At 61.8% G+C, this 57,523-nt stretch carries 49 protein-coding genes, 1 tRNA gene and 2 pseudogenes (1 of these 52 only partly in view); 24 read left to right on the top strand and 28 right to left on the bottom strand.

Going from position 1 to position 57,523, the window contains the following annotated elements; genetic code table 11:
* The 9 genes from E5E96_RS20130 to E5E96_RS20090 all read right to left on the bottom strand — a co-directional run.
* Window positions 1–796: the beginning of a methyl-accepting chemotaxis protein gene (locus tag E5E96_RS20130; protein WP_171282960.1), read on the bottom strand. Its footprint begins 836 nt before the window's first position; 796 of the gene's 1,632 nt are visible here — the first part of the coding sequence; it begins with the start codon at window positions 794–796; the stop codon falls past the left edge of the window.
* Window positions 797–907: 111 nt separating this feature from the next.
* Complete coding sequence (locus E5E96_RS20125; protein ID WP_011706358.1) at window positions 908–2,116, bottom strand: EAL domain-containing response regulator; 1,209 nt, start codon at window positions 2,114–2,116, stop codon at window positions 908–910.
* A gap of 2 nt (window positions 2,117–2,118) precedes the next feature.
* Entirely contained in the window at window positions 2,119–3,195 is a 1,077-nt protein-coding gene (locus tag E5E96_RS20120) for a chemotaxis response regulator protein-glutamate methylesterase (RefSeq protein WP_029300494.1), read from the bottom strand.
* Window positions 3,192–4,055: a protein-glutamate O-methyltransferase CheR gene (locus E5E96_RS20115; RefSeq protein ID WP_171282959.1), complete on the bottom strand. Its 864-nt coding sequence runs from the start codon at window positions 4,053–4,055 to the stop codon at window positions 3,192–3,194. The genes E5E96_RS20120 and E5E96_RS20115 overlap by 4 nt, the downstream gene beginning before the upstream one ends.
* 2 nt (window positions 4,056–4,057) lie before the next feature.
* On the bottom strand, window positions 4,058–4,585 hold the full coding sequence (locus E5E96_RS20110) for a chemotaxis protein CheW (protein ID WP_171282958.1): 528 nt from the start codon (window positions 4,583–4,585) through the stop codon (window positions 4,058–4,060).
* Between the two features lie 9 nt (window positions 4,586–4,594).
* Complete coding sequence (locus E5E96_RS20105) at window positions 4,595–6,253, bottom strand: methyl-accepting chemotaxis protein (RefSeq protein ID WP_253264670.1); 1,659 nt, start codon at window positions 6,251–6,253, stop codon at window positions 4,595–4,597.
* 61 nt (window positions 6,254–6,314) lie between these two features.
* Window positions 6,315–8,471: a chemotaxis protein CheA gene (locus tag E5E96_RS20100; protein WP_171282956.1), complete on the bottom strand. Its 2,157-nt coding sequence runs from the start codon at window positions 8,469–8,471 to the stop codon at window positions 6,315–6,317.
* Window positions 8,458–8,778, bottom strand: coding sequence for an STAS domain-containing protein (locus E5E96_RS20095; RefSeq protein ID WP_011706352.1), 321 nt, complete (start codon window positions 8,776–8,778; stop codon window positions 8,458–8,460). The genes E5E96_RS20100 and E5E96_RS20095 overlap by 14 nt, the downstream gene beginning before the upstream one ends.
* Complete coding sequence (locus E5E96_RS20090) at window positions 8,775–9,143, bottom strand: response regulator (RefSeq protein ID WP_171282955.1); 369 nt, start codon at window positions 9,141–9,143, stop codon at window positions 8,775–8,777. The genes E5E96_RS20095 and E5E96_RS20090 overlap by 4 nt, the downstream gene beginning before the upstream one ends.
* Window positions 9,144–9,873: 730 nt before the next feature.
* On the opposite strand from E5E96_RS20090, the gene hybO reads away from it, so the two are divergent.
* From hybO to E5E96_RS20035, 11 genes and pseudogenes are all read left to right on the top strand, one after another.
* Window positions 9,874–11,007, top strand: coding sequence for a hydrogenase 2 small subunit (gene hybO / locus E5E96_RS20085; protein ID WP_011706350.1), 1,134 nt, complete (start codon window positions 9,874–9,876; stop codon window positions 11,005–11,007).
* A gap of 2 nt (window positions 11,008–11,009) precedes the next feature.
* Complete coding sequence (gene hybA / locus E5E96_RS20080) at window positions 11,010–12,035, top strand: hydrogenase 2 operon protein HybA (protein WP_042015680.1); 1,026 nt, start codon at window positions 11,010–11,012, stop codon at window positions 12,033–12,035.
* Window positions 12,028–13,215 carry a Ni/Fe-hydrogenase cytochrome b subunit gene (hybB, locus tag E5E96_RS20075; RefSeq protein ID WP_016351002.1) on the top strand — a complete coding sequence of 396 codons (1,188 nt, stop codon included), beginning with the start codon at window positions 12,028–12,030 and terminating at the stop codon, window positions 13,213–13,215. Before hybA ends, hybB begins: the two co-directional genes overlap by 8 nt.
* The gene (gene hybC, locus E5E96_RS20070; protein ID WP_171282954.1) at window positions 13,212–14,915 is read left to right on the top strand and encodes a hydrogenase 2 large subunit; all 1,704 of its coding nucleotides are present in this window, start codon (window positions 13,212–13,214) and stop codon (window positions 14,913–14,915) included. Before hybB ends, hybC begins: the two co-directional genes overlap by 4 nt.
* On the top strand, window positions 14,915–15,445 hold the full coding sequence (locus E5E96_RS20065) for a HyaD/HybD family hydrogenase maturation endopeptidase (protein ID WP_171282953.1): 531 nt from the start codon (window positions 14,915–14,917) through the stop codon (window positions 15,443–15,445). Before hybC ends, E5E96_RS20065 begins: the two co-directional genes overlap by 1 nt.
* On the top strand, window positions 15,427–15,975 hold the full coding sequence (gene hybE / locus E5E96_RS20060; protein ID WP_171282952.1) for a hydrogenase-2 assembly chaperone: 549 nt from the start codon (window positions 15,427–15,429) through the stop codon (window positions 15,973–15,975). The genes E5E96_RS20065 and hybE overlap by 19 nt, the downstream gene beginning before the upstream one ends.
* 107 nt (window positions 15,976–16,082) lie before the next feature.
* Window positions 16,083–17,714, top strand: a complete 1,632-nt coding sequence (locus E5E96_RS20055) for an ABC transporter substrate-binding protein (protein WP_171282951.1) — start codon at window positions 16,083–16,085, stop codon at window positions 17,712–17,714.
* Between the two features lie 11 nt (window positions 17,715–17,725).
* A complete protein-coding gene (locus E5E96_RS20050; RefSeq protein WP_171282950.1) occupies window positions 17,726–18,703 on the top strand; it encodes an ABC transporter permease in 978 nt (325 codons plus the stop codon).
* Window positions 18,693–19,511: an ABC transporter permease gene (locus E5E96_RS20045; protein WP_171282949.1), complete on the top strand. Its 819-nt coding sequence runs from the start codon at window positions 18,693–18,695 to the stop codon at window positions 19,509–19,511. The genes E5E96_RS20050 and E5E96_RS20045 overlap by 11 nt, the downstream gene beginning before the upstream one ends.
* Window positions 19,505–20,292: pseudogene (locus tag E5E96_RS20040) on the top strand (ATP-binding cassette domain-containing protein). The gene E5E96_RS20045 and the pseudogene E5E96_RS20040 overlap by 7 nt, the downstream one beginning before the upstream one ends.
* A complete protein-coding gene (locus tag E5E96_RS20035; protein ID WP_171282948.1) occupies window positions 20,292–20,933 on the top strand; it encodes an ATP-binding cassette domain-containing protein in 642 nt (213 codons plus the stop codon). Before E5E96_RS20040 ends, E5E96_RS20035 begins: the two are co-directional and overlap by 1 nt.
* A 289-nt stretch (window positions 20,934–21,222) precedes the next feature.
* On the opposite strand, the gene hypB is transcribed toward E5E96_RS20035, so the two are convergent.
* Window positions 21,223–22,071 carry a hydrogenase nickel incorporation protein HypB gene (hypB, locus tag E5E96_RS20030; protein ID WP_216368115.1) on the bottom strand — a complete coding sequence of 283 codons (849 nt, stop codon included), beginning with the start codon at window positions 22,069–22,071 and terminating at the stop codon, window positions 21,223–21,225.
* On the opposite strand from hypB, the gene E5E96_RS22645 reads away from it, so the two are divergent.
* Window positions 21,952–22,332: a hypothetical protein gene (locus E5E96_RS22645; RefSeq protein WP_253264718.1), complete on the top strand. Its 381-nt coding sequence runs from the start codon at window positions 21,952–21,954 to the stop codon at window positions 22,330–22,332. The genes hypB and E5E96_RS22645 overlap by 120 nt on opposite strands.
* Here the strand turns inward: E5E96_RS22645 and hypA are convergent.
* The 18 genes and pseudogenes from hypA to E5E96_RS19940 all read right to left on the bottom strand — a co-directional run bounded on the left by hypA (window position 22,310) and on the right by E5E96_RS19940 (window position 42,791).
* On the bottom strand, window positions 22,310–22,651 hold the full coding sequence (gene hypA / locus E5E96_RS20025) for a hydrogenase maturation nickel metallochaperone HypA (RefSeq protein ID WP_029300530.1): 342 nt from the start codon (window positions 22,649–22,651) through the stop codon (window positions 22,310–22,312). The genes E5E96_RS22645 and hypA overlap by 23 nt on opposite strands.
* A 66-nt stretch (window positions 22,652–22,717) precedes the next feature.
* Window positions 22,718–23,722 carry a hydrogenase expression/formation protein HypE gene (gene hypE, locus E5E96_RS20020; RefSeq protein ID WP_171282946.1) on the bottom strand — a complete coding sequence of 335 codons (1,005 nt, stop codon included), beginning with the start codon at window positions 23,720–23,722 and terminating at the stop codon, window positions 22,718–22,720.
* Between the two features lie 85 nt (window positions 23,723–23,807).
* The gene (gene hypD / locus E5E96_RS20015) at window positions 23,808–24,926 is read right to left on the bottom strand and encodes a hydrogenase formation protein HypD (RefSeq protein WP_171282945.1); all 1,119 of its coding nucleotides are present in this window, start codon (window positions 24,924–24,926) and stop codon (window positions 23,808–23,810) included.
* Window positions 24,920–25,171, bottom strand: a complete 252-nt coding sequence (locus E5E96_RS20010) for a HypC/HybG/HupF family hydrogenase formation chaperone (RefSeq protein ID WP_016350988.1) — start codon at window positions 25,169–25,171, stop codon at window positions 24,920–24,922. Before E5E96_RS20010 ends, hypD begins: the two co-directional genes overlap by 7 nt.
* A gap of 5 nt (window positions 25,172–25,176) precedes the next feature.
* The gene (gene hypF / locus E5E96_RS20005) at window positions 25,177–27,615 is read right to left on the bottom strand and encodes a carbamoyltransferase HypF (protein WP_171282944.1); all 2,439 of its coding nucleotides are present in this window, start codon (window positions 27,613–27,615) and stop codon (window positions 25,177–25,179) included.
* On the bottom strand, window positions 27,612–29,495 hold the full coding sequence (gene selB, locus E5E96_RS20000; RefSeq protein ID WP_171282943.1) for a selenocysteine-specific translation elongation factor: 1,884 nt from the start codon (window positions 29,493–29,495) through the stop codon (window positions 27,612–27,614). Before selB ends, hypF begins: the two co-directional genes overlap by 4 nt.
* A 4-nt stretch (window positions 29,496–29,499) precedes the next feature.
* Window positions 29,500–30,936 (bottom strand): L-seryl-tRNA(Sec) selenium transferase, encoded by a 1,437-nt coding sequence (gene selA, locus E5E96_RS19995; protein WP_171282942.1) that lies wholly within the window; start codon window positions 30,934–30,936, stop codon window positions 29,500–29,502.
* A 269-nt stretch (window positions 30,937–31,205) separates the two neighbouring features.
* A tRNA-Sec gene (locus E5E96_RS19990) sits at window positions 31,206–31,297 on the bottom strand.
* A gap of 193 nt (window positions 31,298–31,490) precedes the next feature.
* Window positions 31,491–31,999: pseudogene (gene hycI / locus E5E96_RS19985) on the bottom strand (hydrogenase maturation peptidase HycI).
* Window positions 31,999–32,412 (bottom strand): formate hydrogenlyase maturation HycH family protein, encoded by a 414-nt coding sequence (locus E5E96_RS19980; RefSeq protein ID WP_065477159.1) that lies wholly within the window; start codon window positions 32,410–32,412, stop codon window positions 31,999–32,001. The pseudogene hycI and the gene E5E96_RS19980 overlap by 1 nt, the downstream one beginning before the upstream one ends.
* Window positions 32,405–33,220 (bottom strand): NADH-quinone oxidoreductase subunit B family protein, encoded by an 816-nt coding sequence (locus tag E5E96_RS19975; RefSeq protein WP_171282941.1) that lies wholly within the window; start codon window positions 33,218–33,220, stop codon window positions 32,405–32,407. Before E5E96_RS19975 ends, E5E96_RS19980 begins: the two co-directional genes overlap by 8 nt.
* Window positions 33,220–33,777 carry a formate hydrogenlyase complex iron-sulfur subunit gene (locus E5E96_RS19970; RefSeq protein ID WP_101149562.1) on the bottom strand — a complete coding sequence of 186 codons (558 nt, stop codon included), beginning with the start codon at window positions 33,775–33,777 and terminating at the stop codon, window positions 33,220–33,222. The genes E5E96_RS19975 and E5E96_RS19970 overlap by 1 nt, the downstream gene beginning before the upstream one ends.
* 9 nt (window positions 33,778–33,786) lie before the next feature.
* Window positions 33,787–35,505, bottom strand: coding sequence for an NADH-quinone oxidoreductase subunit C (locus E5E96_RS19965; RefSeq protein ID WP_171282940.1), 1,719 nt, complete (start codon window positions 35,503–35,505; stop codon window positions 33,787–33,789).
* A 79-nt stretch (window positions 35,506–35,584) separates the two neighbouring features.
* Window positions 35,585–36,538, bottom strand: a complete 954-nt coding sequence (locus E5E96_RS19960; protein WP_171282939.1) for a respiratory chain complex I subunit 1 family protein — start codon at window positions 36,536–36,538, stop codon at window positions 35,585–35,587.
* 1 nt (window position 36,539) lies between these two features.
* Window positions 36,540–38,423, bottom strand: coding sequence for a hydrogenase 4 subunit B (hyfB, locus tag E5E96_RS19955; RefSeq protein WP_171282938.1), 1,884 nt, complete (start codon window positions 38,421–38,423; stop codon window positions 36,540–36,542).
* Window positions 38,423–39,088 (bottom strand): 4Fe-4S dicluster domain-containing protein, encoded by a 666-nt coding sequence (locus E5E96_RS19950; protein WP_171282937.1) that lies wholly within the window; start codon window positions 39,086–39,088, stop codon window positions 38,423–38,425. Before E5E96_RS19950 ends, hyfB begins: the two co-directional genes overlap by 1 nt.
* A gap of 534 nt (window positions 39,089–39,622) precedes the next feature.
* A complete protein-coding gene (gene kup, locus E5E96_RS19945; protein WP_171282936.1) occupies window positions 39,623–41,491 on the bottom strand; it encodes a low affinity potassium transporter Kup in 1,869 nt (622 codons plus the stop codon).
* Between the two features lie 547 nt (window positions 41,492–42,038).
* Window positions 42,039–42,791: a hypothetical protein gene (locus E5E96_RS19940; RefSeq protein WP_171282935.1), complete on the bottom strand. Its 753-nt coding sequence runs from the start codon at window positions 42,789–42,791 to the stop codon at window positions 42,039–42,041.
* Between the two features lie 660 nt (window positions 42,792–43,451).
* Between E5E96_RS19940 and E5E96_RS19935 the strand changes: the two genes are divergently transcribed.
* The 12 genes from E5E96_RS19935 (at window position 43,452) to E5E96_RS19880 (ending at window position 57,437) form a co-directional block, all read left to right on the top strand.
* Window positions 43,452–44,051 (top strand): 4Fe-4S dicluster domain-containing protein, encoded by a 600-nt coding sequence (locus E5E96_RS19935; protein WP_118881084.1) that lies wholly within the window; start codon window positions 43,452–43,454, stop codon window positions 44,049–44,051.
* Between the two features lie 46 nt (window positions 44,052–44,097).
* Window positions 44,098–46,242 (top strand): formate dehydrogenase subunit alpha, encoded by a 2,145-nt coding sequence (fdhF, locus tag E5E96_RS19930; RefSeq protein WP_171282934.1) that lies wholly within the window; start codon window positions 44,098–44,100, stop codon window positions 46,240–46,242.
* A gap of 81 nt (window positions 46,243–46,323) precedes the next feature.
* Entirely contained in the window at window positions 46,324–46,722 is a 399-nt protein-coding gene (locus E5E96_RS19925) for a hypothetical protein (protein WP_139389600.1), read from the top strand.
* 354 nt (window positions 46,723–47,076) lie between these two features.
* On the top strand, window positions 47,077–49,206 hold the full coding sequence (locus E5E96_RS19920) for a sigma 54-interacting transcriptional regulator (RefSeq protein ID WP_171282933.1): 2,130 nt from the start codon (window positions 47,077–47,079) through the stop codon (window positions 49,204–49,206).
* Between the two features lie 10 nt (window positions 49,207–49,216).
* Window positions 49,217–50,074 carry a formate dehydrogenase accessory sulfurtransferase FdhD gene (fdhD, locus tag E5E96_RS19915; protein WP_171282932.1) on the top strand — a complete coding sequence of 286 codons (858 nt, stop codon included), beginning with the start codon at window positions 49,217–49,219 and terminating at the stop codon, window positions 50,072–50,074.
* A 125-nt stretch (window positions 50,075–50,199) separates the two neighbouring features.
* Window positions 50,200–50,802 carry a recombination mediator RecR gene (gene recR, locus E5E96_RS19910; RefSeq protein WP_010633741.1) on the top strand — a complete coding sequence of 201 codons (603 nt, stop codon included), beginning with the start codon at window positions 50,200–50,202 and terminating at the stop codon, window positions 50,800–50,802.
* 233 nt (window positions 50,803–51,035) lie between these two features.
* Entirely contained in the window at window positions 51,036–52,949 is a 1,914-nt protein-coding gene (htpG, locus tag E5E96_RS19905) for a molecular chaperone HtpG (protein WP_039213532.1), read from the top strand.
* Between the two features lie 254 nt (window positions 52,950–53,203).
* Complete coding sequence (adk, locus tag E5E96_RS19900; RefSeq protein ID WP_011706319.1) at window positions 53,204–53,848, top strand: adenylate kinase; 645 nt, start codon at window positions 53,204–53,206, stop codon at window positions 53,846–53,848.
* Between the two features lie 114 nt (window positions 53,849–53,962).
* Complete coding sequence (hemH, locus tag E5E96_RS19895) at window positions 53,963–54,937, top strand: ferrochelatase (RefSeq protein ID WP_026080103.1); 975 nt, start codon at window positions 53,963–53,965, stop codon at window positions 54,935–54,937.
* A 73-nt stretch (window positions 54,938–55,010) separates the two neighbouring features.
* Complete coding sequence (locus E5E96_RS19890; protein WP_171282931.1) at window positions 55,011–55,403, top strand: MAPEG family protein; 393 nt, start codon at window positions 55,011–55,013, stop codon at window positions 55,401–55,403.
* A gap of 179 nt (window positions 55,404–55,582) precedes the next feature.
* Window positions 55,583–56,887, top strand: coding sequence for an inosine/guanosine kinase (locus E5E96_RS19885; RefSeq protein ID WP_042067042.1), 1,305 nt, complete (start codon window positions 55,583–55,585; stop codon window positions 56,885–56,887).
* 187 nt (window positions 56,888–57,074) lie between these two features.
* The gene (locus E5E96_RS19880; protein ID WP_010674427.1) at window positions 57,075–57,437 is read left to right on the top strand and encodes a DUF2750 domain-containing protein; all 363 of its coding nucleotides are present in this window, start codon (window positions 57,075–57,077) and stop codon (window positions 57,435–57,437) included.
* Window positions 57,438–57,523: the final 86 nt, after the last annotated feature.

Below are 57,523 nucleotides of genomic sequence, written 5' to 3'. Positions count from 1 at the left end.
AGACGATGTCGCGCAGGCTGCGGCGGGTGCTGATCATCGCCTGCTGCATGCGGGTCAGCTCGTCGTTGCCCTCGGCCTGATCCGGGGCGGTGAGCCGGCCCTGCGCCAGTTGTTGCAGATCCTGCATGATGGCGAGCAGCGGCTGGTTGATGCTGCCGCTGAGCAGCCAGCCCAGCAGCAAGGAGAGCAGCACCGAGATGGCGAGTATGGTGTAGGTGGCGGTGGTGATGTCGCTGGCAATCACGTCGCTCTCATCAAAGGCCTGTTTGCCCAGCCCCTGATTGATGTCGACCAGCTTGCTGAGCAGATCGTCCACCACCTGAAACGTGGCGGCGGCCTCGCCCTTCATCAGCTTGATGGCGTTGTCATTGTCATGGGCGTAGCTGGCGGTCATCGCCTTGTGTGCCGCTTCCTTGTAAAGCGGCCAGGCGCGGTCAAAGTCCGCCAGAGCCAGTTTTTCCGGTTCGCTCAGCTGGGTTGCCCGGTACTTGTCCAGCAGGGCGGCCATCTTCTGCTCGTGCAGATCCATATCCCTGGCAATCTTGTCCATGCCGCTTTGGGTCGGCTCGATGACGTAATCGAACAGTGAGCGGTTGTGATAGATGGCCTGCATGTTGGCGTTGGCGACATCCGTGATGGGGGTCAGGATGTTGAGGTACATGTCGTTGAGCATGTCATTGATGGTGTTGGTGTTTTGCTTGCCGTAGAGCCCGACCCCGATCAGGATGAGATTCAGCAACAGGAAGGAGACGATAAGCCGCGTCTTGATGGAGAGCTGGCGAAGTAGGTTGTTCATGGTAGCCTCATGCTTGTTTCAAGCGTCCATGCAGCGATGTCGATACTGCCGGTGTTGTTGTTGTCCCGCCCTCTCGGAGCGGGGTTCCTCAATAGCGCAAAGGGACACGATTCAGGTCGCTCTGGCCTGCCATTCGGCAAACCATTTTTCAATCTGATCGACCGGCAGCGGTCGGCTGATGTAATAGCCTTGCGCCAGCTCGCAGCCGAGCAGTGCCAGCTGCTTCCAGTCCTCTTCGGTCTCCACTCCCTCGGCGACCGTCTTGAGGTTGAGCTTCTGGCTCATGACGATCGCTGAGGTCAATATAGCCAGCTTCTTGGGGCTGCTATGGGCGTCGTGCACGAATTCCTTGTCAATCTTGATCTCGGTGAAAGGACAGCGAGATAGCTGCTTCATGGAGGAGTAGCCGGTGCCATAATCATCCATTGCGATGCCAAATCCACGCAGTCTCAATCGTGCCAGGGTGCCCAGCGACATGGCGAGGTTGGACATGAAGGTGGTCTCGGTGACTTCGATGATGATGGCGCTGCAGGGCAGTTGATGGGCCTGCACGATGGCAATCATGTTCTCGACCAGCTTGTCCGTCAGCAGCAGGCTGACCGGCATGTTGATGGAGCAGGTGGGATGCTCGGACAGTGCACCCAGGGTGGTGAGTGCCTCGCAGGTGGCGTGCAGGAACTGGTAGAAGAAATCGAGCGCCAGCTGCCCCTCTTCCAGATGATGAACGAAGCAGATAGGGGGAATGACCCCGTGCTCGGGATGGATCCAGCGCACCAGCGCCTCGAAGCCGTAGAGACTGGCGTCCGCCATCAGCACCTTGGGCTGCAGAAAGGGGATCAGCTGGCGGTTGTCCAGCGCCTGCTGTACATCCTCGGCGGTGAAGGTGAGCTGCATCCACTTCTTGTTTTCCCGGTGTGCCAGCGGATCGCAATGCTGCAGCATGTTGCGCAGATCGCTTTGTCGCAGCGGCTTTGACAGCACGCCGATCACCTCCAGGGTGCTGGCATCGGCGATGGCGTGGATCACGTCCAGCACGTCCCGCTCCACCCCGCTCATCACGGCCACGAACATCCGGTAGTGGGTGTTCTTCTCCAGGTTGCTGATGAGCTCGACCCCGTCCATGCCGGGCATGTTGAGGTCGGTCAGCAGCAGATCGATGCGCTCGAGCTGCTGCAGCTTGTTCAGGGCATCCTGGCCATCATGGGCAACGTGGATCTGGCCGAACCCCAACTCCTGCAGCAGGCAGGTCACTTCGTACTGCTGGGTGCGGGAGTCATCCACCACCATGGCACTGCGGCCTTGCCATTTTTCCAATGACATAATTACACGCCTCGTAGATCCGGACGGCTGAGCGTCTGGGTAATGTGGGTGAGGGACATGACTTCATCCACTCCGCCGTGGGCTATGGCCTCTTTGGGCATGCCGAACACCACGCAACTGGCTTCATCCTGGGCGATGGTGCGTGCGCCCGTGTCGTGCAGCTCCCGCATGCCGCGGGCGCCGTCATCCCCCATGCCGGTCATGATGACGCCGAGGGCGTTGCGCCCCGCACTCACCGCCACCGAGCGAAACAGCACGTCCACCGAGGGGCAGTGGCGGGAGACCGGCGGCCCCTCTTTGACTTCCGCCAGATACTGGGTGCCGCTGCGCTGGATCAGCAGGTGCTTGCCCCCCGGCGCTATGATGGCGACCCCGGGCAGCAGGCGATCGCCGGTCTCGGCCTCTTTCACCTCCAGCTGGGAGAGGCCGTTGAGCCGCTCGGCAAAGGAGGCGGTGAAGCGGGCCGGCATGTGCTGGACGATGGCGATCCCCGGGCAAGTGGCGGGCAGGCGGGAGAGCAGGTACTCCAGCGCCTGGGTACCACCGGTGGAGGTACCGAGCGCAACTATCTTCTCGGTGGTGCGAAAGGAGATCCGCTCCGCCGGCGGGGAGAGTACCTCGTCGGCATTGCGCCTCGGGGTGACCGGTAGCGGGGCGGCACCGGGCAGCAGATTGCGCAGCTTGGCACCGACGGCCCCCCGGATCTCCTGGATGAAGTCGTTGGCCGACTGCTGCAGGAAGCTCTTGATGCCGACGCTGGGCTTGGTGACGATGGAGATGGCCCCCGCCGACATCGCCTCCAGGGTGATCATGGCCCCCTCTTCGGTGAGGGAGGAGCAGATGATGACCGGGGTGGGGTGCTCGGCCATGATCTTCTTGAGGAAGGTGAGACCGTCCATGCGCGGCATCTCGATGTCGAGGATGATGACGTCGGGCCAGCACTTCTTCATCTGCTGCATGGCGAAGATGGGGTCGAAGGCGGCGCCAATCACCTCGATATCCTCCGCCTTGCTCAGCATCTGGGTCAGTACCTCTCGTACCAGGGCCGAGTCGTCGACGATAAGCACCCGTATGGTCATGGCAGCTCCTTGGGCTGAAGGGGCAGGCAGCGGTAGCGGGAGGGGGCCTCCTGCACCAGCGGCAGATCCTGCTGGCGGATGATCTCGGAGTGGCCGACCAGCAGGTAGCCGTCCGGGCGCAACAGGTTGCAAAGCTGCGACAGCACCCGGGCCTTGGTCTCGTCATTGAAGTAGATGAGCACGTTGCGCAGGAAGATAACGTCGAAGTTGCGCTCCGGATAGTCGCCGCATGTCAGCAGGTTGAGGTTGGCAAAGGTGACCTTGCCGGCCAGCTCCGGTTTGACCCGGATCTTGCCGGCGAACTCGTCATGGCCGCGCTGAAAATAGCGCAGCCACAGATGGGGCGGCACGTGCTGGGCCCGCTCGACCGAGTAGACGGCACGGCGGGCAAAGGGGATGACCCGGGTGTTGATGTCGGTGCCGTGGATGCTCCAGCGATCGTTGATGCCGAGTTGTTCGGCCAGCACCATGGCGGCGGAGTAGGCTTCTTCTCCGGTGGAGCAGGCGGCGGACCAGATCCGCAGCGGCTGGCGGCGAGTGGCAAGCAGTTGTTCGGCATGGTGCTTGAGCCAGCTGAAGTGCTGGGATTCGCGAAAGAAATAGGTCTCGTTGGTGGAGAGCAGGTTGATGGCGAACTGCCGCTCGTGGGGATCGCTGGACTGGTTGATCCGCTCCCAGTAGGCGTGATAGCTGGAGAGGTGCAGTGCCCGCAGCCGCTTGGCGAGCCGGGATTGCACCAGCGCCCGTTTGCAGGGGGCAAGATCGATGCCTGCCGAATTCAGGATGAAACGGCGAAACAGATCGAACTCGCTCTGGCTGAGAGTCGGGGTGAGTTCGGCCGTGAAGGGGAGCGCCACCATGGTCAGCCGCCCTGTTCCGGGGAGAACTGCTGCTCGGTGGCCGCCTCGGCCATGGCGCTCAGCTCGGCGATGGAGAGGGCCCTGTGCATGTCGAGCAGGATGGCAAACTGCTGATCGATGGTGACTACCCCCTGAATGAAGTCGCCGCGGATGTGGGTGCCGAAGGTGGGGGCCGGCTCGATGGCGTCGCTGCGGATCTCCAGCACCTCGCAGACCGCATCCAGCAGCATGCCGATCTCCTGCGCCTCGCCGGTGCTGTTGGGCAGGGAGAGGATGGCGACGCAGGTGGTGGGCTGCAGCAGGGTCTGGCCCCGGCCGAAACGGATGGAGAGGTCGATCACCGGCACCACGGCGCCGCGCAGGTTGATGATGCCTCGCACGAAGCGCGGCATCATGGGCACCGGGGTCATTCCCTCGAACTCGATGATCTCGCGAATGCAGCCGATGTCGATGCCGTACAGTTCGCCGCCCAGCATGAAGGTGACGCAGTGAAAGTGGGCGCTGGTGTCAGGGGCAAGCTTGTCTCTCATCGCCGGCTCCTAGTAGTTGGTGAACTTGCCATCGTCTATCTCTCGCTCCAGATCCTCTTCATGAAAGGGGTAGGGGCGGGAGAATGCGGACTTAGGCTTGCTGCGCCGGACAATATGGGCGCCGCCGTGCGGGGTATAGGGCTGGCGGGTGTTGCCGCCGCGCAGGGTGAACTGCTGCATCAGCTCCTGCAACTGCAGGGCGGTGGAGCTCAGCTCTTCCGAGGTGGAGCTGAGCTCTTCCGCCGAGGCGGCCGAGGCCTGCATGCCGTCGCTTATCTGGGTCACGGCGATGTTGATCTGGGAGACGCTGGCCCGCTGCTCGCGGGAGGCTGAGGCGATCTCCTGCACCAGGGTGGCGGTCTGATCGATGCCGGGCAGCATTTCACGCAGCAAGGATCCCGCCTGCTCGGCGACGCTGACCGAGCGCCCGGCCAGCTCGCCAATCTCCTTGGCGGCGGTCTGGGAGCGTTCGGCCAGTTTGCGCACCTCGGCGGCGACGGTGGCAAAGCCCTTGCCGTGCTCGCCGGCGCGGGCCGCCTCGATGGCGGCGTTGATGGCCAGCAGGTCGGTCTTGTTGGCTATGTCGTTGATGACGGTGATGCGCGACGCTATCTCCTTCATGGCGTGCACCATCTCGCCGACCGCCTTGCCGCTTTCGGTGGCGCTGCTGGCCGCCCGGGTGGAGATGTTTTCGGTCACCTTGGCATTGTCGGCATTCTGGCTGACGGTGGCGGTCATCTCCTCGACCGAGGCACTGGTCTGCTCGACGCTGGAGGCAAGCTCGGAGGAGGTCTGGGAGAGGGCATTGGCGGTGGCGGCCACCTGCTCGGAGGCGGAGCCGATGGCTTCCGACATGGCACCCACCTCGTTGAGGGTGTCGGAGAGGCGGTGGGCCATGCTCTTGATTGCATAGAGCAGGCTCGAGGTGTCGTCGGCCTTGAGCTGCACAGGGGTGGAGAGATCCCCCTCGGCGACCCGGGCCACCACCTGCACCGTGTAGGAAGGGTCACCCCCCAGCTGGCGCAATATGCTGCGGGTCACCAGCAGGGCCAGGATGAGGCAGATGAGAAAGGCGGCGCTGGCGATGGCGATGAGGATCTGCAGGTTGTCCTGATAGATGTTCTGGCTCTCATCCATGGATTGGGTGGCCAGCTCGGCATTCACCTTGACCAGATCGCTCAGCAGGGCATCGGCGATGTCGAAGGCGGGGCGCCCCTTGTCACCCATCAGCCGAAAGGCGTTGCGCTCGGGCTCCCCATCCTGGCCCGGTGTCTGAGCCAGCTTCAGGATCTCGCTGGCGTACTGCTTGTAAGTGGCCCAGGCCTGATCGAAGCGGGTGAGCAGGTCCACCTCCCGCTGGGTGAGATAGGTCTTGCGGTAGCTGGCCAGAAAATCCCACATCCCCTTCTCGAACTTGTCGACATTGACCAACGCTTGGGTTTTGAGATCCGGGTCGACCTCGCCGATGTAGCGATAGAGGGCCCGGTTCTGGTAGACCGCATAGATGTTGGCGTTGGCGATGTCCTTGATCGGCAACAGCTGGTTGGCGTGCATGTTGCTGACCAGCTGCATCATGGTTCTGGTGGAGTAGTAGCTGGTGAGCGACAGCACCACCAGCAGCACCATGAGGATGGAGAACGAGAACACCAGCTTTGTTCTGACTTGCAAGTTGTGAAACCAGTCCATGGTCTGACTCCGTCAATTCCGTTGATGTGCTGAAGGTGTGTGGTCAATCTCTGAGGCTGTAAAGGGCATCGGCCTGTTGCCGGAGCGCATGTTGTTCCCGCCGCCAGGCCAGCTGGATGAGCTGGGGGACGTCGAGGATGAGCGCCGGTTGACCGTTGCCAAGAATGGTGGAGCCGCTCACGTAGCGCAGGGATTTGAACAGCTCGCCGAGCGGCTTGATGACGGCCTGCACCTCGCCAATCAGGCGATCCACCACGATGCCGGCACGATGGTCGGCATAATCAACCATCACCACGAACTCGGGTTCGTCGGCAGGGGGCAGGGCAAACAGCTCGCGCAGGACGATGAAGGGCACCCATTCGCCGCGCACGTTGATCTGGCGGGCCGGGGTGCGCAGGGCATCCGGCGGCAGATCGATGCACTCGACCATCATGTCGAGGGGGATCACCAGGGAGGCGTGATCCACCTCGATGCGAAAACCGTCGATGATGGCCAGGGTGAGCGGCAGTCTCAGCCTGAAGGTGGTGCCCAGCCCCAGCCGGCTGTCGATGGTGGTTTCGCCGCGCAGAAACTCCAGGTTGCGCTTGACCACGTCGAGCCCGACCCCCCGCCCGGAGAGATCGCTGACATCGCTGGCCGTCGAGAAACCGGGCAGAAACAGCAGTTGAAAGATCTCCTGTTCACTCAATACCTTGCCTTCCGGCAGCAGCCCCTGGCCATGGGCCTTGGCGAGGATCTTGTCGCGGTCGATGCCGCGGCCGTCATCGCTGACCTCCACCACCACGGCGCCGGCGTCGTGATAGGCGTTGAGGGTGATGGTTCCCTGCGCCGGCTTGCCGGCGGCGAGCCGAGCTTGTTGCTCTTCGAGGCCATGATCGGCGGCGTTGCGCACCAGGTGCATCAGGGGGTCGGTCAGCTTCTCGACCATCGACTTGTCGATGTCGGTATCGGCGTTGCGGATCTGAAGCTGGATCTCCTTGCCGGTCTGCTGGGAGAGTTCGTGCACCAGTCGCGGGAAGCGGTTGAAGATCTCGTTGATGGGCACCATACGCAGAGTGAGTGCGTCGTCGCGGATCCCTTCCACCAGGGTGTTGACGATGGCCACTGATTCGATGAGCTCCGCATCGCCCCTCATCCTCGCCTGCAGGGTGGTGGCCGAGGTGGCGATCACCAGCTCGCCGACCCGATTGATCAGCCGATCGAGCTTGGCCGCCTCGATGCGGATGTAGTGTCCCTCTGCCCGCAGCGGTGCGGGTCTGGTCTGCTGTGTGGGGGCCTCCTGCGGCGGCTGGGCTGACTGGATGGGAGGCGCCAGGGCCGGTTCGGCGTTTGCCGCGCCGGGCGTCAGTTCGCCTCGCGCGATGCAGGCTGCTTCCTCTTCGCTCAGCGCGCCGGCTTGCACCCAGCGCTGCAGCTGGGCCGCGAGCGGCTCATTGCGCCAGGCCGCCAGTTTTTGCCCCTGTTCTGAAAACTGCGCCAGATCCTGATGGGGGCTGAGCAGGCAGATGAGACTGGCGTGGGCAACGAAATCAAAGGTGCTCCGGATCCGCTCGGCCGGTTCGGCGCTGAGCAGGCCAATCTCGTAGCCGAGGAAACACTCGGTGGCATCGAGCAGTTGCAGCGGGGGCCACTCCTGCCAGACCGGCTGGATGACGCGGATCTCCCCCAGGTTACCGAGGTAGCGAATGAAGGCCAGCAGATCGAAGCCGTCCTGATAGAGGGCCGGATAGAAGCGCAGGGAGAGGTGCCAGGCGCGCCGATCCGTCTGATTGACCGGTGCGGGAGCCGGCATGATCAGCGGCTGGCTGGGCAGGGTCTGGTGCCCTTGCAGCTGGGAGAGCAGGGCCAGGATCTGCTGGGTCTCGGTCTGTTGCAACTCGGGGTTGTGTTCGGCCCCCTGCAGCAGGTCGCGCAGTTGATCGTTGCAGGCCAGCAGCAGGTTGATGAGGTGTTCGTCCAGCGCGATCTCGCCGCTGCGCAGTCGCTCCAGCATGTTCTCCATTGCATGGGCGAAGCGCACCAGCATGGCCAGCCCCAGCATGCCGGCCGAGCCCTTGATGGTGTGGGCGGTGCGAAACATCAGGTTGTAGGTGTCGGGGTTGGCCGGATAGGTGTCGCGATCCAGCAGGGCGTGTTCCAGATTGTCGCACTGCTCGTAGGCCTCCTCGAAGAAGAGGGCACAGGCCTTATTGATGTCCATCCGCGCGGCCCTCCCCATGGTCGGCTGGCCACAATCCCATCAGGCTCAAGACATGGCGGGCCTGGCTCCCTTCAGCGGCCTCGAGTCGCAGCTGCTTGCCCTGCTGGCCGGCCTCCTGCTGCAGGATGGCGATGAGCTGGGCACCGCAGCCATCGAGCATCTCCAGCGGGGTGAGATCCAGTGTCAGCACGGAGAAATTGAGCAGACCGAACAGTTCATCCTGCAGATCCCCCAGCGTGATGACGCTGAGCTCGCCGCTCAGGGTGGCGGTCACCGGCGTTTGTCGGGTGTCGATGGCCAGGCTCATGGCTGCACCACCTTGCAGACATCGTCCAGCAGCTTGAGCGGTTCGAACGGCTTGGTGAGCCAGACTCGGGCGCCGGCCTCGAATCCTTCCCGCTTGATCTGCTCGGAGTCTTCGGTGGTCAGCATGATGAAGGGGAGGTAGCGGGTAGTCTGCTGGGCCTTGACCCGTCTTAGCAGGGTCATGCCATCCATGCCGGGCATGTTGAGATCGGAGATGATGAGGTGTACCCGCCGCTGCTCCAGTTCGATGAGGGCGGCTTCGCCGTCTCCGGCCTCAATCACCTCAAAACCGGCGCTGCTGAGCGTCATGGTGATGGCCGCCCTGATCCCCACGGAATCATCCACCACCAGTATGGTTTTGCTCATCGGTCATCCTCATCGACTTCATGGGTTCCTTGCCCTTAGCGCCAAGGGCAGAGCTCGCACAGGGCTCAGTGATAATTGTTGTTCAACAGCTTGATGTTGGAGAGATTTTTATGTCATCACTGACTAATAGAGACAAATGGCACCAGTTGTACGAGCCAGGTGGCGCAGCCGGGCCGGGAAGGAGGGGGTGGGTCACATGTTGCAAGAGGGGGAATAGGGGGAAAATGCAGATACCCTGTTGATGACAGTAAATTAATCAAGCAAGGGAGATGTTTCTTGAATAGACAGGGACGCATATTTTATAAGCTGATAATAAATATCGTTCGCGCGTCCATTCCACTTGTTTACATATAATCATACAAATATAAAGGTATATATTATCAGCCACTTTTGACGATGTAAAATAGCCTATGGCTGGTAACATAAAGACCAGATCAAATAGTGTGACAACGCTTTCATTCTGATTATTTAACATCACGAATTAACGGGTAATTTAAATGAATTAAATTCATCAACACGCAAAATTACCCCCTAGTGGGTATTTTTGTGGTTGGCGCCATGCTTTCTAAGTCTATGCTACATATGAAATTTTTAAATCCATGCTGATGAGTTTTCTATTTGAATAATGTTCCGTCACTTGATGGAGATCAACGCGGGGCAGGGGGGGAGTACTTAGCATTTCCGCTATTAAGCATTTATCAAACAAGTGCTCACTACGGGAATAAAAAGAATGGTCGAGGATACTTTTTTATCGGCTCATGGAATTAATCGCCGTGACTTTATGAAATTGTGCGCCGGGATGGCCGCAACCCTTGGATTAAGCCAGCATGCCGTGGCCAAGATGGCCACCGCGCTCACCAGCCCCGAGCGGCCACCGGTGATCTGGATAGGGGCGCAGGAGTGTACCGGTTGCACCGAATCGCTGCTGCGTGCCACCCACCCCACCATCGAGAACCTGATCCTCAACACCATTTCGCTGGAGTATCACGAGGTGCTCTCGGCGGCCTTCGGTCATCAGGCCGAAGAGAACAAGCACAATGCCATCGAACGCTACAAGGGCAAGTATGTGCTGGTGGTGGATGGTTCCATCCCGCTCAAAGATGGCGGCATCTACTGCATGGTGGCCGGTGAACCCATCGTCGACCATATTCGCCGCGCGGCTGCCGATGCGGCTGCCGTCATCGCCATCGGCTCCTGCGCCGCCTGGGGTGGAGTGCCCGCCAGCGGCGGCAACCCGACCGGCGCCGTCAGCCTGGAAGAGGCCCTCGGCAACCTCGGCACGCCGATTATCAATATCCCGGGCTGCCCGCCCAATCCCCACAACTTCCTCACCACGGTCGCCTACTACATCACCTACGGCAAGCTGCCGGCGCTCGATGCCAAGAAGCGGCCGCTGTTTGCCTATGAACGGCTCATCCATGAAAACTGCGAGCGTCGCCCGCACTTCGACGCGGGCCGTTTTGCCAAGGAGTTTGGCGACGAGGGCCACCGTCAGGGCTGGTGTCTCTACCATCTTGGTTGCAAGGGGCCGGAGACCTACGGCAACTGCTCGACCCTGGAGTTCTGCGACGTGGGCGGCGGCATCTGGCCGGTGGGCATCGGCCACCCCTGCTACGGCTGCAACGAGCAGGGAGTGGGTTTCAGCAAGGGGATCTTCCAGCTCGCCAAGGTGGAGAATCCCACCCCGCGGGTGAACAAGCCCGACGTGGCCATCCAGGAGGGAGGACACATGTCGCCCACCGCCACCGGCCTTATCGGTGGGGCGCTCGGGGTGCTGGTCGGGGTGAGTCTGATGACGGTGCGCGAGCTCGGTCGCCAGCAGAAGCGCCATGAAGCCGGACAGCACACCTCACGGGAGGAGTGACCGTGAACAGACGCAACTTCCTCAAATTCGCCTCCGTCGGTGCGCTGGCGGCGGGCACCACCGTCTCCGGCACTGCCCTGGCGGCGGCCGAGAACAAGCCGCCCATTCCCGGCGCGCTCGGCATGCTCTACGACTCCACCCTCTGCATCGGCTGCCAGGCCTGCGTGGCGGAGTGCCAGCGCCTCAACGGCAACCCGGCCAATCCGGCCGGGGAAGCGACCTGGTCCAACAACGACAAGCTGAGCCCCTACACCAACAACATCATTCAGGTGTGGAAGAGCGGCACAGGCGAGCACAAGGATCAGCTGGTGGATGGCTATGCCTACATCAAGAAGCAGTGCATGCACTGTGTCGATCCCAACTGCGTCTCCGTCTGCCCGGTGCAGGCGCTGACCAAGGATCCCAAGACCGGTATCGTCCACTATGACCCGGACGTCTGCACCGGTTGCCGCTACTGCATGGTGGGCTGCCCGTTCGACGTGCCCAAATATGACTACGACAACCCGTTCGGGGCGATCCACAAGTGCGAGCTCTGCAACCAGAAAGGGCTTGAGCGCATTGATCAGGGCAAGTTGCCCGGCTGCGTCGAGGTGTGCCCCACCGGCGCCGTCATCTTCGGCACCCGCGAGGCGCTGATGGCCGAGGCCAAGCGCCGGCTGCTGGCAACGCCGGGCAGCGAATATGCCTATCCGCGCCAGACCTTCAGCGCCAACGATCCCTACCTGCACGAGGTGCCCAACTACCAGCCTTACGTCTATGGCGAGAAGGAGGGGGGCGGCACCCAGGTGCTGGTGCTGGCCGGGGTGCCCTACACCAAGCTCGACATGCCTGACTTGCCGGAGCTCTCCTCCGGGGCGCGCTCCGAGCACATCCAGCACACCCTCTACAAGGGGATGGTGCTGCCGCTGGTGGTGCTGACCGGGCTGTCGGTGCTCATTCGCCGCAACACCAAGGACCATCAGGATGGCGACGATCATGACTCGCACGCGGGCCATGACAAGCAATCGGGAGGCAAGGATCATGAGTAATCACAAGGCACATCCGCTGGGAGGCAGGCTGGTCAGCTGGCCGGTCATGGTGCTGGCGCCGTTCGTCATCCTGTGCGGCATGCTGATCCTCAAACGCCTCATCTTCGGGCTGGGCTCGGTCACCGATCTGAACGGCGGCTACCCCTGGGGGCTCTGGATCTCGTTCGATCTGCTGATCGGCACCGGTTTCGCCTGCGGCGGCTGGGCGCTGGCCTGGGCGGTCTACGTCTTCAACCGGGGCGAGTATCACCCGCTGGTGCGGCCGGCCCTGCTGGCGAGCCTGTTCGGCTATTCCCTGGGCGGCCTCTCCATCACCATCGACGTCGGTCGTTACTGGAACCTGCCGTACTTCTACATTCCGGGTTTCTTCAACACCTCCTCGGTGCTGTTCGAGACGGCGGTCTGCATGACCATCTACATCGGGGTGATGGCGCTGGAGTTTGCCCCCGTGCTGATGGAGAAGTTCGGCTGGAAGGTCTCCCTTGCGCGGATCAACAAGGTCATGTTCTTCATCCTGGCGCTGGGGGCCCTGCTGCCCACCATGCACCAATCCTCCATGGGATCCCTGATGATAGTGGCGGGGGAGAAGATCCATCCGCTCTGGCAAAGCTACGAGCTGCTGCCGGTCTTCTCCTTGCTCACCGCCTTCATCATGGGCTTCTCCATCGTGGTGTTTGAAGGCTCCCTGGTGCAGGCCGGGCTGGCGGGGCGCGGCCCCAACGAGAAGCCGCTGTTCTACAAGCTGACCCAGGTGATCGACATCTTCCTGATCCTGTTTGTGGCGCTGCGCTTTGCCGAGATCGTCATCAACGACAAGTCGGAGTACCTCTCCCAGTGGAATCGCTACGCCTTGATGTTCTGGAGCGAGATCGCGCTGATGATCTTCCCGCTGCTGGTGTTCCACTGGGACAAGAGCCGCCGCGATTCGCGCATGTTGTTCCTGGGGGCTCTCAGCATGCTGCTGGGCGCCGCCCTCTGGCGACTGGACTACTCCCTGCTCGCCTTCAACCCCGGCAATGGCTACCACTACTTCCCCTCCGCGGCGGAAGTGCTGATCTCCTTGGGCTTCGTCGCCATCGAGGTGTGTGCCTATTTGCTGCTGATCCGGCTCTTGCCGGTACTGCCATCACTTGAACGTGTTCACCAAGATTATCAGGCCCGAGGGAAAGCCAACGTATGAGCCAACGTATCACCATAGACCCCATCACCCGCATCGAGGGTCACCTGCGTATCGACTGTGAAATCGAAGGCGGCGTCGTCACCAAGGCCTGGTCGTCCGGCACCATGTGGCGCGGGATGGAGGAGATCGTCAAGGGCAATGACCCGCACGATGCCTGGATGATAGTGCAGCGCATCTGCGGGGTGTGCACCTCCATTCATGCCATCGCCTCGGTGCGGGCGGTGGAGAATGCCATCGGCGCCAAGGTGCCGGTCAACGCCCAGTACATCCGCAACCTGATCATTGCGGCCCACAACATCCACGATCACATCGTCCACTTCTATCAGCTCTCCGCGCTGGACTGGGTGGACATCACCGCCGCACTGCAGGCCAATCCGCAAAAGGCGGCCGACCTGCTCAAGGGGGTATCGACCTGGTCCCTCAACAGCGCCGACGAGCTGACCAAGGTGCAGGACAAGATCCGCGCCCTGGTGGCGAGCGGCCAGCTCGGCATCTTCGCCAACGGCTACTGGGGCCACAAGGCGATGAAACTGAGCCCGGAGGTGAACCTCATCGCCGTGGCCCACTACCTGCAGGCACTGGAGTGCCAGCGCGATGCCAACCGCATCGTCGCCATCCTCGGCGGCAAGACTCCCCACATCCAGAACCTGGCGGTGGGCGGGGTGGCCAACCCCATCAACCTGGATGCACCGAGCGTGCTCAACCTGGAGCGGCTGCTCTACGTGAAGAGCTTCATCGACCGGCTCGGCGAGTTTATTGAGCAGGTCTACAAGGTGGATGCCGCCATCATAGCCGCCCACTACCCCGAGTGGCTGAACCTGGGGCAGGGGGCCAAGCACTACCTGAGCGTGCCTGAGCTGCCCACCGACGGTGACGGCGGCAGCTTCCTGATGCCGGGCGGCTACATCGAAAACGGCGATCTGGCCGGCTATCGTCCCATCGAGAGCCATCAGGATGCCTGGCTGATGGATGGCATCGCCGAGAGCAACAAGCACGCCTGGTACAAGGATGACGCCCCCCTCAAACCCTGGGAGGGCAAGACCGAGCCCAACTACACCGGCTGGCAGGATGACGGCAAGTACTCCTGGGTCAAATCCCCCACCTTCTACGGCAAGGTGGTGGAGGTGGGGCCGCTCGCCGACCTCCTGGTCAAGCTCGCGGCCAAGCACCCGGAGACGGTGGCGCACTTCGATCAGCTGAACGGCCTCTACAAGACGCTGACTGGCTCTGCCATCAAGACCGAACAGCTGCACTCCACCCTGGGCCGCATCATCGGCCGGGCGGTGCGCTGCTGCGTGCTGAAAGACACCTTGTCTCATCAATGGAAGGCGCTGGTGGACAACATCGGCAAGGGGGATTTCAGCGCCTACATCAAGACCGATATCCCGGCGGACAAGGAGTTTTGCGGGGTGGGCTTTGAAGAGGCTCCGCGCGGCATGCTCTCCCACTGGATCGTCATCAAGGGCGGCAAGATCGCCAACTATCAGGCGGTGGTGCCATCGACCTGGAACTCGGGCCCGCGCAACTTCAACGACGAGCCCGGCCCCTACGAGCAATCCCTGGTAGGCACCCCGGTGGCCGACCCCGCCAAACCGCTGGAGGTGGTGCGCACCATCCACTCATTCGACCCCTGCATGTCCTGCGCGGTGCACGTGGTGGATACCCAGAGTGGTGAAACGACTCAGGTGAAGGTGCTGTGATGAACACCCTGATCCTGGGCGTGGGCAACCTGCTGTTGAGCGATGAGGCCGTCGGCGTGCGTATCGTCGAGGGGCTGGAGCGCGACTACCGCTTCGCCCCCGGCATCGAGCTGCTCGATGGCGGCACCGCCGGCATGGAGCTGCTCGAAGCGATGGCCAGTCGCGACCACATCATACTGGCGGACGCGGTGCGCAGCGGCAATCCGCCGGGTACCGTGGTGACCCTGAAAGATGAGGAGATCCCGACCCTGTTTGGTCGCAAGATCTCCCCCCATCAGCTGGGGCTGGCGGACGTGCTCTCGGCGCTGCACATGACGGGGGAATCCCCCAGGCGGCTCACCCTGATCGGGGTCGAGCCTGAATCCCTCGAGCCCCGCATCGGCCTCACCCCTGTGGTGGCGGCTGCCATGGGGGAGGCGACGGATCGGATATTGACCCTGCTGGCCAGTCTGGGGGCACCGGCCATCCCGCTCTGTGAGCAGGAGAAGGCCGAGCGAGCGCGGGAGGGCGTATGGCGCAATCCATTGTGAATGAGGCAGTGAACGAAGCCGCGAAAGAGCCGGCGCAGGAGTTTGCCGGTTTTGCCGCGAACCCTGCACCGCGCTTGGTGGCTCAGTACGAGCGGATCGCCAGAGAAGAGATGCAGGCTCTGCCCTTCTACCACCCGGCTATGCCCATCGTGGCGGAGTGCACCCTGTTTGAAGGGCAGTGGCTTGGCTGCGTGCTCACCCCCTGGATGTTGAGCGTGGTGGTGCTGCCGGGGCCGGATCAGCTCTGGCCGGTGCGCGGTAGCAGCGATCGGCTCGCGTTGCAACTCCCCTGCGGCAACCTGACCTTTATGGTGGGTGCACTGCCCGAGACGGGGCAGTTGCTGGCCTGCTCGCTCATGTCCCCCATCGACCCGCACCTGGGGGCCGACGAGGGGCGGGCGCTGGTGAGCAGCACCCTCAAGATGTTGCTTTCGCTTCCGGTGCAACAGGGGGAAGGCGGCGTGAACTTGAGCCGGCGCCGCCTGTTCAGCGGCCGGCGTGGCGACCCTGTGGGCGACACCCAGCGCTAGGTCTCATCTGCAATCAGGTTTAGAATAGGGGCCGTTTTGGCCCCTCACTCGCTTCTGTCGTGCCCCTGTTTTTTGGGTAGTGAGTGGTAAAACGAACAAGGGATCTTATGACCATTCAATGCTTTGGCTGCCACTCAGGCAGCAACGCCTCCCGCCGCAAAGGCCTCTCTGTCACCGCGGCCGCCTTGCTGGCCCTGCTCTCGGGCGGTTTCTCTTCCATGGCGCTGGCGGCCCAGACCGTCCCCGCCGAACTCAAGCTCGCCATCGGCAGTGAGCCCACCGAAGGGTTCGACCCGCTGCTTGGCTGGAGCCACGGCAGCTACCTGCTGCTGCACAGCCCGCTGCTCAAGCAGAATGCCGACCTCAGCTGGCAGAACCTGCTCACCCAAGCGGTGACTCCGAACCAGGATGGCAAGGGGTGGCTTATCCGCCTCAAGCCGGATCTGAAATTCTCCAACGGTGCACCGCTCACCGCCGAAGACGTGGCCTTTACCTACAACAGCGCAGCCCAGGGTGGCGGCAAGATCGACATGGGCAACTTTGTCTCGGCCAAGGTGCTCTCGCCTACCGAGGTTGCCATATCTTTAAGCGCCCCCCAGAGCACCTTCGTCAACGTGTTGGGATCGCTCGGCATCGTGTCGAAGCGGGATTACGATCCCAAGGCTTACGCCCGCCATCCGGTCGGCGCCGGCCCCTACCGGCTGGTGAGCTTCCTGCCCGGCCAGCAGCTGGTGGTGGAAGCCAACCCCCATTACGCCGGCGGCAACAATGACTTCAAGCGGCTGGTGTTTGTCTTTATCGATGAAGAGAGCGCCTACGCCGCCGCCCAGAGCAGCCAGCTCGACCTGGTGCGCATCGCCCCGTCGCTAGCGCCGACAGTCCCTGCCTCCCTCAAGCTGTGGGTGCGGCCAAGCGTGGAGAATCGCGGCATCGTCTTCCCCATTCCGCCAGCGGGCGGCAAGGATACCAAGGGTTATCCCATCGGCAACGACGTGACCTCGGACGTGGCGGTGCGCCGCGCCATCAATTATGCCATCGACCGCAAGTTGCTGGCCGACCAGCTGCTGGAAGGACACGCCATCCCCGCCTACAGCGCGGTGGAAGGCCTGCCCTGGCTAAACAAGGCCACCGCCTTCAAGGATGGCGATGCGGCCCACGCCAACGCCCTGCTCGACGAGGCGGGTTGGAAGATGGGCAGTGACGGCATTCGCCACAAGGGCGACCTGCGCGCCGCCTTTACCCTCTGGTATACCAGTGGCGACAGCACCCGCCGGGATTTGGCGGAAGCGGTGCGGGCCATGCTCAAACCCATCGGTCTTGAGGTGAGCCTCAAGTCCGGCAGCTGGGAGCAGGTGGAGCGGGAGATGCACGCCAATCCGGTGCTGATGGGGTGGGGGAGTCTGGATCCCATGGAGCTCTATCACCACTACCAGAGCGGTTCCGCCGGCGTGGAGTTCTACAACCCGGGCTATTACCAGAATCCGGTGGTGGATGCGTACCTCAAGCAGGCGCTGGATGCCCCCGATTGGCAGGCGGCCGTGCCGTTCTGGCAGCAGGTGGAGTGGGATGGCAAGCGTGGCGCCGGAGTGCAGGGGGATGCAGCCTGGGCCTGGCTGCTCAACGTGCAGCACACTTATCTGGCCAACCGCTGCATCGACCTTGGCAAGGGGGCGCCGGAAATTCACGGTAGCTGGTCACTGCTCAACAACCTGCAGGATTGGCGGTGGACGTGCCGCTAAGTTCGTCCACCATGATGACTGCAACACTCAAAGCCCTGCTGCGTTTGGCAGGGCTGCTCTGTCTGGTCTCGGTTGCCACCTTTGTGTTGCTGAGCTACTCCCCCATCGATCCCATCAAGGCCTATATCGGCAACGATCTGCTGCACGTGCCGCCCGAGCAGTATGCCCGCATCGCCGCCCGCTGGGGGCTGGATCAGCCGCTCTGGCTGCGTTACTGGCACTGGTTCAGTCAAGTGCTGCAGGGGGATCTCGGTTACTCCATGCTCTACAACGCGCCTGTGGGTGAGGTCATTGGCCAACGCTTTGCCGCCTCCTTCCTGCTGCTGGCGTGCGCCTGGCTGCTCTCCGGATTTTTCGGGATTTTGCTTGGGCTCTGCGCCGGTCGTTATCTCAACCGCTGGCCCGATCGCCTTATCTGCCGCTTTGCCTACCTGCTCGCCTCCTTGCCCACTTTCTGGGTGGGCCTCTTGCTGCTGGCGCTGTTTGCGGTGCACTGGCCCTTGTTGCCGGTTTGCTGCGCCTGGACGCCGGGTCTCGCTGCCGATGAGGCGGATTGGGCCATGCGGTTGCGTCATCTGCTGCTGCCGGTCACAACCCTGGCCCTGTTGGGGCTTGGTAACATTGCGCTGCACACCCGGGAGCGGGTGGCCGAGGTACTGGCGAGCGATTTTATTCGCTACGCCCGCGCCCAGGGGGATGGCGGCTGGCCCATGCTGCGTTTTCACGTGCTGCGCCACGCTCTGACCCCGGCGATCTGCCTGCAGTTTGCCTCTCTTGGCGAGCTGATTGGCGGATCGCTCTTGGCAGAGAAGGTTTTCTCCTATCCGGGGCTCGGTCAGGCCACCGTGGATGCGGGGCTGAGGGGAGACATCCCCCTGCTGATGGGAATCGTGCTCTTCTGCACCCTGCTGGTCTTTTTGGGCAACACGGCGGCGCGGGTGCTGCTGGCCCGCATCAACCGCGGTTGGGAGGGTGTGCATGCTGTTTAATCCGCTCCCCTCCCTGCTGCGTCTGGGTTTTGCGCTGATCTGCCTGCTGCTGCTGGCCAGCTACGGCTGGAGCCTCTCTCATCAGGATGTGCCGATGGATCTGCTGGCGCGCCAGCAGCCCCCCTCGCTGGTTCACTGGTTCGGCACCGATCAGATGGGACGGGATCTCTGGTTGCGGGCCTTTCAGGGCACCCTCACCAGTCTGGAACTGGGCATCAGCACGGCCCTGTGCAGTGGTCTGCTGGCCATGGTGGCGGCCAGCCTCTCGCTCATCCATCCCAGGTGCGATGCGGCGGTGCGCCTCGTGATCGATGCCATGCTGGCGCTGCCCCATATGCTGCTGTTGATCCTGATCTGCTTTACCGCAGGGGGTGGCATGCGCGGGGTGATCCTGGCGGTGGCGCTCACCCACTGGCCCAAGCTGGCGCTTATTCTCTGCGCCGAGGCGCGGCGGATCGCCAGCAGCGACTACGTGGTGCTGGCCCGCTGTCAGGGGATGGGGGCGCTGCGCCGCTGGCGCACCCACCTGTTGCCGGGGCTGTTGCCCCAGTGGTTTATCGGCACCCTGCTGATGTTCCCCCATGCGGTGCTGCACAGCGCGGCGCTGAGCTTTCTCGGCTTTGGGCTGGCGGCCCACGAGGCTTCGCTGGGTCTGCTGCTGGCCGATGCCCTGCGTTATCTGGCCGGCGGCGGCTGGTGGCTGGCCCTCTTCCCTGGTCTGATGCTGCTGACGTTGGTTTTACTGTTTGATCAGGCTACCCGCGCCCTGCAACAACTCTGGTTTGGGTTTGGGGGAGAACCATGCTGAGTTTTGACCACGTGACCATAGAGGCGGCCCACTACTCCTGGCTGGGGCGGCGCAGTTGGCAGCCATTGCTGACCGATATCTGCCTGCAACTGGCGCCGGGGGAGATAGTGGCACTGGTGGGGGGAGCGGCGAGGGCAAGAGCCTGCTGCTGCAAAGCGCCCTGACCCTGCTGCCGGACAACCTGCGCATGCGTGGCACCATCTCCCTCGATGGCGTGCCCCTGTGCGACGCCAGCCGTGCCGGACTGCGCGGCCACACCCTCTGCTATGTGCCGCAGGGGGTGAGTGCCCTCAATCCGTTGCTGACGGTGGAGCGCCAGCTGGGCCGTGCGGCGCGTCTGTGCGGTCAGAGCGGTTCCCGCGAGCGGCTCGGCCAGCAACTGCTGCGCTACCAGCTGCCCGCCGCCACCCTGGACAGCTATCCGCGCCAGCTCTCCGGCGGCATGGCCAAGCGCATTCTGGCTTGCACCGCGGCCCTTGGCGGTGCCCGCTACATTCTGGCGGACGAGATCACCGCCTGGCTCGACGAGGGGCTGGCCTGCCAGCTGCTCAGCCAGTTGCGTGAGCTGGCCAATCAGGGCAGCGGCATCCTCTGGGTGACCCACGATCTGGCGCTGGCGGCCCGCTTTGCCGATCGTATCGTCGCGCTGCATCAGGGGCAGGTGAGCGATACCTTGAGCTGCCACCACCTGCGCCAAGGGCAGGGGAGCGAGATGCTCCGTGCCCACTGGCAGGCGCTGCCGGAGTTCAATACTCTCTTCTCTGCGCCGGAGGTTTCCTGATGTTTGAAATACGGGATCTCACCATCGCCCAGGGGGAACGCCCCCTCTGGCAGGGGTTGTCGCTGACGGTGAAAGCGGGCGAGCGGCTGGGCATCTCCGCCCCGAGCGGTCATGGCAAGACCACCCTGGGGCGAGTATTGGCCGGTTGGCAACCGGTTGGGGCCGGCGGGCAGATCCTGCTGGATGAGCAGCCGTTGGCCGAACCGGTGAAGGGTTATCACCCCATCCAGTTGGTGCCCCAGCACCCGGAGCTCACCTTCAATCCCTATCGCACCACCGGACAGGCGCTGTGGGATGTGTGGCGCCCCGATGAGGCCATGCTGGCCCGCTTTATGGTCAAGCCTGAATGGCTTGGCCGTAAACCCGGTCAGCTCTCCGGCGGTGAGCTGGCTCGCATCGCGCTGCTGCGCGCCCTCGATCCCCGCACCCGTCTGCTGATTGCCGACGAGGTGACTGCCCAGCTGGATCCGCAAATTCAGCGCCAGCTCTGGCGGGAGTTGATGGTTGAGTGTGAGCAGCGCGGGCTTGGCATGCTTGTCTTCAGTCACCAGCAGGCGCTGCTGCGCCAGATCTGTCATCGGGTGCTGCGCTTTGGCGAGATGCAGCCCGAATCAGGGGTGCTGACCGAAAGCGCGGCCTGAGGATTGGCTTCCCCCTCATCCCCAGCCCTTCTCCCGCGAGGGGAGAAGGGAGCAAATATGCGGTTCACCAGCATGATGTACCTCGGTGTATCTGGATACTGGCAGGGAATTATCGATATCCACTCATCGGTTCCCTCTCCCTGGGGAGAGGGCTGGGTGAGGGGATGCGAGTATGAGGCGCGGCCATTCGGTATAGAGAGAGAACGCCTGATAAGGTTTGTAGATAAAAGAGAGGGAGGCATCAGCCTCCCTCTCTTTTATCTACCGTTAGCAACGGCGTTTAACCGGTTCAGGCACTGGCTAGCCAGTTGAGCCAGGCATCCATCCCTTCGCCTGTGGTGGCGCTGACCTGGATCACCTGGATATAGGGGTTGACCCGTTTGGCGTTCTCGATGCAGCGGGCCACGTCAAAGCTGACGTAGGGCAGCAGATCGATCTTGTTGATCACCATCAGCTGGGCGGCGGCAAACATGTCCGGGTACTTGAGGGGCTTCTCTTCCCCCTCGGTGACGGAGAGGATCGCCACCTTGTACTTCTCGCCGAGATCGAAGCTGGCGGGGCAGACCAGATTGCCCACGTTCTCGATAAAGAGGATGCCCCCTTCATTGGCAGGCAGCTGGTGGCAGGCGTCGTGAACCATCTTGGCGTCCAGATGGCAGCCCTTGCCGGTGTTGATCTGCACGGCAGGGACGCCGGTGGCACGGATGCGATCCGCATCGGCGCTGGTCTGCTGATCCCCCTCAATCACGGCGCAAGGGCGCTTGTTGGCCAGCTGGCACAAGGTTTCGCACAGCAGGGTGGTCTTGCCGGAGCCCGGGCTCGACACCAGGTTAAGCACCAGCTGGGCCTCCTCGTCGAAGTGTTCGCGGTTGTGGGCGGCCAAGGCGTTGTTTTTGGCCAGCACGTCCATCTCGATGGCGATCAGCTGGCGCTGCCCCATGCCGGGCACCGACAATCCTGCTTCCCCTTTGCCGTAGTGCAGATCACCCTGCTGATGGTCATGGTCATGGTCATGGTCATGGTCATGGGGATGCGCGTGGGAATGGCCGTGGTCATGAGAGTGGGCATGTTCATGATGATGGTCGTGGGGATGATCATGGTGGTGCTCATTCGGCTGATCATGACTCTCGTGGCTTATGGGAGCCCGTACCCCGTGGTAGTGGTGATGGACATCCCCCTGATGGTGATAGTGGTGGTGAATGATCAGGGTGCGCGGCGCACTCTGCTCGTGATCATGATGGTGATGGGCGTCATGAGCATGATGATGGTCGTGCTCATGACCATGTTCATGGTGATGCTCATGCTCGTGATGATGCTCATGATCGTGCTCATGGCCGGCGATCCGCGCCTGACCGCATCCGCATACGCTACACATATCAACTTACCTCGATGTCGGTGATGCGCAGGCTATCACCCTGCGCGACTCGTAATTTGTATCCGCCACACTCGGGGCATGCTTGCCCGCGCTCGGTGAGGGTGACCGTCTGGTTGCAGTCGTAACACCAGGCCTCTGCCACCTGGTGCTGAAAGTGCAGCTGGGCCCCTTCGACGGCAGTGCCCTTGGCGGCCGCCTCGAAACAGAAGGCAATGGTGTCCGGGTCGACGCAGGAGAAGCTGCCGACCTCGAGCCAGAGGGCGGTCACCTTGGTAAAGCCCCGCTGGGTGGCCTGTTCGGCCGCCAGATCGATGGCGGCCATGGCCAGAGACATTTCGTGCATGGTGGCTCCTTAACCGATATGGGGAGGTGTGACTCCCCTCTGTCATTGGCTGAACGGCATGGCCGCTCAACAGATCCGCGGCAGCAGTTCCCCTTGCGGCAGCTCCAGATAACGGCGGCTGCCCCAGGGGTTGTTGAGGATCACCTTGTGGCGCTCGCTTGCCTGCACCACGCCGATCTGGCTGGCGGCGGGGTTGAATTGTCGCAAGATGCCCAGCGCGTCCTGCGCCTGTTCGGCAGGCAGTGCCAGCACCATGGTCCCCTCGTTGGCGAGATCATGGGGCTCGAAACCGTAGAGTTCGCACAGGCCCCGCACCGGATCGCACACCGGAATGGCGGACTCCTCCAGTTCGATGGCCACCTGGGAGGCTGTGCTCCATTCATTCAGCACGGCCGCAAGGCCGCCGCGGGTGGCATCGCGCAGGGCGTGCGGGGTAATCCCCGCTTTTAGCAGCGCTTCTACCTGCGGCCAGAGGGTGGTGCAGTCACTCTTGAGATCGGATCCCAGTTGCAGGGCGTCACGGGCCATCAGGATGCAGGCGCCGTGGCTGCCGATATCCCGTGACACCAGAATGGCATCACCAGCCTTGAGGCTCCGTACCGAGATGCCCCGGCTCTGTTCGGGCAGCGGGAAGGTGCCGACCCCGCTGGTGTTGATAAAGACCTTGTCGGCGGCCCCCTTGGGCACCACCTTGGTGTCGCCGCAGACGATGCGGGCACCGCTCTTGGCAAGCTCTGCTGCCATCGACTCGACGATGCGGGCCAGATCGGCGTAGGGGAAACCCTCCTCGATGATAAAGCTGCAGCTCAGATACTCGGGCTTGGCCCCCATCATGGCAAGATCATTGACCGTACCGGCGATGGCCAGCTTGCCGATATCCCCCCCCTCGAAGAACAGCGGCGAGACGGTAAAGCTGTCGGTGGTAAAGGCGACGGGGCCGCTTACTGGCAGGAGGGCGGCATCTTCACCGCGCAGCAGGATCTCGTTGCCAAAGTGGCGAAAGAAGAGCTGGTTGATCAGCTGATTCATCTCCACGCCGCCGCCGCCGTGGCTTAACTGAATTTCTCTCATCGGGTCTGGTTCTCCACAAGATTGCCGAAACAGGCTGGTTCATCTCCACCCATCACCCGACCGCCGTGGCTAAGTTGGATTTCTCTCATCGTTCCTGGATCCCCATATATCGGTAGTAGGCATTGCAGGCCCCCTCGGAGCTGACCATGCAGCTGCCCATGGGCTGGGTCGGGGTGCAGCCCCGGCCAAAGACTTTGCACTGGTTCGGCTTGGCCAGCCCGCGCAGGATATCGGCGCACTGGCACGCCTTGTGGTCATCGATGGGAGTCTGATTGAGCGCAAAGTGGCGCTCCGCATCGCGCTTGGCGAAGGCATCCCGCAGGCGCAGGGCGGAGGCGTTGATGTCCCCAAGGCCCCGCCAGCGAAAGTGCTCGCGGGTCTCGAAAAAGCGCTCGACCAGCCGCTGGGCGGCGCGGTTGCCGCTGGCGGTGACCGCCCGGCTGTACTGCACCTCCAGCGCGTAGCGACCCTCCACCTTCTGGCGCACCATCATCAAGAGCGCCTCCATCACATCCACCGGCTCGAAGCCGCTCACCACCACTGGCACCTGATAGCGATCGACGATGGGCAGGTAGATATCGGCGCCGGTGATGACGCTGACGTGGGAGGGGCCGATAAAGGCATTCACCTTGGCCACCCCGTCAGCCATCACCGCATGAATGGCGGGCGGCACCAGCACATGGTTGATATGAAACAGGAGGTTCAGGGCCCCTTGCTCTTCAGCGGCAGCCAGCAAGGCGGCGGTCATCGGGGTAGAGGTCTCAAAACCGATAGCGAAGAAGACCACGGTTTTCTCCGGGTTCTCACGGGCGATGCGCAGGGCGTCGAGGGGGTCATAGACCGGGCGGATATCGCTCCCCTTGGCGCGCTGCTGGGCCAGCGTGCCTTTGGAGCCCGGCACCCGGATCATGTCCCCCAGGGTGACCAGAATGACGCTGGGCTGGCTAGCCAGCTCGATGGCCTGATCGATGCGTTCTTTCGGCATGATGCAGACCGGACAGCCGGGGCCGTGAACAAACTCGATGCTGGCTGGCAGCAGCTGGTGCAGGCCGTACTTCATGATGGTGTGGGTATGGCCGCCGCACACCTCCATCACCCGCAGCGGTTCGGGCAGATCTTTGGCCAGTTCGGTGATCTGGGCGGCGAGGGCGCGGATCACCTCGGGCTGGCGAAAGCCCTGAAAGAGATCATTCAAGGTCAGCATGGCAAGATATCCTGGTTGGGCATCAGGGCCACCATCTGGCGGAAGCTCTCGAGGCTGGCCTGCGCCTCCTCCTGGTCAATCTTGCTCATCACAAAGCCGATATGGAGCAGCACATAGTCGCCCACCTGGAGGGGCTCTTCGAGCAGCATGCAGCTGACGCGTCGCTGCACCCCCAGGGTATCGACGGTGACGCAGTTATCTTCGGGGTGCAATTGCACCACCTGAGAAGGGATGGATAGACACATGGATTTCAGGACTCCGACAAGGTGGCACAACCGGATGTGACAGGCTGATGCGTGGCAAGATGGTGGATGGCAAACCAGAGCTGACCGGCGGCGATGCCACCGTCATTGAGCGGCAGGGTTTCGCTGGTCAATACCTGCCGGCCAGCGGTTTCGAGAGCGGGCACCAGCTGGTCCATCAGCACCCGGTTTTGAAAGACGCCGCCCCCGAGCGCCACCGGATAGCCGGGGAAACGCTCGGCCAGGGCGATGACCAGATTGCTGATGGCGCGGATAAAACCGGCAGCCAGGCTGGCGGTGGAGGAGCCTTTGCGCCGCTCGCTGACAAGGGTATTGATGAGCTCTGCCCATTGGATCTGCAGCGGCCCTTCCGCTGATAGGCTGAGATCAAAGGCGAGGGGGAAGGGCACTTCATCGGGGGCCAGCTGCAAGGCAGTCGCCTCTAGCAAGAGTCCCGCTTCGCCCTCGTAATCCGGGGTATCGATCACCCCCAAGAGCGCCGCCACGGCATCGAACAGCCGGCCGATGGAACTGGTGTAAGGGGCGTTGCGACCCAGCTGCCAGAGCTGGTGCAGGTTGCTGATCCGCTTAAGGGGCAGTTGCTCGATCAACGGAATATCGAGGGCACTGATCTGCTCAGGACTGTGCGATTCAAACAGCAGCCCCAGCAGCTGGCGCGCCGGCTCGCGGATAGCCGCCTCGCCGCCGATCAGCTTGAAGGGGGTGAGGTGGGCAATCCGCTCGAAGCCCTTCACATCGGCCAGCAGCAGCTCGCCACCCCAGAGGGTACCGTCATCCCCAAGGCCGGTACCATCGAAGGCAACCCCCAGCACCGGGCCCGTGATGTCATGCTCCGCCATCACCCCCAGCAGGTGGGCGTGATGGTGCTGCACCTCGAGATGGGTTGCATTGTGATCGCGGCAATAGCTTTTGGCCCACTGGTGGCTGAGATAGCCAGGGTGGCGATCCGACACCAGCAGCTCTGGCTGGAGATCGTAGAGATCGCGAAAGGTCGCCAGGGTCTGCTCGAAATGGCCCTGCATCGGCAAACTGTGCAGATCGCCGATATAGGGGCTGTAGATGCGCTGGCGGCCGAAGGCGAGCGCCAGCTGGTTTTTCTGCTGCGCGCCGACCGCCAGCAGTGGCGCTTTGACCGCCTCTTGCAGGCTGGGGGTGCAGGGGGCATAACCCCGGGCTAGCCGCAACGTCTGGCGTCGCCCACCGGCCCACTGCACCAGACTGTCGTCGCAGGGGTGCAGGATGGGGCGGTTGTGATCCAGGATGCCGTCAATCTCGCTGCCGAGTTTCCTGACCACCGCCTCGCACTCGATAAGGATCGGGCTGCCGCGACCATTGGCGCTGGTGGCCACCAGCGGGATGGCGCAGGCGTCCAGCAGCAGCTGATGGAGCGGGGTATAGGGGAGCATGACGCCAAGGTAGGGGATGCCGGGGGCGATCCCCTCGGCCAGCGGCGCGGTTGTCAGTTGGGATTCTGAGAGCCGATCATCATTTTTGCGCTTGCGCAGCAAGGTGATGGGTCTGGCCTGAGAGGCGAGCAGCTTCCACTCGTCATCGCTGCCGGTGACATGCAGTTTGGCCTCGGCAAGGGAGCCCATCATCACCGCCAGCGGCTTGCGCGCGCGCCGTTTTAACTGGCGAAGCCGCGCCACGGTGGACTCACAGCGGGCATCACATATCAGGTGATAACCCCCCATGCCCTTGACCGCAATCAGCGCCCCCGCTTGCAGGGCGCTTGCAGCTGCTTGCAGGGCATCCTCGCGCTCGGCCAAGGCATCGCCACGGCCATTTCGCCAGCTGAGATGGGGCCCGCACTCGGGACAGCTCACCGGCTGGGCGTGGTAGCGTCTGTCCAGCGGGTTTTCATAGGCCGCCGCGCAGCGCGGGCACATGGCAAAGCCCGCCATGGCGGTGTGGGGTCTGTCATAGGGGAGGCGGCGGATGATGGTGTAGCGCGGACCGCAGTGGGTGCAGTTGGTAAAGGGGTAGCTATGGTGGCGATCTGCGGGGTTGGCCACGTCCGTGGCGCATGCCTCGCACATCCCCTGATCCGGCGAGATAGCGACCGTGGCGGCGCTCTGCTGCTGGCTCGCTTTAATTCGAAACTGGCCATGAAATTGGCCATCGAAGTCGGGATCATGAGCGAGGGGCAGTTCCCGCTCGCTGAAATGATCGATGCGGCTTAAGGGCGGTGCCAATTCCCGCAGTTCGCGGGCAAAGCTGGCCAGCTGCTCAGGTGATCCTTCGGCGCCAATGGTAACGCCGTTGGCATCGTTCAAGACATAACCGGCAAGGCCGTGGCGCAGGGCCAGCCCATAGACGAAGGGACGAAAGCCGACCCCCTGTACGATGCCGTCGATATGAAATTCACGGCGCAGCCGGCTGGCCACAGGATTGGAAGAGCCAGAGGGGGCGATGGTGGCGCTCATGCCGGCTCCATCTCATCTTGAGTGGCTGGCAGGCGCAGCACCCGGCGCTCGTTCTCCTCGCGCCGCACCCAGCCATCCATCTCCATGCGCAGGCAGAACGGAATGGCGTATTTACGCGACAAACCGGTGATCTCCTTGAGGGATGCCATGTCGATCAGATCTCCCACCTGCTGGCCCGCCAGCACGGCGGCGACCATCTGGTTGTAAAGGGCGGCGTCGTAGTAGATGGGGCCATCGAGCTGCACCAGATACTTGAGTCGCGCCAGATTGCGCAGCTGCTTTTGCAACGCGCCTTTTTGCAGCAGGCCCTGCTGCAGGGCCGCGGGCAGCTTGCGGGTGATAAAGGGATCCAGCTCCACGCCGCCGGGGCCCAGTTTACCGGGCTCGTACCCCTCCTTGCCTTGATCTCGCACCACCTTGAGCACCAGCTGCGCCTCTTCTCCCAAATCATCTTCCGACTCGCCGCTGCCCGGTTGCCACTTGTCATGGTGCAGGCGAATGAGCTGCTCGCTCTTGAGCTGCTGGAGCAGGGCTTGAGTGACCGGCAGAGCGATGCCAAAGCGGGTCGCCAGCTCGGCAGCGCTGAGCGGTTCGCTGGCCAGGGTGGCCAGCAGCTGGTCGCGACTTTGGGCCAGCCAGCAGCTATCCAGCAGCCAGTCAGCGAGGGGGGTGACCTGCTCGGGCCGCTGGTCAAAGCGGCTGGCCAGCACATAGCCGTTGAGCCCCAACTGCAGGGTGGCCGGGTTGTAGTGTTCCAAGTCATCAGGCAGCTCGCCCAGCAGGGTGTGCAGCGTCTTGCGTCTGGCGGGATGGATGTCGCCGCACCAGACGATGCGAGCGCCGTGCAGCAGTTCGCTGCTGCCGTGGCGAATGATGGCGAGCGGCTGACCGAAGAAGCAGGGGATGGGGCTGGCAAAGATCAGCCGCGCCAGCCGGGTGTCCTTGATGGGTACAAAACGGGCGAGGCCATGCCAGCTGCCGAGGGCCACTTCGACCTCGCGGTTGCGCTGTTCCCGGATGCTGCCTCCGACCTCGCAGAGCCGCACGATAAGGTGGGTCGCCGCCTCGCACTGGCCGGCAGCGCTGGTGAGGCAGTTGCCGCGGGCCACCTCCTTGTGGGGCACCTTTTTCAGGCCCACCGCCACCCGGCAGACGGCGCCGATCTCGTCGACGCTCTGGTGATAGGCCTGCAGGGAGCGCACCTGCACTTCCCGATCGGCGGGGTAGAGGCGCAGCTTGTCCCCCACCTTGAGGCTGCCCTGTTGCAATGTGCCGGTAAGCACGGTGCCGGTGCCGTTGGCGGTAAAGACCCTGTCTACATACAGTCGCGGAGCGGCCTGCTCGCGGGCAGCGTGTGAGGCTGGCAGATCGGCAAGCTGGCGCACGATGGCGGCGTGCAGGGCGGCCATATTGGCGCCGGTTTTGGCGCTGACGCTGACGATGTCGGGCACCATGCCGCTCTCGTCCATCACCCGCTCCAGCAGGCTCTCTTCCAACAGCAAAAGCTCGTCGGGGGAGACCAGATCGCGCTTGTTGATGCAGACCAGCAGACGCGGCACCCCCATCGCCTTGAGCAGGCGCAGTTGATCGCCGGTCATCGGCATCCACCCCTCGTCGGCGGCAATCACCAGCAGCACCAGATCCAGACTCCAGAGCCCCGCCACCATGTTGCGGATATAGCGCTCGTGGCCGGGCACGTCGATGACGCCTATGGTGTTGCCCTGACCGTCGTCGAAGTGGGCAAAGCCGAGATCCTGGGTCATGCCGATGGCCTGTTCGTGGGCGCGGGCCGTGGTGATGCCGGTGAGAGCCTTGATAAGCAGGGTCTTGCCGTGATCCACGTGGCCGGCAAGACCGATAACGGCGCGATAGGGGGTCATGGGATCAGGGCTCCTCGGTCGCATTTGTTGCATTGAACGGGGTGGGCAGCAGCAACTCCCTGAGTTGGGCGATCAGCAGCGCCATCTCCGCTGGCAGCAGGGTCGCCATATTGAGCAGCACCTTCTGCTGGCGCACGGTGGCGATGACCGGCACCGGGAGTTCGCGCATGGCATCGAGCAGCTGCTGGGCCGGGCGCGGGTCGGTGCATTCAAGCGCAGGGGCCGGATAGAACTCGTCCGGCAGGGTGCCGCCGCCCACCACCAGCTGGGCGGGGACCGGCACAAAGCAGCCGGGCAGGGCGGCCATCAGCTGGGAGGCTCTCGCCTGCATGGCGGCCGGGTTGCTCAAGACTTGCTGGGCGATACCCTCGCCGATAGGGGATTTGTTGAGCTTGTGAATGAGCAGCCGTTCGAGCAGGGAGTGAATGATACGGCTTGAGCGGAAGGTGCGCATCATGGGGTGTTTTTCCAGCCGCTTGATGAGATCGCTGCGGCCGCTGATGATGCCCGCTTGCGGGCCGCCCAAGAGCTTGTCGCCGGAGTAGCAGACCAGATCCACCCCCGCCTTGATGTACTGGCGCACCGAGGTTTCGTCCGGTGCAAACTCTTCGGTGGTCAAGCCCGAGCCCTGATCCACCGCCAGCACTACCTGCTCGGGCAGAGCGCGGGCCAGCTCGCCGATGTCGGCAGATTCGGTAAAGCCGCGAATGGCGAAATTGGATCTGTGTACCATCAGCACCAGCGCGGTCTGATCGGTGATGGCATCCAGGTAATCCTTGGCGGTCGTGATATTGGTGGTGCCCACCTCCACCAGTTTGGCGCCGGAGAGGGCCAGAATGTCGGGTATGCGAAAGCCGCCGCCAATCTGGATCTGCTCGCCGCGCGAGACGATCACCTCGCGCCCCTTGGCCACCTCCTGCAGCAGCAAAAAGAGCGACGCGGCATTGTTGTTGACCACCAGCGAATCCTCGGCCTGGGTGAGGCAACGGAGCAGGGGGGCGATCAGCCCCTTGCGCCCGCCGCGCTTGCCGGTGGCTAGATCCAGCTCCAGATTGTTGTAACCGGTGTTGAGGTCGCGCACCTCGTCCCACAGATCGGCACTTAACGGCGAGCGCCCCAGATTGGTGTGCACCAGGGTGCCGGTGGCGTTGATCACCCGGGTCTGACGCTGGCGCAGCTGCTGCTGGCAGCGCTTGGCAATCAGCGCTTCAAGGCGTTCAGCGGTGACTCCGTGCTGGCGAAACGTCTCGCTCTGGCGCAGTTCGCTCAGGGTGTCGCGCACCGCCTGGGTTACCAGCGGGCGGCTCAGCGCCTCGATAAAACTGGCGAGAAAGGGTTGCTGCAGCAGCTGTTCCACTTGCGGCAATCGACGCTGGTTTGCTGGAGTCGCGGCATAAGAGGCGCTGGGGGCGAGGGAGGATACGTCAGACGGAGTTGGCATGGGATGACCCGGGCTGTGCGTGGGAGTGACATGCACGCCGCCTTGCCGGAGGAAGGCCGCTGCGACGCTGCTTATTTGCTGCTTTTCGCCATTCATGAATTAATTAAAAAGGCGAATGGATAAATTAATGTTCGAGCAGATAAATAAGGGTGTCGGAGCGCATTCAGATTATATTGGCAATGCGACAGGCGCCTTGTTAGAACAATATGTGAAACAGTCGCCAACCAGCCTGAAACATAATTGACGGTTTCTCTCCAATATATGAAATTTGGCGGAAGAGGCAGGAATCGAACCTGCCAAAGCCTTCTCGGCTCTCATCGGTTTTGAAGACCGAGGAGGCCACCAGACCCCATCAGCTTCCGCAATGGCCACCATTTTGTGGCAATTTTCTGTGACTGGCAACGCTTTTTTATGTTTAAAAATAGCGAATTGGCCGATTTTCTGAAAAATGTCCGCGCGTTGATTTATATCAATTTCATGGCAATTAGCCCGATGTTTTTAATTTAACATCGGGCGTTTATATATGCCTTTAGAGGGAGCGCAGACTGCTGTCGTTAACAAGCTGGCAAATAATCGGTGGCCGCATTGGTGATATTCCACTGGGCCAGCCGGTTTATTAACAACTCGCTATCTTTGGCCTCTTCCAGATGATCGTAGAGATAATCCATGGCGCGGCTCACTATCTCGGTCATCGGGAAGGAGAACGCCACGATGGCCGGTTGTACCCCGACAAAGATCACCTCGGGGACAAAGGTCTTGAGCTCGTCGATCAGGAAATTGAGCGGCATATTGTGGGTCGAGAAGATAAACATCTCGGCGATGGTCTCGGGGGGATCACCTGCAGGGTTCCCGCCTTCTCGCCGATCTCGGCGGCATCCACCAGCACCACCCGCTCCGGTTGCAGCTCCCGCACCTTGTAGACCACATTTTCCGGCGCGATGCCGCCGTCGATATGGATCCAGCCGGGCAGGGGGGCGGCCTGCAGCTTGTCGGCGAGATAGGGGCCGGCACCGTCGTCCCCCATCATGGCATTGCCCACGGTCAACACGAGATTGCAGCCCATCAGCGGCTCCTTACCATCAGGTACATATGGGGGTCGTTAAAGAGGGCGGTGAGCTGCTCCATAAAGGTATTGGTCCAGCCCAGCTCCTGCTCATCGAGCACGCCTTCGGCTTTGCGCAGTCGATCGAAGGCGCAGGCCAGCATATGGCAGTGCTCGCGATAGATGGTGATCTCGCCAAAGGTGAGAAACCCCTCCATCTTGCGGCGCGCTTCGCTCCCCTCTGGCAGCTTGGCTACCCAGTCGCGATAACCGGTCAGCGAGCAGACCAGGTCTGCTCGCAGGCAATCGACAATGCCGAGGTGGTGGCCGATGGCGAGGCTGTAGTACATCACCTCTTTGGCTTCCTCGGGGACGTCGAACTGCTCGTCGACGAACTTGCGCGAGAGGCGGTAGAAAAAAACCTCGTCAGCCATGCACCGCCTCTCCCTTGCCGGCCGCCCGGTTGAGGCAGGCGTTTGCGAGGTTGTTGACGATCTCCGAGAGGCGCGGATCGTCGTGCTGATCGAGGTAGCTCTGGATGCGCAGATCCACATCCTGCTGGGTTGCCCCTTCGAGCAGGGCCATAAACTCGTCGGCGATGATCCGCCCCTGCCGATAACCTGCCATGCGGCGCGCTTCGCGTTCGATCATCACCCGGATTTCGTTGGGGATGCCGGTGTGGCACAGTTCGACCCGCTCACCCGGTTGCACCTCGTGGCTGGTGGCTTTGAGTTTCTGCTCAAGCAGACCGAGCGCCACGGCAAAGCCGTAGATGGTAGCCGCCGGTGTCGGAGGGCAGCCCGGGATATAGACATCCACCGGCACGATCTTGTCGGTGCCGCCCCAGACGCAGTAGAGGTCGTGGAAGATGCCGCCGTCACAGCCGCAGGCGCCGTAGGCGATGCAGATCTTGGGATCGGGCGCTGCCTCGTAGGCGCGCAGGGCCGGCACCCGCATCGCCCGGGTCACCGCGCCGGTAAAGAGCAGGATGTCGGCGTGGCGGGGGGAGGCGACCACCTTGATGCCGAAACGCTCGGCATCAAACAGCGGGGTGATGGTGGCGAAGATCTCGATCTCGCAGGCGTTGCAGCCGCCGCAATCGACCCGGTAGACATAGGCCGAGCGGCGAATGTCCTTGAGCAGGGTCTTCTTGAGTTTGGTGATCTCGGGATCCTGTGCCAGCGGCACGGCGCGGGTATGGGCATGGCCGACAACCGGTTCTATGCCTTTGATCTTGCTCATCACATCCACTCCTGTTGTGCGGCCATCGGTGTGGCTATCGGTGTGATCAGGGCCGAGTCAGGCTGGCTCAGCATGCTCTGTTTTCGTTTGCAGTCGGGGCAGTGATGCAGCCGCTCCGGGGTCGCGAGCGGTGTGCCCGCTTGCTTGAGGGTGTCCTCCACCAGCGCCACCAGCTTGCTCGGGGCAAAGTAGGTGCCGCACAGGGTGCAGGGGGCCAGCGCGAAGCGGGCCTCCTCATAGAGATCCGCCTTGTTGGTCACCGCCAGCTCGAACTCGGGTGAGAGGGCGATGGCGCGGGTCGGGCAGACCTCCTCGCAGCGGCCGCAGAAGATGCAGCGCGCCATGGAGATCTCCCAGCGCCGTTCGCCGGTCTCCATGTCCACTTCCATCACCAGCGCGTTGGCCGGGCAGGCCTTGGTGCAGGCGGCGCAGGCGATGCACTGATCCGCCTGATATTTCGGTTTGCCGCGAAAATCCCGGTTCACCTCGTAAGGGGCGAAGGGGTACTTGGCGGTCGGGGTGCCAGCCTTGAGGATGGTCTTGAACAGCTTGATCATGATGACCCCTTATTTCAGCGGAGAGTGTTTGCGATCGATGCCGTAGCGCTCGATCTCCTTGTAGGAGACCACGGTGGATTTGCCCTTCTTGGGGTCGACCAGGGTGACCCGGTCGGTACAGGAGTAGCAGGGATCCAGACTGCCGATGATGAGCGGTGCATCCGCCACGGTATTGCCGCGCAGCATGTAGCGCAGAGCAGGCCAGTTGGCGTAGGTGGCGGCGCGGCAGCGCCAGCGGAACAGCTTCTGGTTGTCGCCAGTCATGCTCCAGTGCACGTTCTCGCCGCGCGGCGCTTCGGTAAAGCCCAGCGCAAACTTGCCCGGCTGGTAGGTGAACCCTTCGGTCAACAGCGGTCCTTCCGGCAGGTGCTCCAGGCCGAACTCAATCATGTCGAGGGAGTCGTAGAGCTCGTGGATGCGTACCAGCACCCGGGATTGCACATCGCAACCCGCCTTGGTCTGGATCTCCATCGGCAGCTCGCGGTAGCCGGCAAAGTCGTGGACCCGGCGCACGTCGCGCTTGAAGCCGCTCGCCCGCACCATGGGGCCGACGCAGCTGAAATCGCGGGCAATTTGCGGGTCGAGCTTGCCGATACCGATGAGGCGGGAGGAGATATTGGCGGTATCCAGCAGCATGGCCACCAGGGGTTTGAGCTCATCACGCAGTTCCCGCACCAGTTGGGCACCCTTGATGCGATCTTCCTTGAAGATGTCGCGGCGTACCCCGCCAATCAGGTTGAGGCCGTAGGTCTTGCGGGCGCCGGTCAGCAGCTCGGCCAGGGTCATGGATTTCTCCCGCACCCGGAAGAACTGCATGAAGCCGGTGTCGAAACCGGTGAAGTGGCTCGACAGGCCGATGTTGAGGATATGGCTGTGCAGGCGCTCCACCTCCAGCAGCACGGCGCGGATCATCTTGGCCCGCTCGGGTACCACAATACCCATGGCGTTCTCCACCGAGGTGGTGTAGGCGACGCTGTGGGTAAAGCCGCAGATGCCGCAGACCCGGTCGGTCAGAAACGCCACTTCGTTGTAGCCCATCCGGGTTTCCGCCAGCTTCTCCATGCCGCGATGGACATAGAAGAGGCGATAGTCGGCATCGATGATGTCTTCGCCATCGACGAACAGACGAAAGTGGCCCGGTTCATCCGAGGTGATGTGCAGCGGGCCGACCGGCACGATGCGGTTGGCATCACTGCCGAGCTCGTTGACGAAGGGGTAGGTCTCGGTGTCGGTGGTGGGCATCGGGCGCTGGCGATAATCCATGGCGTCCTTGCGTAGCGGGTGGATATCCTCCGGCCAGTCGTCCGGCAACACCAGACGGCGTTCGTCTGGCAGACCGATGGCACGCAGGCCGTACATGTCGCGGATCTCCCGCTCGCCCCACACCGCCGCCGGAATGGTCGGGGTGATGGAGGGGTACTCCTGGGTATCGGCATCCACCAGCACCTTGACGGTGATCCAGCACTTGGTGTCGCCCTCCATGGAGAAGACGTGGTAGACCGCGAAGTGGCCGTTGAGGCTGCGCTCGTCATTGGCAAAGGAGAGCGGAAGCCAGCCCCCCAGCTGATGGAAGATCAGGCTGGCCGTTTCGACCAGACTGGTGGGCTTGACGGTAATGGTGGCCTGATCGGCGGTTTGCCACTCCTCGTCGACGATGGCGTGGGGCAGTTGGGCTCGCACCTGCTGGATGTAGTCGCAGCCGATGCGATCCGAAATGGCGATGGTCATGCAGTTCTCACTTTATGTTCGGGAATGAGCATTCACAAAAGGTGAAATCGAGAAAAATGGCTGTGCTGGCGGGCATGGCTCAGATCCCGACCAGATAGGCGAGCAGCGCCAGCAGGGCCAGCCCCAAGGCGTAGCGGGTGAGCTTGTGGGTGCGCACGAACTGGGTACGGGCCATGGCGTTTTCGATGATGCCAGCCAGCAAAAAGGCCACCAGCAGCTTGCAGGCGAGGATCAGCGCCGCGCCGATCAGTGCAGGCAGACTCCAGTTGGCCGCCTTGCCGAAGGGGAGGAAAATCACCAGAAAGAGCTGTACTACCACCAGTTGCTTGAGGCCCATGCTGAGCTTGAGCAGTGCCAGGCCCGCACCGGAATACTCGGTGAGCGGCCCTTCCTGCAGCTCCTGCTCGGCTTCGGCGCAGTCAAAGGGCAGCTTGCCCATCTCGACAAACACTGCGAAGGCACAGGCGGCGCCGGCCAGCAGGGTGGCAATCGGCGCGGCCAGCGGCTGGGTCGCCACATAGCTGCTGATGTTGCCCAGATCCGAGCTGCCCACCATCATCGCCATGATGAAGCAGGCGAGCACCAGAATGGGCTCCACCAGAATGCCGAGGGTCAGTTCGCGGCGGGCGCCGATCCCTGCAAACATGCTGCCGCTGTCGAGCCCCGCCAAAGAGAAGAAGAAGCGGAAGATGGCGAACAGATAGATGTCGGTGATGAGATCCCCGGCGATGGGGAAGGGGGACTCGTGAGTCAGGGTCGGCAGTGCCATCGCCACCAGCAAGAGGGCGGCGATCAGCAGCGCAGGCATCAGGTTGAAGATGATGCCGGCAGGCTCCGGGGTCACCTCCTGGCGGCGCAGGAGCTTGGCGATATCCCGGTAATCCTGCAGCAGGCCCGGCCCTTGGCGGGAGTGCATCTTGGCCCGCAGCACCCGGTTGAAACCGGTGGCGAGTGGCGCCAGCGCCAGCATGGCGATGGCCTGGGTCAGGGCGAGGGCAACCATGCCCCAGCTTGGCATTTCAAGAACAGGCATATCAGACTCCTACAGCCATCAGGATAAAGAGCGCCAGTACCACGCCATTTAATAAAGAGAGCAGCAGCCTGCCGGTGTTGCCGCTGGCATCGCTCACCCCGTGCAGGGCAGTGGCCAGATCGAGCTGCGGCTGCTTGCGATAGAGCGGCGCGCAGAGTTGGCGCAAGGTGTGGGTGACACCGCCAGAGGTGAGGCTCATGCGCTCCTCATAGGCGTAACCACAAGCCCACGGGGTGCCAGCGTGACGACGACCCAGCTTGGGCCCCTTGAAGATGACCAGTACCAGCAGCGGAATCAGGAACAGCCCCAGCAAGGTAATGGCGATAACGGGCGGGGAGAGGATCGCCTGGCTGCTATCGAGCGGCAGCAGGGTAGCGCCAGTGGCGACACTCATCTGGCTGGCAACGAGTGCCTGACCATAGCTGGCGATATGGGGGGCAATCCAGGGGGCGCCCAGACCCAGCACCAGACAGACCGCAGCCAGCAGCAGGGTGCCTGCCACCATGGTGCCCGGCACTTCGCGGGCGTGGCTCGCTTTCTCGCTGCGCGGGGCACCGCAGAAGCAGATGCCGTACACCTTGACGAAACACATCACCGCCATGGCGCCGGTTACCGCCAGCATCACTACCGCGAGCGGCGCGACAACGGAGGTGCCGAGTTTGGTCATGGAGAGCAGCGACTGATAGATAAACCACTCGCTGACAAAGCCGTTCAGCGGCGGCAGCGCCGAGATGGCCATGGCACCGATGAGGAACGCCAGCGCAGTCCAGGGCATCAGCTTGGCCAGCCCCCCCATCTTGTCCATGTCGCGGGTGTGCAGGCGGAACATCACAGAGCCGGTACCCATAAAGAGCAGGCTCTTGAAGATGGCGTGGTTGAGCAGGTGATAAAGCGCGCCGAGCAGCCCCAGCACCACCAGTGCCGGTTGCTGGTTGGCGATGCCGATCATGCCGATCCCCATCCCCATCAGAATGATGCCGATGTTCTCCACCGTGTGGTAGGCGAGCAGCCGCTTGAGGTCATGCTCGGCCAGCGCAAACAGCACCCCGAGCACTGCCGAGCAGGCACCGAAGATCAGCACCACATAGCCCCACCAGAGCTGGCTGGCGCCGAGAAAATCGATACTGACCCGCAAGATGCCAAAGAGACCCAGCTTCACCATCACGCCGGACATCAGCGCCGAGATATGGGACGGCGCAACGGGCTCGGCCACCGGCAGCCAGCCGTGCAGCGGCACGAAACCGGCGCGCAGGCCAAAGCCGCAGAAGCTGAGCAGAAACACCAGAGAGGCCAGTGCGCCCGCCAGATGGTGCTCGCGCAGCGCGGCGAACTCCAGCGAGCCGCTTTCGCGGCAGAGCAGCCAGAAGGCGACCAGCACCAGCGCCATGCCGATATGGTTCATCACCAAGTAGAGACGGCTCTGTTTGGCGGCATCCGGGTTGGTTTTGACCAGCCAGTAGGTAGTGAGGGTCACCAGCTCGTAGCAGAGCAGAAAGCCCAGTGCATTGTCGGCTAGCACCATGCCCACCATGGCGAACAGGAAGAGGTTCATCAAGGCGCCGATGGCCACATCCCCCTTGCCCTGATATTCGCGGATATAGGCAAAGGAGTAGAGGGCAACGGCGACGCCGACGGTGCTGATGACCAGCAGCATCAGCGCGGAGAGCATATCGAGGTGCACCGAGCCCAGCAGCCAGAGCTGGCCGTCGACGGGGGTGCCTTGAGCAAAGATCTGGATGGCGGCAACCAGGCCTGCGAGCGAGCCCAGCAGGGCAAAGCCACTGTTGAGGCGGTTGGCCAGTGCGGGCAGCTTTTGCAGCAGCAAACCGGCGGCAGAGCCCAGCAAAAAGAGCAGGAGCGTGGCCATAACAAGGGGGGACAACATCAGCACGCTCCCTCTGTGGTGGATAAATCGGATGCAGGGAGCGCCGTGGCAGGCGCCGAGAAGGCAGAGGCCCCCTGCGGGTTGGTGTCGGCCGCTTGCTGGCGACGGATACGGGCGGCGCGTTCGGTGTCGCCGTCATTGACCAGTTTCAGCGCCTGGGAGGGGCAGGCACCGACACAGGCCGGGCCATCGGTGCGAAATTCGCACAGGTCACACTTGACCGCGATGCTGCGCACGCCCGGCTCCCAGCTCAGCAGATCCTCGCCAAAGCAGCGCAGGCCGGCGGAGGTGGAGGGGTTGCTGGAGCGGATGGAGCAGGGGATATAGGTGTCGTAACTGGTGGCCACGGCCACCGGACGGCTGCCGCCGCTCTGGATGGCACCGAACGGACAGGCCACGGCGCAGAGGTTGCAGCCGATGCAGAGCGACTCGTTGAGTTGCACGCAATCGCCGGTCTGGCGAATTGCCTCGACCGGGCACACCTTGCTGCAGGGAGCATCGTCACAGTGACGGCACTGAACCGGCATGGTCGCCTGCTCGTGTCGCATAACGGTTAAACGGGGGGCTTGTTGCAAACCTTGCGCCTTGTGTACCTCGCTGCAGGCCGCCATACAGGTGCCACAGCCGATACAAAGCTTGGGGTCAGCGATAACGAAGCGGTTCATAGCCTACCTTGTCGTGTCGCGAACGGAGAAAGTAGGGGCAGGTTGGCAAGATACGGGCCAGCTTGGTTTTGCCTGGCTGGATGAGTGTAAGTGTTTGTTTTTAAATGACGTTAAAAATAGCATCGACGGGTGTCGAGGCCTTGACCCACTGTCGAAGCGTGACGTTCGTCACTTGTGACGAAGGGTAGGAGAGGGTTCGTCACCCCCGCAAAACGGTATCAGCCTGGCTGAATGCGGGGTCGTGACAAGGGGCGAAAGGGCTACGGGTCTGCGCCAGGGCATCGGTGGTGTGCACCCTTCTCCCCTCGCGGGAGAAGGGCTGGGGATGAGGGGGAAAGTCAGCCATATGGTCGCGGTGCACGGCGCTGCGCTTGTTACACCCTACGGTGGGATGTCTGTGGGGGTCGCCGTGGTTTTGCTCCCTTCTCCCCTCGTGGGAGAAGGGCTGGGGATGAGGGGGCGGCCATCGGGATTAACGGTAAAAAGAGAGAGGGAGGCCAATGCCTCCCTCTCTCTTTAGCGCAACTCACGCCATCAGATATCCACCTGGGATCCCAGCTCGATGACCCGGTTGGGCGGGATCTCGAACTGATCCGGTGCGCGCAGGGCGTTGCGCTGCAGCAGCATAAAGAGCTTGCCGCGCAGGTAGAGATACCAGGGCCGCTCCTTCATGATCAGCGACTCGTGGGCCATGAAGAAGGAAGTCTCCATCATCCGGCAGCTCAGCCCCTCGGCGTTGCAGCGGTGGAAGATCTCCTCCACGTTGGGGGTCTCGCGCCAGCCGTAGCTTGCCACCACCCGCCAGAAGGTGGGGGAGAGCTGCTCGATGCAGACCCGGCGCACATTGTGGACGTAGGGCACCTCTTCCACCCGCAGGGTGAGCAGGATGATCCGCTCGTGCAGCACCTTGTTGTGCTTGAGGTTGTGCAGGAGCGCGTGGGGGATCACGTTGACCACCCGCGACATATAGACCGCAGTGCCGGCCACCCGGGTCGGCGGGGATTTTTCCAGCGAGGCGATCATCGGCTCCAGCGAGTTGCCGTGCTCGTTGAGGCGGCGAATAAGCTGAAAGCGCTCGCTCTTCCAGCTGGTCATCACGGTGAACATCACCGCCCCCAGGGTGAGCGGCAGCCAGCCGCCGGAGAAGATCTTGGCGAGGTTGGCGGCAAACAGCGGCACGTCGATGGCCAGCAGCGCGATAAACAGGGCGGCCACCAGGTACTTGTTCCAGTGCCAGCTGTGGCGGGCTACCGAGCAGGAGAGAATGGAGGTGAGCACCATGGTGCCGGTGACGGCGATGCCGTAGGCCGCCGCCAGATTGCTGGAGTGCTCGAAGCTCATGATGACGATCACCACCGAGATATAGAGCATCCAGTTGATGACCGGGATATAGATCTGGCCGGACTCCTGCTCGGAGGTGTGCACGATGCGGATGGGTGAGAGATAACCGAGGCGCACCGCCTGCCGGGTGAGCGAGAAGACCCCGGAGATCACGGCCTGCGAGGCGATCACCGTGGCCAGGGTCGCCAAGAGCAGCAATGGCAGCAACGCCCATTTCGGGGCAAGCAGGAAGAAGGGGTTGGTGATGGCCTCGGGATGGGCCAGCAGCAGCGCCCCCTGGCCGAAGTAGTTGAGCACCAAAGAGGGCAACACCACCATAAACCAGGCGCGCCGGATCGGGCTCTTGCCAAAGTGGCCCATGTCGGCGTAGAGCGCCTCTACCCCGGTGATGGCCAGTACCACGGCGCCGAGAGCAAAGAAGGAGGCGGTCTGGTACTTGGCAAAGAAGCGCACCGCCCAGACGGGGTTGAGCGCCCCCAGCACCTCAGGGTGCTGGAAGATGCTGTTGAGGCCCAGCACCGCCAGGGTGATGAACCAGATGAGCATGATGGGGGCGAACAGCTTGCCCACGGTGGCGGTGCCGTGTTTCTGGATGGCGAACAACAGGGTGAGCACCAGCACCGAGAGCGGCACTATATAAGGGTCGAGGGAGGGGGCGGCGATGTTCAAGCCCTCGATGGCCGACATCACCGACATGGCCGGGGTGATCACCACCTCGCCATAGAAGAAGCTGCCGCCAATGAGCCCCAGGATGATCAGCAAGGGGGTCCACTTGGCCGGGGTGTTGCGGGTGGCCAGTGACATCAGGGTGAGGATGCCCCCTTCGCCGGCGTTGTCGGCCCGCATCACGAAGGAGAGATACTTGACCGAGACCACCAGGATCAGCAGCCAGAAGATCAGTGAAAGAAAGCCCAGGATGGAGGCGGGCTCCACCCCGAAACCGAACTGGCCGGAGAGGCACTCGCGCAGGGTATAGAGCGGGCTGGTGCCGATGTCGCCATAGACCACGCCGATCGCCGCCAGCGTAACGCCGGACAGGGCTTGTTTGTGATTACCGTTCATGAAGTTGTCTGTCAGTTTGATGGTGACGATTGGCCAGCACGGGCCGCCCCCGTCTATCGGGCGTGCGGCAGGTGCCGCAGGAACGCATTAATGGATTGCGATGGGAAAGGGAGCTAACTGGATATAAAGAGGCTCATCATGGGACACAGTCTGTTCATCTGCCGTTAAGGGTATAATGACACACCCGTCGTGGGTTTATGCTCAGGTATAAATAATCAAAAAGGGGTGGCTAACGAAATTATTAATTGGCCATTGATTGAAATACCCCGCCCACACCCTGGCAAGTGATTGTTTTAGCTGGCTATCCATTTTTGCCAGCGTTTTGCATCAAGCTGGCTAAGAAATAAACGATAAAATGCTGACCAATAAAGAGGGGCTCTGGCAGTAAAAGAGAGGGGGTAAGGCTGCGATGGAGTCTTTATTTATCAAGAGACAGCAAGTAGGGTGCAATGAACGAAGTGAATTTCACTGTTAATATTGGAAAATGCAAGAGGTGCAATGCGCTGCGCTTATTACACCCTACGGTTCGAATTATACTCAACCTATATTAATATTTTTCATAATTTTCGCTAGCACAGCCATCTTTATATTCGCAGCTCGGGCAAAGCTCAGCTTCCTCTCCAAATTGGCATGAGGAGAAAATATAGGGTTCATGACACCATTTGCAATCTAAAACTTGTTCTTCATGACCGCACACCAAGCATTTTTCGTAATCGACACTGAAAGTATCATTATGGCAAGATGTGCATTTGATGGAGTATAGGTCTTCAGTTTCTATTTTGTTGTTTGCTTTTTGTAACAACTGGTAATAAAACTCAGTGTATTGAAATAGAACGTACCAACTTTTATTTTTTAGGTGGGTAGTTTTCCAGTCAAGAGAAAGGTGCTCTTCAGAAAATTTAAAAATAAAAGATAACACCTGGCCGACTAATGCTTTTGCTTCATTTTCAGAGATAGAGAATTCGTAATGCTCTATTTCATTGCGCTTGTTCCTTGCTGTATTGATGGCACTTTCATCTTCTTTGGAAAAATTTATGCCGCCAATACTTTTAAGCCTCTTAAAAGCCTTTTCAGCACCTACAGTAAACGCATCATTAGATGGATATTTATCTATGTTGTCAAAGACAAAGGCAGGATGAATTTGTCGTAGTTTTTCCTTAAAGAGCAACTCCACGACATGAGAAAAATCAACAATTATTCTTTTCCAGTCACCGACACTATTCTGATCAATAGGACCCATGTGTTTAATCGCATGTTCCAATGAATCATTGGCATTTTCTATTAGATTAAACTTATGCATATTTTAAATCCAAAGTTGATCGGGCAGGTCTTGTGTTTTTGACACTATGCGGTGTGCATAGCAAGCTCTATGAAAACGAGTCCAACGGAGCTGGTTACGAAGTGAGCCATAGTAACTAGACAGATGAGAAATTAAAGGAGCAGGGGGCTAAAACCGGCTCTAGCTCAACAAATAAGTCAACAAGCGGCCTATCTTCTTCGGCTTTGTTTGACGATGCCTTGGTAACTCGACAAAAAAGTCCAAACAACTTGCCTACGCTGCAAACAGCTTTTACGTGCTACGCATCCCATTTTTGGCCCTTGGTATGGCTTTTCCCCCGGATATTGTCCCACCGCTTATCAGGTTTATGGCGGCCGATCCTTGCTCCAAACGCCTTTGAACGGCTCCGTTACTCGGCTGGAGCAGGGCCTTGTCAGCCAGTGTCGACCTCGTCACTTTTGTCATGTCGAGCAGGGAGCTGGCCCCTTCGTCACCCTCGTCAGTTACGGCTAATACCGTCTTCACCATCCATATTACCCCTTTATTTTCATTGGCTTGTGATTTTATGACGGCCATCTGCCGGTGTTGGTCTGATAAATGCTTTGTGGGGGCAGACCGTGTTGTCGCCTGCCAGGTGGGTGAGGGCGGTCGGGTGTAACGAACCATTTAGGATCCCTCTCTATGAACAGCTTCGTGATTGCAGATCCCAGTCTCTGTATTGGGTGTCGTACCTGTGAGGTGGCCTGCGCCGTTTCACACCAGTCAGGGTCCTGCAGCGGGACCCTTGAGCGGGAGGGCGGTCTGCATCTTGCCATCGAGGATGGACATCTGGTCTCCAAGGACAGCCATTTTCAGCCGCGCCTGAAAGTGATCGTGGGCAGCAAGGTGACCACGCCGGTGCTCTGCCGCCAGTGTGAAGACAAGCCGTGCGCCATGGCCTGCCCCAACAACGCCATCGTCACCGAGGATGGCTGCGTCAAGGTGCTGCAGGCGCGCTGCATCGGCTGCAAGTCCTGCGTGGTGGCCTGTCCTTACGGCGCCATGGCGGTGGTGGTGAAAGAGGTGGCCCCCACGGCGGATTCGCTCTTCAAGCAGCCGCAGACCAAGGCGCAGGCGCTCAAGTGCGATCTCTGCCAGCACCGCGAGGCGGGCCCGGCCTGTGTCGAGGTGTGCCCGACCCAGGCGCTGCGGCTGGTCACGCCGGCGCATCTTGATACCCTGAACCGGCAGAAACAGCTGGCCAGTGCCGAGGCCCTGCTGGCGATGCCGGCGCGGGTGTGAGCGGGCTTGCCGAGCCGTTTTTCGTTAACAAACAAGAGTGTGAGTCATGAAAAAAGTCATTACCGTGTGCCCCTATTGCGGCACCGGTTGCAAAATCAACCTGCTGGTTGAAAACGACAAGGTGGTGGGGGCCGAAGGCGCCAACGGCCGGACCAACGAGGGGCAGCTCTGCCTCAAGGGCTATTACGGTTGGGATTTCTTGAACGACACCAACCTGCTGACCCCCCGTCTCAAGAGCCCGATGATCCGCCGCGAGCGCGGTGGCAAGCTCGAAGCCGTCTCCTGGGACGAAGCGATCGAGTTCGCCAGCAGTCGCCTCTCTGCCATCAAGGCGAAATATGGCCCGGACGCCATCATGACCACCGGCTCTGCCCGTGGCCCCGGCAATGAAGCCAACTATGTGATGCAAAAATTTGCCCGCGCTGTGCTGGGGACGAACAACGTCGATCACTGCGCGAGGGTGTGACACGCACCCTCAGTCTCCGGTCTGGAGACAACAGTAGGCAACGGCGCCATGAGCAACGCCATTCCCGAAATTCAAGAGACCAAGTGCCTGCTGGTGTTTGGTTACAACGCTGCTGACTCTCACCCCATCGTCGCCCGCCATATCCTCAAGGCGAAGGCAAACGGGGCCAAGGTAATAGTGTGTGATCCCCGCATGGTGGAGACCGCCCGCATCGCCGATCAGTGGCTGCCGCTCAAAAACGGTTCCAATATGGCGCTGGTCAACGCCTTCGCCAACGTCTTGATCAATGAAGGGCTCTACAACAAAGAGTTCGTCGCCAACTACACCGAAGGGTTCGACACCTTCAAGGCCACGGTCGCCAAGTACACCCCGGAATACGTGGAGGGGATAACTGGCCTCAAAGCCGCCGATATCCGCGCCGCCATTCGCACCTATGCCGCATCGCCTGCTTCCATGATCCTGTGGGGCATGGGGGTGACCCAGTACGGTCAGGCGGTGGACGTGGTCAAGGGGCTGGCGGGGATTGCGCTGCTGACCGGCAACTTCGGTCGCCGTGGCACCGGCTGCGGGCCGGTACGCGGTCAGAACAACGTGCAGGGCACCTGCGACATGGGGATGCTGCCGCACCAGTTCCCGGGTTATCAGTCGGTGGCCGATCCCGCCATCAGCGCCAAGTTTGCCAAGGCGTGGGGCGTGCCGTCTCTTTCCCAGAAACCCGGCTACCGGTTGACGGAGCTTGGCCACAAGGTGGAGGAGGGCAAGTGCAAGGCCTTCTACATCTTCGGGGAAGATCCGGCCCAGACCGAGGCCGATCTCGGTCAGTTCCGCCGTACCCTGGCGGGGATGGAGCTGGTGATCGTGCAGGATATCTTCATGACCCAGACTGCCGAGATGGCGGACGTCATTCTGCCCGCTACCAGTTGGGGCGAGCACGAGGGGGTCTACAGCTCGGCGGATCGCGGCTTCCAGCGCTTCTACAAGGCGGTGACGCCGCCGGACAACGTGAAGCCCGACTGGGCCATCTTCTCGCTGATGGCGACCGCCATGGGGTATCCCATGGAGTATCGCGACACCGAGCAGATCTGGGATGAGCTGCGCGGACTCTGCCCGCTCTACGCCGGGGTCAGCTATGACAAGATGGCCGATCTCAAGAGCGTGCAGTGGCCCTGTCCGACCGAGGATCACCCGGGCACCAGCACCCTGTTCGAGGGGAACGTGTTCACCACCCCGAGCGGCAAGGGTCAGCTGATTGCCTCCGAGTGGCGGCCGCCGCTGGAGCAGCCCTGTGCCGAGTACCCGCTGGTGCTCTCCACCGTGCGTGAAGTCGGCCACTACTCCTGCCGCTCCATGACCGGCAACTGCTCGGCGTTGCAAACCCTGGCCGATGAGCCGGGTTATGTGCAGATCCACCCGAGCGATGCCAAGAAGCTCGGGGTGAAGGATCAGGCGCTGGTCTGGATCTCGTCGCGCCGTGGCAAGGTGATCACCCGGGCCAACTACAACGACCGGGTCAACGCCGGGGTGGTCTACATGACCTACCAGTGGTGGATCGGGGCCTGCAACGAGCTCACCATCGAGCACGTGGACCCCGTCTCCTACACACCGGAGTACAAGTACTGCGCAGTGAAAATTGAGCGTATCGAGGATCAGCCAGGGGCGGAAGTGTACGTCCAGACTGAATACAGCGCGCTCAAGGCGAAATTGCGCAGCGCCGCCAAAGGGTAATCGTCGTTAATAAAGTGGATCCAGGCTCTGTATACAGGGCCCGGATCCGCTCATCCTTTTTTCAGCTGGCAGGTGTCCATCATGAAAAATGAATTAAATCTTTCGTTCGGGATCTTTTATGTCTCCGCTTATTTGCTGGTGATGTTGTTAGGGATTGGGTGTTTTCTATGGCACGACGAATTGATATTTCTGCTGGGGTTTGCCTTCTTCGGCTGTTTTATCGCCGCACGCATCGCCATGAGCGCCGTGCTGGCGGCATTGAGCGTGCAGGCGGCCTGGCTCATCGCCTTTCTCTCCACCACCCTGGTCAACTGCCTGCTGGCGGGTTTGCTGGGGCTCGGGGTCTATCTCACCCATCGGGTGGTGTCGGTGGAAATAGCTGACAATATCAGTGGGTTATTGCTGGGGCTTCAGCTCTTTTCCGCCGCCTTCATCTTCGGCGGGTTGAAGCTGCACAACTACCGGCTGCTCTCCTCATGAGCCTGCGACAGCGGCAACAGGGGCAGAGGATGGGCCAGTTGGCGGCGATATGCGGCGAATGACGGCGATAGTGACGTCATATTTGGGCGTGGCGGGAAATATCCGCTGACGGAGCTGTAATATGTGCCAGGGCCGGCTTGGTTGTAATGGGGATGGGGCTAACTTATTATGCCAGCCATCCTGCGATAATCTGCGCGATGCTATTTCGGTGCATGTTAGTTTTTATAATTAAGCGTTAAGTTTTTAAAAATTAATTATAACATCTGACTGCGATGGCTGATGCATTGTTTACCGTTGTTGCCGTGCTGCAATTGGCCGGCAAGGGTACCCATCTAGATGTAATGCGAGGCCTGAATGCTGAATGTGAGTGCCATTCCGTTGACCGACATCTCACCCATCTGGGATGACGGCTTTCTCTCCCTCTCCAAGAACCTGCTCTCCGCCGTCACCCTGGACGATTTCATCCACAAGCTGAACCGGATCCAGCCCTGCTTTCGCCAGGTGGATCGGGTCAACCTCATCCTCAACCTGGGGACGGGGGAGGAGGCGGTCTTCTACTACCTGGGGGAGCAGGGGCCGGCTCACCTCATCTGCCGCAAGGCCGATCTCCATTTTTCCCGCGAGCAGGCCATCGTGCTGCCGGCGAGTCGCTTTCGCCACCGCTGCGAACAGCTGGCGAGCACCCCGGTTTATGACGGTTTGCACTCCTACTGCCAGCTGCCCATCACCACTGCTCGCAGCCACCTGGGCGGGGTGGAGTTTATCAGCCGCGAGGCCAATGCCTTCCCGATGGAGACCCTGGCCAAGCTGACCCAGCTGGCGGCCATCGTCGCCATTGCGCTGGAGAACGTGCTGGACAAGGAACGCACCCTGGAGCAGGCCAACTCCCTGCGCCTTGAGCGCGACAGCTGCAAGATCCTGGTGGACGTGACCAACGCGGTGATTAAGTTAGTGCGCATCGCCGAGCTGCCCCAGAGCCTGTTCACCATACTGCACCACCACTTTGGCATCAGCAGTCTGTGTCTGGCCGAGTACAACGCCACCTCCGACAGCTTCAAGAGCTACCTGATCAATCAGCAGCAGCGCGAACAGCCCGGCATCATCAACCATTCGTGTTTTGAGAAGAACTGCCTGCAGGGGGCGCTCGGCCACAGCGAGCCCTTCTTCCTCTATCGCGAGCAGGGCCACGGCTGCCAGTCGAGCTGCCGTTTCACCTCCCAGATCCTGCCCCCCGACGCCGACAGCTCCTGCATCCTGCCGCTGCGCTATCGGGGCAACCTGCTGGGGGTGTTGATCCTCTCCCACCCACAGGCGGATTTCTTCGCCGACCTCGATATCTCGCTGCTCGAACAGGTGGCGGCGCGCACGGCGATTGCCATGAACAACGTGCAGGCGCAGCAGGAGATCTCCAACACCACCGGCGCCAGGGAGAAGACCCTTCGGGTCGACGGACCCGCGCCGCAGGGGGACTTTGCCAACATCATCTACCAGAGCGCCGTGATGGAGAAGGTGCTGGAGAAGGTGAAGCTGGTGGCCCAGAGCGACTGCACCGTGCTCATTCTGGGGGAGACCGGCACCGGCAAGGAGCTGATTGCCCAGGCCATTCACGCCCTGAGTGCCCGCCACGATCACGAAATGGTCAAGGTGAACTGCGCCGCCATTCCCACCGGCCTTATCGAGAGCGATCTGTTCGGCCACGAGAAGGGGGCCTTCACCGGCGCACTGACCCAGCGTATCGGCCGCTTCGAGCGGGCCCACAAGGGCACCCTGTTCCTCGACGAGGTGGGGGACATGCCGCTCGATCTGCAGCCCAAACTGTTGCGGGTCTTGCAGGAGCACGAGCTGGAGCGGGTGGGCAACAGCAATCCCATTGCCATCGACGTGCGGCTGGTGGCGGCCACCAACTGCGATCTGCTCTCCATGGTCAAGAACAAGCGCTTTAGAAGCGACCTCTATTACCGGCTCAACGTCTTTCCCATCGAGCTGCCGCCCCTGCGCGAGCGGCGCGAGGATATTCCGCTCTTGGTCAACTTCTTCATCAAGAAGATCGCCAAGCGGATGCGCCGCACCATCACCTCCATCCCGGCCGACGCCATGAAGATGCTGGTGTCGCTCCCCTGGTACGGCAACATCCGCGAGCTCGAAAACATCATCGAGCGGGCGGTGGTGATGACCCGTGGCCATGTGCTCAACCTCTCACCGGACGAGCTGCTGCCCCTCAAGGGCTTTCACAAGATGGAGACCCTGGTCTATGACGAGCCGGCCCGGGAGCTATTTCGTGAGCCGCTGCCCGCCTTGCCGCAAGGTGACGAGGCACAGGGGGAAGATGAGCGGGTCAGCATCATCCGGGCGCTGAAGGCGTGCAACGGCATCGTTGCCGGCGAGCGGGGCGCGGCCCAGCGCCTGGGCATGAAGCGCACCACCTTGCTGTCGAAAATGAAACGGCTCGGGCTCTCGGCCAAAGACCCCCGCACCCTCAACTAAGGGGCCCCAGATGTTGCTTGAATTCGACCCCGACACCCCGCAGGCGCTCAGCGCCCATCGCGAGGTGGTCCATTATCATCAGCGTGGCGTCACCACCGACAGCGCCATGCAACTACCCTGCGAAACCCCGGTGGCGCTGGTCTACAACGGCATCGCCCACAGCGTGATGATGTGCTCGGCCGCCGATCTGGAGGATTTCGCCATCGGCTTCTCGCTGTCGGAGGGGATCATCGACAGCCTGCTCGATATCCACGACATCGAGCAGCAGAGCGCCTGCCGCGGCATCGAGCTGCACATCACCCTGGCCAATCGCTGCGTTCATCGCCTGAAAGAGAAACGGCGCACCCTGGCCGGGCGCACCGGCTGCGGCATCTGTGGCAGCGAGAGCCTGGAGCAGGTGGTGCGTGCCCAGCCAAGGCTGCCCGACAGCCAGCGCTTTGCGGTGGGGCATATCGACAAGGTGCTGGCGGCGCTGCGCCCGCTCCAGCTGCTGGGGCAGAGCACGGGGGCGACCCATGCCGCCGTGCACGTGGACGACGAGGGCAACATCCTCGCCATTCGCGAGGACGTGGGGCGCCATATCGCGCTGGACAAGTTGGTGGGGCACCTGCAGCGCAGTGGCCGGCGCGACGGCGCCATCCTGGTGACCAGCCGCGCCAGCTTCGAGATGGTGCAAAAGTGCGCCAGCGCCGGGGTGGAGATCTTGCTCGCCATCTCGGCCGCCACCGAGCTCGCGGTCGAGCGGGCCGAGCGGACCGGGCTCACCCTGGTGGGCTTTTGCCGCCCGGGGCGGGCCGAGATCTACAGCGGCCGCCAGCGCATCCTGCTGGCAAGCGCGGCATCATCCCTTATTTCGGCAGAGGGCTGAGGGCACAAGGCCATTGGCGCTCGGGGTTGGCTCGGGTATAGTCCTGCGCCAACAAGATAGGTTCGGTCGCGCTCCTTGCCCGTCAGGGCGCCGTGGCCGACACAGCGTCAAAGGATACCAAGCCCATGAAATTCAGCCCGCTGCTGGATGAGATGATGAAAGCCCTGCAGGTGCTGCCGGGTGTCGGCCCCAAGTCGGCCCAGCGCATGGCATTTACCCTGCTCGAGCGTGAGCGCAGCGGCGGCCTGCGGCTGGCCCAGCTGCTCTCTCGCGCCCTGACCGAGATTGGCCACTGCAGCCACTGCCGCACCTTCACCGAGAACGAGCGCTGCGAGATCTGCGCCAATCCCAAGCGCGAAGAGAACGGCCTGCTGTGCGTAGTGGAGAGCCCGGCGGACGTGGCCGCCATCGAGCAGACCGGCCAGTTCTCCGGCCGCTACTTCGTGCTGATGGGCCACCTCTCGCCGCTGGACGGCATTGGCCCGGAAGAGCTGGGGCTGGAGATCCTGGAGCGACGCTTGAAAGACGAGGCGATCAGCGAGCTTATTCTGGCCACCAACCCCACCATCGAAGGGGACGCCACCGCCTGGTACATCGCCGACATGGCCCGCGCAGCCGGCGTCAAGGTGAGCCGGATTGCCCACGGGGTGCCGGTGGGTGGCGAGCTGGAGCTGGTGGACGGCACCACGCTCTCCCACTCCCTGATGGGGCGTCAGCCCCTTAATTGAGTCAGTGTCAGCCCCTCAACTGAGTCAGCGTCTGTTGTTCAACAGGCCCTGCGTCACGACTCAGCAGCAATACCAGAACCCGCCTCGGCGGGTTTTTTGTCGGGCAAGAGGGTCGATTGGCGCAAAAATCGCCATTCGCACGCTTCGACGTTTTGTCCCCCTTGAAATGGCGATCGCCGGCCCCATCTTGGATCGGGAATATGTTCAACCCGAATCGCCTGAGGATAGTGTCGATGACCCAAAGCGTTCATGCCGAAACCCACGGGTTTCAGACTGAAGTCAAACAACTGCTGAGCCTGATGGCCCACAGCCTCTACTCCAACAAAGAAGTGTTCCTGCGCGAGCTGATCTCCAACGCCTCCGATGCGGCGGACAAGCTGCGCTTCAAGGCGCTTTCCGATGCCTCTTTGTTCGAAAACGACGGCCAGTTGCGCGTTCGCCTGGTGGTTGATAAAGAAAATCGGACCCTGACCATCTCCGACAACGGGATCGGTATGACCCGGGATCAGGTGATCGAGCACCTGGGCACCATCGCCAAGTCCGGCACCGCCGAGTTCTTCAAGAACCTCTCCGGTGATCAGGGCCGCGACTCCCAGCTGATCGGTCAGTTCGGGGTGGGCTTCTACTCCGCCTTCATCGTCGCCGACAAGGTGACCGTGGTGTCCCGCGCCGCCGGTACTGCTCCGGAGCAGGGCGTGCAGTGGGAGTCGGAAGGGGAAGGCTCCTTCACCGTGGCTGACGTGACCAAAGCCGGTCGCGGTACCGACGTCATCCTGCACCTGCGCGCCGAAGAGGACGAGTTCCTCGACGACTGGCGTCTGCGCTCCGTGGTCAGCAAATATTCCGACCACATCAGCGTGCCGGTGGAGATGTTCAAAGAGGGCACCCCGGATCGGGAAGAAGATGGTGAAACCATCGTCGGCACCCCGGGCGAGTGGGAGCAGGTCAACCGCGCCACTGCGCTGTGGACCCGCAACCCGAAAGAGATCAAGGACGAGGAGTATCAGGAGTTCTACAAGCACGTCGCTCACGACTTCGAAGATCCGCTCTTGTGGGGGCACAACCGGGTGGAAGGGGCGCAGGAGTACACCAGCCTGCTCTACGTGCCGGCCCGCGCACCGTTTGATCTCTACAACCGGGATCAGAAACACGGCCTGAAGCTCTACGTGCAGCGAGTCTTCATCATGGACGACGCCGAGCAGTTCATGCCGGCTTACCTGCGCTTCGTCAAAGGGGTGCTGGACTCCAACGATCTGCCGCTCAACGTCAGCCGTGAGATCCTGCAAGACAACAAGGTGACCGTCTCCCTGCGCAAGGCCTGCTCCAAGCGCGTGCTGACCATGCTGGCCAAGCTGGCCAAGGATGATGCCGAGAAGTACGCCAAGTTCTGGAGCGAGTTCGGCAATGTGCTGAAAGAAGGCCCGGCCGAGGATTACGCCAACCGCGAAGAGATCGCCAAGCTGCTGCGCTTTGCCAGCACCGCCGGCGAGGGCGAAGCCCAGACCGTGTCGCTGGAGGATTACGTTGGCCGCATGAAGGAAGGCCAGCAGAAGATTTACTACATCACCGCCGACTCCTATGCCGCTGCCAAGAACAGCCCGCACCTCGAGATCTTCCGCAAGAAGGGCGTCGAAGTGCTGCTGATGTGGGAGCGGGTCGACGAGTGGCTGATGAGCCACCTGACCGAGTTCGACGGCAAGCAGCTGGTGTCCGTCACCCGTGGCGAGCTGGATCTCGGCGATCTGGAAGACGAAGCCTCCAAACAGGCGCAGGAAGAGGCTGAAAAAGCCAACGCCGGTCTGGTTGAGCGTGTCAAGCAGAGCCTGGGTGAGGCGGTAAAAGAGGTGCGCGTCACTCACCGTCTGACCGACTCACCGTCTTGCATCGTCACCGATGCCCACGGCATGAGCACCCAGATGATCAAGCTGATGCGCGCCGCCGGTCAGCCGGTGCCGGAGCAGAAGTACATTCTGGAACTGAACCCCGATCACGCCCTGGTGAAGAAGCTCGATACCATCCAGGACGAGGCGCTGTTCGGCGAGTGGGTCACCCTCTTGCACGAACAGGCCCAGCTGGCCGAGCAGGGCGGGCTCAATGATCCGGCGAGCTTCGTCTCCCGTATCAACCGTCTGTTACTCCAGGCATGATGTTTGGGCCCACTGCGTGCAGTGGGCTCTTTCTTTTCTGGCGCCTGCCCCGTTTGGGGCGGGCGCCAGTTGCGTGCAGCGCTGCTGCATTTTCACTCATTTTTCGTACACGGATCTGCGCCAATGGTCGTATTGCCATGTCGGAAAAATGGTGAAAAATAAGCCACTCACACGGGGCAAGCTTGTGAAAATGGGCGAAACCGTGTAGTTTTTTGCCTTCTCAAGAATTGAATAACCAATCAATAGGAGCGTGTATGCGCATTGTTCTGTTGGGGGCTCCGGGTGCCGGCAAGGGTACTCAGGCTCAGTTCATCATGGAAAAACACGGTATTCCGCAGATCTCCACCGGCGACATGCTGCGTGCCGCGATCAAGGCGGGCACCGAGCTGGGCCTCAAGGCCAAAGCCGTGATGGACGCAGGTCAGCTCGTCTCTGACGACATCATCATCGGCCTGGTCAAAGAGCGTATTGCCCAACCGGATTGCGCCAACGGCTTCCTGCTGGACGGTTTCCCGCGCACCATTCCCCAGGCGCAAGCCATGAAGGACGCCGGTGTTGCCGTGGACTTCGTGCTGGAGTTCGACGTGCCGGACGAAGAGATCGTCAAGCGCATGAGCGGTCGTCGCGTTCACTCCGGCTCCGGCCGTACCTACCACGTGGTGTTCAACCCGCCGAAAGTGGAAGGCAAGGACGACGTGACCGGTGAAGATCTGGTGATCCGTGCCGACGACGAAGAGACCACAGTGCGCAAGCGTCTGGATGTGTACCATCAGCAGACCGCACCGCTCATCGGCTTCTACGGCAAGGAAGCGGAAGCGGGCAACACCCGTTACGTCAAGATTGATGGCACCCAGCCGGTGGATCTGGTCAGCAAGCAGCTGGCGACCATCCTGGGCTAAGCCCGCCATTGCCATCGTCCCCAAGGGGCCTGCGGCAATGTGCCAGTGAGACAAGGGCCCGGCATGGGCCCTTTCTTGCATTCAGACATAACAACAGAACGACAGGAAGCATACGTGACCACGAAAACCGGGATCTTGCTGGTCAATCTGGGTACCCCAGCCGCGCCCACCACGGCCGCCGTCAAGGCGTTTCTCAGCCAGTTTCTGCACGATCAGCGGGTCGTCGACCTGCCGCGCTACCTCTGGTGTCCTCTGCTCCACTTCATCATCCTGCCGACCCGCTCTCCCAAGGTGGCCAAGCTCTATCAGCAGGTGTGGACCGAGCAGGGCTCGCCGCTGATGGTGATAAGCAAGCAGCAGCGCGCGGCGCTGGAGCAGGAGCTCAAGCGCGAAGGGGTCGAGGTGCCGGTGGAGCTGGCGATGACCTACGGCTCCCCTTCGCTGGATGAGGGCTGGCAGGCGCTCAAGGCCAAGGGCGTCAACCGGGTGATCCTGTTGCCGCTCTATCCCCAGTATTCGGTCAGCACCACCGCCTCGGTGTTCGATGGCTGGGCCAAGGCGATGAAAAAAGAGCGCAACCTGCCGGTGGTGCGGCTCATTCGTGATTACCATGCTCACCCCGAATATATCCAGGCGCTGGCCATGAGCGTGCGTCGCCACTGGGAACAGCACGGCCAGGGCGAGCACCTGCTGATGTCGTTCCACGGCATTCCCGAGCGCTACGAGCGGGAAGGGGATCCCTATGGTCACCAGTGCCGGCGCACCGCCGCCCTGCTGGCCGAGGCGCTCGGGCTGGAGGCCAGCCAGTGGACCGCCAGCTTCCAGTCCCGCTTTGGCAAGGAGGAGTGGCTCAAGCCCTACACCGACGTGACCATCGGTGGCCTGCCGGCCACCGGGATCAAGCGGCTTGACGTGATTTGCCCGGCCTTTGCCGCCGACTGCCTCGAAACCCTGGAGGAGATCCAGGTGCAGAACCGGGAGATCTTCATGGCCGCCGGTGGCGAGCAGTTTGAATACATTCCGGCCCTCAACAGCGATCAGGCCCACATCCGCATGATGGTGTCGCTGATCTGCCGCGAGCTGGCCTGACAGACATACAGCCGGTGCCGCCCATCGGCACCGGCTGCCAGTCGTTCGCTATCCAAGGAGAAGGAGTTTCACCATGATGCATATCACCCTGATTTACGCCGGCCTCTTGGGGCTGCTGTTCCTCTTGCTCTCCTTCTGGGTGGTCAAGCGCCGGGCCCAGTTCAAGGTGATGATAGGGGAAGGGGAGGCGCCCGAGATGCGCACCGCCATCCGGGCCCACGGCAACTTTGCCGAGTACGTGCCGCTCACCCTGCTGCTGATGGCGCTGTGCGAGCTGGCGGGCGTCGGGGCGTTGTGGCTCCATGTCGGCGGCCTGGCGCTGCTGGTGGGACGCATCCTGCATGCCATCGGCATCCAGATCCCCAAGGCGCCCAACCTGCCGAGGCTGGTCGGTACCCTGCTGTTCTGGCTGGCGCTGGGGATCTTCTCGGTGCTGGCGCTGGCACAGGGGCTTGCCGCCGGCTGAGTCTTGTTCGCGGTAAAAACCACCTCCTTGCGAGGTGGTTTTTTTGATGGGTTTTGGTAAACGTTTTCCTCTGCAGCCCATGTCTATACTGACTTCATATTTTAATCAGGCGACTTTTCGGCGCGGCGGATTGTGTTAAAATCCCGCCCCTCTTTCCCCCAGAGCACAAGAACATTGCCATGAAATTTCCCGGTCAGCGCAAGTCCAAACACTACTTTCCAGTGGATCGTCGTGATCCCCTCATCTCCCAGAGCGCGGTGCTTGCGGAGCGGGGCAAGGCCTATGTGGTCGGGATTGACCAGACGCTGGTCGACATCGAGGCGCATGTTGATCTGGCATTTCTCGAGCGGTACGGCCTGAGCCGCGGCCACTCCATGCTCATCTCCGACGACGTGGCCGAGCAGATCTACAACGAGCTCAAGAGCAACAACATGGTGGTGAGCGAGTTTGCCGGCGGCACCATCGGCAACACCATGCACAACTACTCGGTGCTGGCGGACTCCCACTCCATCCTGCTCGGCGTCATGAGCCAGGACATCCGCATCGGCAGCTACGCCTACCGCTACCTGTGCAACACCTCGTCACGGGTCAACCTCGACTACCTGCAGCCGGTAGACGGCCCGGTCGGTCGCTGCTTCACCTTCATCACCGAAGGGGGCGAGCGCAGCTTCGGCATCAACGCCGGCAAGATGGACCATCTGGATGTGGCCCACATCCCCGAGACCATCATCAAGGAGTCCTCCGCCTTGGTCATCACCGCCTACCTGGTGCGCGGTGAAGATGGCACCCCGATGAAGGACGCGGCCATGACCGCGGTACGCTATGCCCGCGAGGCCGGCGTGCCGGTGGTGCTGACCCTGGGTACCCGCTTCGTCATCGAGTCCGACCCCCAGTGGTGGCGCGATTTCATCAGCGAAAACGTCACCGTGCTCGCCATGAACGAGGAAGAGGGCGAGGCCCTGACCGGTTTCTCCGATCCGCTGGCTGCCGCCGACAAGGCGCTGGACTGGGCCGACATGGTGCTCTGCACCGCAGGACCGGTGGGGCTCTACATGGCGGCCTACACCGAAGAGGACTTCAAGCGCGAAACCACGCTGCCGCTGCTGCCCGGTGTCATCCCCGAGTTCAACATGTACGAGTTCAGCCGCCCGATGACCCGCAGCGGCTGCCGCGTGCCCAAGCGCATCTACTCCCACATTTCTCCCTACATGGGCGGGCCGGAGAAGATCAAGAACACCAACGGGGCAGGGGACGGGGCCCTCTCCGCCGTACTGCACGACATGGTGGCCAACGCCTATCACCGCAGCGCCGTGCCCAACTCCGCCAAGCACGTGGCCGAGTTCCTCACCTACTCCTCGCTCTCCCAGGTGTGCAAGTACGCCAACCGGGTGAGCTACGAGGTGCTAGCCCAGAGCAGCCCGCGCCTGTCGCGTGGTCTGCCGGAGAAGGAAGACAGCCTGGAAGAGGTGTACTGGGAGCGTTGATCCCGCCCCTTGCGCTGAAAACGCCTCCTTCGGGAGGCGTTTTGTCAGGTAAAACCCGGCCGCAGGCAGTTTTTTGTGTGATAAATCCCAAGATGCTTGAGTCCATGTCACTTTTGCGACACCATTTGGCCACCGCATTGCCACTCGGCACTGCCGTGGCCGCAGCACCCGATAGAGAGAGAGCCCCATGAGTAAGTTAACTGACAATCTTGACGCCAATTTCCAACTGTTCATCGAAGAAGTCCGCGAGTCGGGTCAGGTATGGGGCTTGCGTTACGGTGAAGACTGGGTCGTCTGCCGCTCTGCCGAGTTCGAAGATGCCGACGTGATGCCGCTCTGGTCTGCCGAAGGGGATGCCCGCCTGCACTGCGTGGACGAGTGGGCCGACTACGAGCCGGAAGTGATCGAGCTGGAAGAGTTTCTCGACATCTGGATCAACGATCTGGACGAAGACGACGTGCTGGTCGGCCCGAACTGGAACGCCGATCTGGAAGGGCAGGAGCTCGAACCCATCGAGCTGGCCAAGGCGCTGGTGGAACTGGACGCCTGAACCACACTGCATTGAGCCGGGCCTGGGCCCGTCTGATGAGAACCGATATCCGCGAGGATGTCGGTTTTTTTATGGCCGGCTTGCAG

Source organism: Aeromonas sp. 1805, from assembly GCF_013085525.1.
Taxonomy (GTDB): Bacteria; Pseudomonadota; Gammaproteobacteria; order Enterobacterales; family Aeromonadaceae; genus Aeromonas; species Aeromonas hydrophila.
This window is presented reverse-complemented; position numbering and strand designations above follow the sequence as displayed.

What these genes read in the sequence shown, in the direction of transcription:
- E5E96_RS20045 (WP_171282949.1), top strand. Translation starts at nt 18,693, where the DNA reads ATGCTGTTTAATCCGCTCCCCTCCCTGCTGCGTCTGGGTTTTGCGCTG.
- E5E96_RS19920 (WP_171282933.1), top strand. Translation starts at nt 47,077, where the DNA reads ATGCTGAATGTGAGTGCCATTCCGTTGACCGACATCTCACCCATCTGG.
- E5E96_RS19880 (WP_010674427.1), top strand. Translation starts at nt 57,075, where the DNA reads ATGAGTAAGTTAACTGACAATCTTGACGCCAATTTCCAACTGTTCATC.
- E5E96_RS20055 (WP_171282951.1), top strand. Translation starts at nt 16,083, where the DNA reads ATGACCATTCAATGCTTTGGCTGCCACTCAGGCAGCAACGCCTCCCGC.
- E5E96_RS19960 (WP_171282939.1), bottom strand. Translation starts at nt 36,538, where the DNA reads ATGCCTGTTCTTGAAATGCCAAGCTGGGGCATGGTTGCCCTCGCCCTG.
- E5E96_RS19965 (WP_171282940.1), bottom strand. Translation starts at nt 35,505, where the DNA reads ATGACCATCGCCATTTCGGATCGCATCGGCTGCGACTACATCCAGCAG.
- E5E96_RS22645 (WP_253264718.1), top strand. Translation starts at nt 21,952, where the DNA reads ATGGTCATGGGGATGCGCGTGGGAATGGCCGTGGTCATGAGAGTGGGC.
- E5E96_RS20090 (WP_171282955.1), bottom strand. Translation starts at nt 9,143, where the DNA reads ATGAGCAAAACCATACTGGTGGTGGATGATTCCGTGGGGATCAGGGCG.
- hypD (WP_171282945.1), bottom strand. Translation starts at nt 24,926, where the DNA reads ATGCTGACCTTGAATGATCTCTTTCAGGGCTTTCGCCAGCCCGAGGTG.
- E5E96_RS20035 (WP_171282948.1), top strand. Translation starts at nt 20,292, where the DNA reads ATGTTTGAAATACGGGATCTCACCATCGCCCAGGGGGAACGCCCCCTC.
- hybE (WP_171282952.1), top strand. Translation starts at nt 15,427, where the DNA reads ATGGCGCAATCCATTGTGAATGAGGCAGTGAACGAAGCCGCGAAAGAG.
- E5E96_RS20010 (WP_016350988.1), bottom strand. Translation starts at nt 25,171, where the DNA reads ATGTGTCTATCCATCCCTTCTCAGGTGGTGCAATTGCACCCCGAAGAT.
- hypE (WP_171282946.1), bottom strand. Translation starts at nt 23,722, where the DNA reads ATGAGAGAAATTCAGTTAAGCCACGGCGGCGGCGGCGTGGAGATGAAT.
- E5E96_RS20095 (WP_011706352.1), bottom strand. Translation starts at nt 8,778, where the DNA reads ATGAGCCTGGCCATCGACACCCGACAAACGCCGGTGACCGCCACCCTG.
- selA (WP_171282942.1), bottom strand. Translation starts at nt 30,936, where the DNA reads ATGCCAACTCCGTCTGACGTATCCTCCCTCGCCCCCAGCGCCTCTTAT.
- E5E96_RS20125 (WP_011706358.1), bottom strand. Translation starts at nt 2,116, where the DNA reads ATGTCATTGGAAAAATGGCAAGGCCGCAGTGCCATGGTGGTGGATGAC.
- E5E96_RS19940 (WP_171282935.1), bottom strand. Translation starts at nt 42,791, where the DNA reads ATGCATAAGTTTAATCTAATAGAAAATGCCAATGATTCATTGGAACAT.
- hyfB (WP_171282938.1), bottom strand. Translation starts at nt 38,423, where the DNA reads ATGTTGTCCCCCCTTGTTATGGCCACGCTCCTGCTCTTTTTGCTGGGC.
- E5E96_RS20110 (WP_171282958.1), bottom strand. Translation starts at nt 4,585, where the DNA reads ATGAGAGACAAGCTTGCCCCTGACACCAGCGCCCACTTTCACTGCGTC.
- hybB (WP_016351002.1), top strand. Translation starts at nt 12,028, where the DNA reads ATGAGTAATCACAAGGCACATCCGCTGGGAGGCAGGCTGGTCAGCTGG.
- E5E96_RS19890 (WP_171282931.1), top strand. Translation starts at nt 55,011, where the DNA reads ATGATGCATATCACCCTGATTTACGCCGGCCTCTTGGGGCTGCTGTTC.
- E5E96_RS20100 (WP_171282956.1), bottom strand. Translation starts at nt 8,471, where the DNA reads ATGGACATCAATAAGGCCTGTGCCCTCTTCTTCGAGGAGGCCTACGAG.
- E5E96_RS20120 (WP_029300494.1), bottom strand. Translation starts at nt 3,195, where the DNA reads ATGACCATACGGGTGCTTATCGTCGACGACTCGGCCCTGGTACGAGAG.
- hypF (WP_171282944.1), bottom strand. Translation starts at nt 27,615, where the DNA reads ATGAGCGCCACCATCGCCCCCTCTGGCTCTTCCAATCCTGTGGCCAGC.
- E5E96_RS19950 (WP_171282937.1), bottom strand. Translation starts at nt 39,088, where the DNA reads ATGAACCGCTTCGTTATCGCTGACCCCAAGCTTTGTATCGGCTGTGGC.
- recR (WP_010633741.1), top strand. Translation starts at nt 50,200, where the DNA reads ATGAAATTCAGCCCGCTGCTGGATGAGATGATGAAAGCCCTGCAGGTG.
- E5E96_RS19970 (WP_101149562.1), bottom strand. Translation starts at nt 33,777, where the DNA reads ATGATCAAGCTGTTCAAGACCATCCTCAAGGCTGGCACCCCGACCGCC.
- E5E96_RS19975 (WP_171282941.1), bottom strand. Translation starts at nt 33,220, where the DNA reads ATGAGCAAGATCAAAGGCATAGAACCGGTTGTCGGCCATGCCCATACC.
- E5E96_RS19935 (WP_118881084.1), top strand. Translation starts at nt 43,452, where the DNA reads ATGAACAGCTTCGTGATTGCAGATCCCAGTCTCTGTATTGGGTGTCGT.
- fdhD (WP_171282932.1), top strand. Translation starts at nt 49,217, where the DNA reads ATGTTGCTTGAATTCGACCCCGACACCCCGCAGGCGCTCAGCGCCCAT.
- adk (WP_011706319.1), top strand. Translation starts at nt 53,204, where the DNA reads ATGCGCATTGTTCTGTTGGGGGCTCCGGGTGCCGGCAAGGGTACTCAG.
- E5E96_RS20115 (WP_171282959.1), bottom strand. Translation starts at nt 4,055, where the DNA reads ATGGTGGCGCTCCCCTTCACGGCCGAACTCACCCCGACTCTCAGCCAG.
- E5E96_RS20050 (WP_171282950.1), top strand. Translation starts at nt 17,726, where the DNA reads ATGATGACTGCAACACTCAAAGCCCTGCTGCGTTTGGCAGGGCTGCTC.
- htpG (WP_039213532.1), top strand. Translation starts at nt 51,036, where the DNA reads ATGACCCAAAGCGTTCATGCCGAAACCCACGGGTTTCAGACTGAAGTC.
- kup (WP_171282936.1), bottom strand. Translation starts at nt 41,491, where the DNA reads ATGAACGGTAATCACAAACAAGCCCTGTCCGGCGTTACGCTGGCGGCG.
- E5E96_RS19980 (WP_065477159.1), bottom strand. Translation starts at nt 32,412, where the DNA reads ATGGCTGACGAGGTTTTTTTCTACCGCCTCTCGCGCAAGTTCGTCGAC.
- hybO (WP_011706350.1), top strand. Translation starts at nt 9,874, where the DNA reads ATGGTCGAGGATACTTTTTTATCGGCTCATGGAATTAATCGCCGTGAC.
- E5E96_RS19885 (WP_042067042.1), top strand. Translation starts at nt 55,583, where the DNA reads ATGAAATTTCCCGGTCAGCGCAAGTCCAAACACTACTTTCCAGTGGAT.
- E5E96_RS19925 (WP_139389600.1), top strand. Translation starts at nt 46,324, where the DNA reads ATGAAAAATGAATTAAATCTTTCGTTCGGGATCTTTTATGTCTCCGCT.
- hybC (WP_171282954.1), top strand. Translation starts at nt 13,212, where the DNA reads ATGAGCCAACGTATCACCATAGACCCCATCACCCGCATCGAGGGTCAC.
- selB (WP_171282943.1), bottom strand. Translation starts at nt 29,495, where the DNA reads ATGACCCCCTATCGCGCCGTTATCGGTCTTGCCGGCCACGTGGATCAC.
- E5E96_RS20065 (WP_171282953.1), top strand. Translation starts at nt 14,915, where the DNA reads ATGAACACCCTGATCCTGGGCGTGGGCAACCTGCTGTTGAGCGATGAG.
- hypA (WP_029300530.1), bottom strand. Translation starts at nt 22,651, where the DNA reads ATGCACGAAATGTCTCTGGCCATGGCCGCCATCGATCTGGCGGCCGAA.